The 56,035-nt window shown below is 58.3% G+C and carries 53 protein-coding genes and 9 pseudogenes (2 of these 62 running past the window's edge); 36 read left to right on the top strand and 26 right to left on the bottom strand.

The annotated features are described in order from the left end of the window. The 9 genes from MF410_RS31970 to MF410_RS31930 form a co-directional block, all read right to left on the bottom strand. A protein-coding gene (locus tag MF410_RS31970; RefSeq protein ID WP_275593044.1) for an SDR family oxidoreductase crosses the window boundary here: on the bottom strand, positions 1-264 show its 5' end (the start). The gene continues 630 nt to the left of window position 1, outside the view; only the first 264 of its 894 coding nucleotides appear in the window; its start codon is at positions 262-264; its stop codon lies off the left edge, out of view. A gap of 353 nt (positions 265-617) precedes the next feature. After that, a complete protein-coding gene (locus tag MF410_RS31965; protein ID WP_239620911.1) occupies positions 618-1,691 on the bottom strand; it encodes a PAS domain S-box protein in 1,074 nt (357 codons plus the stop codon). Between the two features lie 393 nt (positions 1,692-2,084). Then, complete coding sequence (locus tag MF410_RS31960; protein ID WP_239620910.1) at positions 2,085-2,705, bottom strand: 2-hydroxychromene-2-carboxylate isomerase; 621 nt, start codon at positions 2,703-2,705, stop codon at positions 2,085-2,087. Continuing rightward, positions 2,705-3,694, bottom strand: coding sequence for an ornithine cyclodeaminase family protein (locus MF410_RS31955; RefSeq protein ID WP_239620909.1), 990 nt, complete (start codon positions 3,692-3,694; stop codon positions 2,705-2,707). The genes MF410_RS31960 and MF410_RS31955 overlap by 1 nt, the downstream gene beginning before the upstream one ends. Before the next feature lie 64 nt (positions 3,695-3,758). Continuing rightward, on the bottom strand, positions 3,759-4,709 hold the full coding sequence (locus MF410_RS31950; protein WP_239620908.1) for a PDR/VanB family oxidoreductase: 951 nt from the start codon (positions 4,707-4,709) through the stop codon (positions 3,759-3,761). Between the two features lie 13 nt (positions 4,710-4,722). Next, complete coding sequence (locus MF410_RS31945) at positions 4,723-5,187, bottom strand: MOSC domain-containing protein (protein ID WP_239620907.1); 465 nt, start codon at positions 5,185-5,187, stop codon at positions 4,723-4,725. Between the two features lie 174 nt (positions 5,188-5,361). Further along, positions 5,362-6,132 carry an amino acid ABC transporter ATP-binding protein gene (locus tag MF410_RS31940; protein WP_275593043.1) on the bottom strand — a complete coding sequence of 257 codons (771 nt, stop codon included), beginning with the start codon at positions 6,130-6,132 and terminating at the stop codon, positions 5,362-5,364. Continuing rightward, positions 6,129-6,809 (bottom strand): amino acid ABC transporter permease, encoded by a 681-nt coding sequence (locus MF410_RS31935; protein ID WP_239620906.1) that lies wholly within the window; start codon positions 6,807-6,809, stop codon positions 6,129-6,131. The genes MF410_RS31940 and MF410_RS31935 overlap by 4 nt, the downstream gene beginning before the upstream one ends. A 7-nt stretch (positions 6,810-6,816) precedes the next feature. Then, the gene (locus MF410_RS31930) at positions 6,817-7,638 is read right to left on the bottom strand and encodes a transporter substrate-binding domain-containing protein (RefSeq protein ID WP_239620905.1); all 822 of its coding nucleotides are present in this window, start codon (positions 7,636-7,638) and stop codon (positions 6,817-6,819) included. Positions 7,639-7,760: 122 nt separating this feature from the next. On the opposite strand from MF410_RS31930, the pseudogene MF410_RS31925 reads away from it, so the two are divergent. After that, positions 7,761-7,943 (top strand): annotated as a pseudogene (locus tag MF410_RS31925) (LysR family transcriptional regulator); the annotation flags it as partial. Between the two features lie 111 nt (positions 7,944-8,054). Continuing rightward, positions 8,055-8,678, top strand: a complete 624-nt coding sequence (locus MF410_RS31920) for a LysR substrate-binding domain-containing protein (RefSeq protein WP_239621033.1) — start codon at positions 8,055-8,057, stop codon at positions 8,676-8,678. A gap of 526 nt (positions 8,679-9,204) precedes the next feature. On the opposite strand, the gene MF410_RS31915 is transcribed toward MF410_RS31920, so the two are convergent. Beyond that, a complete protein-coding gene (locus tag MF410_RS31915; RefSeq protein ID WP_168330280.1) occupies positions 9,205-10,107 on the bottom strand; it encodes a LysR family transcriptional regulator in 903 nt (300 codons plus the stop codon). A 109-nt stretch (positions 10,108-10,216) separates the two neighbouring features. Here MF410_RS31915 and MF410_RS31910 point away from each other — a divergent pair, with 109 nt between their 5' ends. From MF410_RS31910 to MF410_RS31890, 5 genes are all read left to right on the top strand, one after another. Beyond that, positions 10,217-11,299 carry a 4-oxalomesaconate tautomerase gene (locus MF410_RS31910; protein ID WP_239620902.1) on the top strand — a complete coding sequence of 361 codons (1,083 nt, stop codon included), beginning with the start codon at positions 10,217-10,219 and terminating at the stop codon, positions 11,297-11,299. Between the two features lie 47 nt (positions 11,300-11,346). Beyond that, positions 11,347-12,348, top strand: a complete 1,002-nt coding sequence (locus MF410_RS31905; protein ID WP_239620900.1) for an ABC transporter substrate-binding protein — start codon at positions 11,347-11,349, stop codon at positions 12,346-12,348. Positions 12,349-12,423: 75 nt separating this feature from the next. After that, complete coding sequence (locus tag MF410_RS31900; RefSeq protein WP_222276567.1) at positions 12,424-13,194, top strand: ABC transporter ATP-binding protein; 771 nt, start codon at positions 12,424-12,426, stop codon at positions 13,192-13,194. Further along, entirely contained in the window at positions 13,178-13,954 is a 777-nt protein-coding gene (locus tag MF410_RS31895; RefSeq protein WP_239620899.1) for an ABC transporter permease, read from the top strand. The genes MF410_RS31900 and MF410_RS31895 overlap by 17 nt, the downstream gene beginning before the upstream one ends. A 452-nt stretch (positions 13,955-14,406) precedes the next feature. Continuing rightward, complete coding sequence (locus MF410_RS31890) at positions 14,407-15,924, top strand: gamma-glutamylcyclotransferase (RefSeq protein ID WP_239620898.1); 1,518 nt, start codon at positions 14,407-14,409, stop codon at positions 15,922-15,924. Positions 15,925-16,214: 290 nt separating this feature from the next. Here MF410_RS31890 and MF410_RS31885 read toward each other — a convergent pair. Beyond that, positions 16,215-16,972: pseudogene (locus tag MF410_RS31885) on the bottom strand (IS5 family transposase). Between the two features lie 71 nt (positions 16,973-17,043). On the opposite strand from MF410_RS31885, the gene MF410_RS31880 reads away from it, so the two are divergent. After that, positions 17,044-17,616, top strand: a complete 573-nt coding sequence (locus tag MF410_RS31880; RefSeq protein WP_239620897.1) for a hypothetical protein — start codon at positions 17,044-17,046, stop codon at positions 17,614-17,616. Here the strand turns inward: MF410_RS31880 and MF410_RS31875 are convergent. Continuing rightward, positions 17,583-18,340 (bottom strand): annotated as a pseudogene (locus MF410_RS31875) (IS5 family transposase). The gene MF410_RS31880 and the pseudogene MF410_RS31875 overlap by 34 nt on opposite strands. Positions 18,341-18,411: 71 nt before the next feature. Here MF410_RS31875 and MF410_RS31870 point away from each other — a divergent pair. The 4 genes and pseudogenes from MF410_RS31870 to tnpB (MF410_RS31855) form a co-directional block, all read left to right on the top strand. Further along, positions 18,412-18,909 carry a DUF4263 domain-containing protein gene (locus MF410_RS31870; RefSeq protein WP_239620896.1) on the top strand — a complete coding sequence of 166 codons (498 nt, stop codon included), beginning with the start codon at positions 18,412-18,414 and terminating at the stop codon, positions 18,907-18,909. Then, on the top strand, positions 18,906-19,205 hold the full coding sequence (locus tag MF410_RS31865; RefSeq protein WP_239620895.1) for a Shedu anti-phage system protein SduA domain-containing protein: 300 nt from the start codon (positions 18,906-18,908) through the stop codon (positions 19,203-19,205). The genes MF410_RS31870 and MF410_RS31865 overlap by 4 nt, the downstream gene beginning before the upstream one ends. 120 nt (positions 19,206-19,325) lie before the next feature. Then, a complete protein-coding gene (locus MF410_RS31860; RefSeq protein WP_239620894.1) occupies positions 19,326-19,712 on the top strand; it encodes a transposase in 387 nt (128 codons plus the stop codon). Further along, a pseudogene (gene tnpB / locus MF410_RS31855) lies at positions 19,709-19,906 on the top strand (IS66 family insertion sequence element accessory protein TnpB); the annotation flags it as partial. The gene MF410_RS31860 and the pseudogene tnpB (MF410_RS31855), both read left to right, overlap by 4 nt. A gap of 18 nt (positions 19,907-19,924) precedes the next feature. Here tnpB (MF410_RS31855) and MF410_RS31850 read toward each other — a convergent pair. The 3 genes from MF410_RS31850 to MF410_RS31840 all read right to left on the bottom strand — a co-directional run bounded on the left by MF410_RS31850 (position 19,925) and on the right by MF410_RS31840 (position 22,796). Next, positions 19,925-20,824, bottom strand: a complete 900-nt coding sequence (locus MF410_RS31850; protein WP_239620893.1) for a hypothetical protein — start codon at positions 20,822-20,824, stop codon at positions 19,925-19,927. Continuing rightward, positions 20,730-22,043, bottom strand: a complete 1,314-nt coding sequence (locus MF410_RS31845) for a recombinase family protein (protein ID WP_239620891.1) — start codon at positions 22,041-22,043, stop codon at positions 20,730-20,732. The genes MF410_RS31850 and MF410_RS31845 overlap by 95 nt, the downstream gene beginning before the upstream one ends. 183 nt (positions 22,044-22,226) lie before the next feature. Further along, positions 22,227-22,796 (bottom strand): helix-turn-helix domain-containing protein, encoded by a 570-nt coding sequence (locus tag MF410_RS31840; RefSeq protein ID WP_239619764.1) that lies wholly within the window; start codon positions 22,794-22,796, stop codon positions 22,227-22,229. 418 nt (positions 22,797-23,214) lie between these two features. Here MF410_RS31840 and tnpB (MF410_RS31835) point away from each other — a divergent pair, with 418 nt between their 5' ends. From tnpB (MF410_RS31835) to tnpB (MF410_RS31790), 10 genes and pseudogenes are all read left to right on the top strand, one after another. Continuing rightward, a complete protein-coding gene (gene tnpB / locus MF410_RS31835; protein WP_239620889.1) occupies positions 23,215-23,448 on the top strand; it encodes a transposase in 234 nt (77 codons plus the stop codon). Between the two features lie 68 nt (positions 23,449-23,516). Next, positions 23,517-24,932 (top strand): annotated as a pseudogene (locus tag MF410_RS31830) (IS66 family transposase); the annotation flags it as partial. Positions 24,933-25,085: 153 nt separating this feature from the next. Next, positions 25,086-26,282, top strand: coding sequence for a site-specific integrase (locus tag MF410_RS31825; RefSeq protein WP_239620888.1), 1,197 nt, complete (start codon positions 25,086-25,088; stop codon positions 26,280-26,282). A gap of 42 nt (positions 26,283-26,324) precedes the next feature. Next, positions 26,325-27,248 carry a tyrosine-type recombinase/integrase gene (locus MF410_RS31820; protein WP_086083856.1) on the top strand — a complete coding sequence of 308 codons (924 nt, stop codon included), beginning with the start codon at positions 26,325-26,327 and terminating at the stop codon, positions 27,246-27,248. Continuing rightward, on the top strand, positions 27,245-28,246 hold the full coding sequence (locus MF410_RS31815) for a tyrosine-type recombinase/integrase (protein ID WP_096772358.1): 1,002 nt from the start codon (positions 27,245-27,247) through the stop codon (positions 28,244-28,246). Before MF410_RS31820 ends, MF410_RS31815 begins: the two co-directional genes overlap by 4 nt. A 126-nt stretch (positions 28,247-28,372) precedes the next feature. Continuing rightward, positions 28,373-28,483, top strand: a pseudogene (locus MF410_RS31810) (transposase domain-containing protein); the annotation flags it as partial. Positions 28,484-28,994: 511 nt separating this feature from the next. Further along, a complete protein-coding gene (locus MF410_RS31805; RefSeq protein ID WP_003554297.1) occupies positions 28,995-30,458 on the top strand; it encodes a DUF1254 domain-containing protein in 1,464 nt (487 codons plus the stop codon). A gap of 95 nt (positions 30,459-30,553) precedes the next feature. Then, complete coding sequence (locus MF410_RS31800; RefSeq protein ID WP_239620887.1) at positions 30,554-30,694, top strand: hypothetical protein; 141 nt, start codon at positions 30,554-30,556, stop codon at positions 30,692-30,694. A gap of 324 nt (positions 30,695-31,018) precedes the next feature. Continuing rightward, positions 31,019-31,429 (top strand): transposase, encoded by a 411-nt coding sequence (locus tag MF410_RS31795; RefSeq protein WP_222419733.1) that lies wholly within the window; start codon positions 31,019-31,021, stop codon positions 31,427-31,429. Beyond that, positions 31,426-31,671, top strand: a complete 246-nt coding sequence (gene tnpB / locus MF410_RS31790) for an IS66 family insertion sequence element accessory protein TnpB (RefSeq protein ID WP_345774732.1) — start codon at positions 31,426-31,428, stop codon at positions 31,669-31,671. The genes MF410_RS31795 and tnpB (MF410_RS31790) overlap by 4 nt, the downstream gene beginning before the upstream one ends. Positions 31,672-31,681: 10 nt before the next feature. Here the strand turns inward: tnpB (MF410_RS31790) and MF410_RS31785 are convergent, their stop codons facing one another. Together MF410_RS31785 and MF410_RS31780 are read right to left on the bottom strand one after the other, a co-directional pair. Next, the gene (locus MF410_RS31785; RefSeq protein ID WP_239620886.1) at positions 31,682-33,760 is read right to left on the bottom strand and encodes a recombinase family protein; all 2,079 of its coding nucleotides are present in this window, start codon (positions 33,758-33,760) and stop codon (positions 31,682-31,684) included. Between the two features lie 183 nt (positions 33,761-33,943). Next, a complete protein-coding gene (locus tag MF410_RS31780; protein ID WP_239619764.1) occupies positions 33,944-34,513 on the bottom strand; it encodes a helix-turn-helix domain-containing protein in 570 nt (189 codons plus the stop codon). Positions 34,514-34,979: 466 nt separating this feature from the next. On the opposite strand from MF410_RS31780, the gene tnpB (MF410_RS31775) reads away from it, so the two are divergent. Together tnpB (MF410_RS31775) and MF410_RS31770 are read left to right on the top strand one after the other, a co-directional pair. Continuing rightward, the gene (tnpB, locus tag MF410_RS31775) at positions 34,980-35,159 is read left to right on the top strand and encodes an IS66 family insertion sequence element accessory protein TnpB (RefSeq protein WP_275593048.1); all 180 of its coding nucleotides are present in this window, start codon (positions 34,980-34,982) and stop codon (positions 35,157-35,159) included. Positions 35,160-35,204: 45 nt separating this feature from the next. Further along, positions 35,205-36,860: an IS66 family transposase gene (locus MF410_RS31770; RefSeq protein WP_239620885.1), complete on the top strand. Its 1,656-nt coding sequence runs from the start codon at positions 35,205-35,207 to the stop codon at positions 36,858-36,860. 219 nt (positions 36,861-37,079) lie between these two features. Here the strand turns inward: MF410_RS31770 and MF410_RS31765 are convergent, their stop codons facing one another. Together MF410_RS31765 and MF410_RS31760 are read right to left on the bottom strand one after the other, a co-directional pair. Beyond that, positions 37,080-37,712, bottom strand: coding sequence for a hypothetical protein (locus MF410_RS31765; RefSeq protein ID WP_239620884.1), 633 nt, complete (start codon positions 37,710-37,712; stop codon positions 37,080-37,082). A gap of 109 nt (positions 37,713-37,821) precedes the next feature. Then, entirely contained in the window at positions 37,822-39,450 is a 1,629-nt protein-coding gene (locus tag MF410_RS31760) for an RNA-directed DNA polymerase (RefSeq protein ID WP_239620883.1), read from the bottom strand. Positions 39,451-40,506: 1,056 nt separating this feature from the next. On the opposite strand from MF410_RS31760, the gene MF410_RS31755 reads away from it, so the two are divergent. The 4 genes from MF410_RS31755 to MF410_RS31740 are packed head-to-tail and all read left to right on the top strand — an operon-like array spanning position 40,507 to position 44,555. After that, positions 40,507-40,953, top strand: a complete 447-nt coding sequence (locus MF410_RS31755) for an ABC-three component system protein (RefSeq protein ID WP_239620882.1) — start codon at positions 40,507-40,509, stop codon at positions 40,951-40,953. Continuing rightward, positions 40,941-41,432, top strand: a complete 492-nt coding sequence (locus MF410_RS31750) for an ABC-three component system middle component 2 (RefSeq protein ID WP_239620881.1) — start codon at positions 40,941-40,943, stop codon at positions 41,430-41,432. The genes MF410_RS31755 and MF410_RS31750 overlap by 13 nt, the downstream gene beginning before the upstream one ends. Next, a complete protein-coding gene (locus MF410_RS31745; protein ID WP_239620880.1) occupies positions 41,429-43,276 on the top strand; it encodes an AAA family ATPase in 1,848 nt (615 codons plus the stop codon). The genes MF410_RS31750 and MF410_RS31745 overlap by 4 nt, the downstream gene beginning before the upstream one ends. Further along, entirely contained in the window at positions 43,245-44,555 is a 1,311-nt protein-coding gene (locus MF410_RS31740; RefSeq protein ID WP_239620879.1) for a hypothetical protein, read from the top strand. The genes MF410_RS31745 and MF410_RS31740 overlap by 32 nt, the downstream gene beginning before the upstream one ends. Positions 44,556-44,585: 30 nt before the next feature. Here MF410_RS31740 and MF410_RS31735 read toward each other — a convergent pair whose 3' ends face one another. Then, positions 44,586-45,716: an RHE_PE00001 family protein gene (locus MF410_RS31735; RefSeq protein WP_239621029.1), complete on the bottom strand. Its 1,131-nt coding sequence runs from the start codon at positions 45,714-45,716 to the stop codon at positions 44,586-44,588. Positions 45,717-45,896: 180 nt separating this feature from the next. On the opposite strand from MF410_RS31735, the gene MF410_RS31730 reads away from it, so the two are divergent. The 7 genes and pseudogenes from MF410_RS31730 to MF410_RS31700 all read left to right on the top strand — a co-directional run bounded on the left by MF410_RS31730 (position 45,897) and on the right by MF410_RS31700 (position 50,469). After that, complete coding sequence (locus MF410_RS31730) at positions 45,897-46,187, top strand: type II toxin-antitoxin system prevent-host-death family antitoxin (protein WP_239620877.1); 291 nt, start codon at positions 45,897-45,899, stop codon at positions 46,185-46,187. Beyond that, complete coding sequence (locus tag MF410_RS31725; protein ID WP_097624348.1) at positions 46,184-46,561, top strand: type II toxin-antitoxin system VapC family toxin; 378 nt, start codon at positions 46,184-46,186, stop codon at positions 46,559-46,561. The genes MF410_RS31730 and MF410_RS31725 overlap by 4 nt, the downstream gene beginning before the upstream one ends. Before the next feature lie 237 nt (positions 46,562-46,798). Further along, a pseudogene (locus tag MF410_RS31720) lies at positions 46,799-47,089 on the top strand (integrase); the annotation flags it as partial. A gap of 270 nt (positions 47,090-47,359) precedes the next feature. Continuing rightward, positions 47,360-48,723, top strand: a pseudogene (locus MF410_RS31715) (TadE/TadG family type IV pilus assembly protein). After that, the gene (locus tag MF410_RS31710) at positions 48,720-49,250 is read left to right on the top strand and encodes a TadE/TadG family type IV pilus assembly protein (RefSeq protein ID WP_239620876.1); all 531 of its coding nucleotides are present in this window, start codon (positions 48,720-48,722) and stop codon (positions 49,248-49,250) included. Before MF410_RS31715 ends, MF410_RS31710 begins: the two are co-directional and overlap by 4 nt. A gap of 1 nt (position 49,251) precedes the next feature. Beyond that, a pseudogene (locus MF410_RS31705) lies at positions 49,252-49,835 on the top strand (TadE/TadG family type IV pilus assembly protein). A gap of 112 nt (positions 49,836-49,947) precedes the next feature. Beyond that, positions 49,948-50,469 (top strand): hypothetical protein, encoded by a 522-nt coding sequence (locus tag MF410_RS31700; protein WP_239620875.1) that lies wholly within the window; start codon positions 49,948-49,950, stop codon positions 50,467-50,469. Between the two features lie 27 nt (positions 50,470-50,496). Here MF410_RS31700 and MF410_RS31695 read toward each other — a convergent pair whose 3' ends face one another. Both MF410_RS31695 and MF410_RS31690 read right to left on the bottom strand, forming a co-directional pair. Beyond that, positions 50,497-51,345 carry a hypothetical protein gene (locus MF410_RS31695; protein ID WP_239620874.1) on the bottom strand — a complete coding sequence of 283 codons (849 nt, stop codon included), beginning with the start codon at positions 51,343-51,345 and terminating at the stop codon, positions 50,497-50,499. A 107-nt stretch (positions 51,346-51,452) separates the two neighbouring features. Next, complete coding sequence (locus MF410_RS31690; RefSeq protein WP_239620873.1) at positions 51,453-52,505, bottom strand: proline racemase family protein; 1,053 nt, start codon at positions 52,503-52,505, stop codon at positions 51,453-51,455. 285 nt (positions 52,506-52,790) lie between these two features. Here MF410_RS31690 and MF410_RS31685 point away from each other — a divergent pair, with 285 nt between their 5' ends. Next, positions 52,791-53,792, top strand: a complete 1,002-nt coding sequence (locus tag MF410_RS31685) for an Ldh family oxidoreductase (RefSeq protein WP_131710644.1) — start codon at positions 52,791-52,793, stop codon at positions 53,790-53,792. Positions 53,793-53,819: 27 nt separating this feature from the next. On the opposite strand, the gene MF410_RS31680 is transcribed toward MF410_RS31685, so the two are convergent. From MF410_RS31680 to MF410_RS31665, 4 genes are all read right to left on the bottom strand, one after another. Next, entirely contained in the window at positions 53,820-54,497 is a 678-nt protein-coding gene (locus MF410_RS31680) for a GntR family transcriptional regulator (protein ID WP_183781505.1), read from the bottom strand. A gap of 265 nt (positions 54,498-54,762) precedes the next feature. Beyond that, the gene (locus MF410_RS31675; RefSeq protein WP_239620872.1) at positions 54,763-55,002 is read right to left on the bottom strand and encodes a hypothetical protein; all 240 of its coding nucleotides are present in this window, start codon (positions 55,000-55,002) and stop codon (positions 54,763-54,765) included. A 112-nt stretch (positions 55,003-55,114) separates the two neighbouring features. Beyond that, entirely contained in the window at positions 55,115-55,441 is a 327-nt protein-coding gene (locus tag MF410_RS31670) for a MurR/RpiR family transcriptional regulator (protein ID WP_097624339.1), read from the bottom strand. Between the two features lie 55 nt (positions 55,442-55,496). After that, positions 55,497-56,035, bottom strand: the 3' portion of a protein-coding gene (locus tag MF410_RS31665; RefSeq protein ID WP_131710642.1) for a Gfo/Idh/MocA family oxidoreductase. 481 nt of this gene lie beyond the right edge of the window; the window shows 539 of its 1,020 coding nt (coding positions 482-1,020); the start codon falls outside the window, past its right edge; its stop codon occupies positions 55,497-55,499.

Raw genomic sequence — 56,035 nt, 5'->3', positions numbered from 1 at the left:
CTCTTCGTCCGGAAGATAGGCGATGGCCACGTCGGCCCCCTCACGGGCGAAGGCGATTGCTGCAGCACGGCCGATGCCGGAATCGCCGCCAGTGACGAGTGCCTTCCGGCCAGAGAGCTTGCCTGACCCGCGATAAGTCTCCTCGCCGTGATCCGGCGTGGGATTCATCTTGCGGGCGAGTCCAGGCGCCTGCTGCGGTTGGTTTGGGAAAGGCGGTGCTGGATAAAGCGTGCGAGGATCGTTCATGGAGGTCTTGTCGCTCACAATGACACCTAAGATTTTGCGAATTGCATGCGGATGACTGTCTGCGAACGCCCGTTTCATCCCTTTGTTCCTGTAACGCCGCTGGCTCGGAACAAACTTTTTGCGCTGTCGTTCGTCTGATTATCAACGAAGGAGGAAATGTCTTGCCGCGTGGTGACAAGTCCAAGTACACGCTTCGTTCGAGGCGGGCGGTGGTCACCTGTTGGCGCTCGAGGTCGGTCGTGGTTCGATGAAGTCTACGTGACGATTCTGCCAAACCGCCTCGAACGAGCCACCGACGCGTCGATCGGCGCCAAAGTCCTGCAACTCGGTCCGGCCGGTTGAGACACGCGGCTGGCTGCGCTGCCCTCGTTTTAGTCGCTGATAGCGCCGCGGGGGACGGACAGTCGGATCGAGAGTTCATTTGGCATCCAGTCGCGCGCGATCTCGACCCCGAGGCTCTGACTTATTATCTGCTCAAGCCGGCTTCCAAAACCGATCGAAGGTGGCTCCAATGCAGCCTGCGGGGGACCGCTGCTCTCCAGCCAGACGATCTCCAGGATCTCACCCTTCACCGCCGCTGCTATCTCCAGCTTTCCCTCTTCAGCGGACAGCGCACCATATTTCGCGGCATTGGTTGCGAGTTCATGGAACAGCAGCGCGAAATTTGTAATTTTGGTGCCGCTGATGTCGATGTCATCTCCGATCAGCAGGCAACGATTGGCACCGGCCCGCTCATACGGCGCGAGAATATTCGACAGAAGCTGAAAGAGGGTAGTCTCTGGAGCACAGGTCGCGGCCTCACCGTTCAAACTCGGCAATGTCATCTCATGCGCCCGCGACAGAGCCATCAACCTGTCCTTCATCCCCGCAGCGAGATCAGCAGTCGTCTTTGCCGTCCTTGCTGCAAGGGTGATGATGCTGCCGGTGATGGCGAACAGGTTTTTTACCCGGTGATGCATCTCGCGCAGCAGAAGTTCCTGACGCTCGGCGGCCCGCTTACGCTCTGATATGTCGCGGGCAATTTTCGATGCGCCGATGATCTTCCCGTTGCCGTCCCGAATAGGCGAGATGGTGAGAGAAATATCGATCAGGCTACTGTCTTTACGTCGTCGTATCGTCTCAAAGTGATCGACGCGCTCGCCGGCCTGAATGCGGGCGAGGATGGCTGGCTCCTCGTTCAGGCGATCGGGTGGAATGACGATCGTGATCGGCCGGCCGATAGCCTCGTCTGCCGTATAACCGAAAAGCCGCTCAGCGCCCTTGTTCCAGGTCGTGATGACTCCGCTGAGGCTCTTGCTGACGATCGCATCGTCGGAGGACTCGACGATCGCTGCAAGAAAAGCTGCAGCGTTATGTCCGTGCTGCGCAGCTTCTATGTCGGCCTCCGGCTGTCGCAAACGGAGCTGGGCCTGGCCCTCGTGTGGCTGGTTATCGGAAATCGACATTTACGCCCCGTCAAATCAATGCATTTTTCAAGAAATCGAGACGGCCGAGACCGCCAGTGCACCGCGACCATATTCGCTAAACACCACCAACAACAGTCAGAATGATTAGGGGTCGCAAATCAGTATGACGCCTTTCGAACGCGAGATCGCTGGCAAAATGCCTTCGCCTTGATGAGATTCGAACCACGATCCAGTATCCGGTGAAAATATAGATTTCGCAGACGCATGAAGTGCCGCTGAGAACAGTAAACAAAAAGAGATTACGGCAGATAAGCAAGAACGCGAATATGAGGTCAAGATCCAGTCGTCTCATACGAAAAAATTGGTCCCTGCGAAGACGTCGGAGTACGCCGAGGCTACTACAGCCTCTTTATAGCCATCATTGTAACCCTGTTAACGCACGCTTATCGTACGATTGACGGCCATTTCGAGAAGATGCAGGCGATCCTGTCCCCAGAATGGTTCGCGGTCGAATATATAGAAAGGTGAGCCGAAAGCGCCGTTTTCGATCGCTCTCTCTGTGTTCGATCTGTATTTGATGGCGACTTCCGGGCTTCCTGCTGCGGATAATATCGCGGAACCCTCAAGCCCGAGCGTGGTTGCGATCGTCATGAGTTCCTCATTGCTTTCGATATCTCGCTCCTCGACCCACAAGGCCCGCATGACGGCATGGATGAGCTCGATCGAGCACTCACCGCGTTCGGCGGCCGCCACCAGAAAGAGGGATGCAAGTCGGCAGTTCGGGCGATCATGCTTTGGTGCGATGTTTATGGGCATCTGCAGAAGCGAGGAGTATCGCTTCAGTTCGACCAACCGGTAATCTTGCCGGGCCTTGGACCGCTGTTCCAGCGGAAGGCCGCCTGTCGTTGCGAGGACCAAACTGACATCGATCGGAATGACGTTGACCGGCACGTCGTACCGTTCGCTGATCGCCTTCAAGCGAGGGTTTCCGAAATAGGCCCAGTCCGAGTTCACCCAGAAGAAGTAATCGATGGCCGGCTTCTTAAACGACATCACGATGCTGCCCGCTCATGGTTGAAAGACGATGCCGGACCGTTGGCCGAATGGGCGGACAGGATAGCCTCTACAATGGCGATATCCTCAAGTCCGAGCCCGATGGACCGGAAGAATATCGGCCTGCCGGGCACTGGTAGCGGACATGTGCCTGTCGCCAGACCAGCCAGGTCGCCCCGAATGGATGCTTTGTCCCACCCGTGCTGACTGCTTGCAAGCTGCATTTCCCCGGCGCTCCCCGGTGTTGTCCTGCGATCGTCGCAGTACACTTGGGCTTCATTTAAGAAAGCGGGTGAGACCTCATGCGCCTGGACCGCGTTGGTGCTGATCGACGTCACGAGGGTGTCTCCGCCGAGCCAGGCGGCGTCGATCACAGGCTTTGCAGACGAGGTCGCCAGGATGACGACGTCGGCGTTCCGAACGCAGTCTTCGGCAGATCTTGTTATCTCAACCGGTTGATCCAGCCATCGTCCCTTGCCGTCCACGCTTTCGGCAAGCGACGGCGAAAACAGCCGTACTTCGCGCCAGGATCGCAGAGGATAGGCATGTCGGAAATGCGCCCATGCCACATCGCCGCTACCGATGATCGCCAGACGGCATGCGTCCAGGCGTGCCAGATAGTCGATCGCTAAAGCTGACGTTGCGCCAGTGCGCTCGGTCGTCAATCGAGACGCATCTACCAATGCGAGCGGCGCTCCGGTTTTCGAGGACATGAGCAACGTCCAGGCGGTCACGATCGGCTTGCCGTCCGTCACGATATAGGGAGAGAGCTTCACCCCGAAGACGGATCGTTCCGTAAGAACGCCCGGATAGGTGATGAAGTCACCTCTCGCGTCTCCGAGAAGGCTGAGCGTTTGCGGCGGCTGCACGGCGCGATCTTCGCCAAGCGCGCGGAACAGTTGCCGCATGGTTTGAACCACGTCGATGGCCGGCAGAAGTTCGATAACTGCCGTCTCGTCCAGGAGTTTGATTGATGACAAAGCATTCATAACGACAGCTTTTCCTTATGTCGGTGGTCTCTACCGCCGCCCGCAATCAGGCGGGCCGGCCGGTCTACAGATCCAGGGTGATTTCGTCCGAGAGGCAGGTGGAGACGCAAGGGGTCAGGAATTGCGCACGTTCGGAAGCTGACATGACGAGATCGCGGTGGTTGACCGACCCCGCGAGGTATCGCGTCTTGCAGCGCATGCAGCTTCCCGCCTCGCAGGATGCGTCGATCGCGATACCTGCTTCGCGGAGAGCCGAGAGCATCGATTGTCCGGCCGAAACCGCGATATCGCGGTCGGATCGAGCAAGTCTGACGACATAGCCCGGATCGTCGTTGTCGATGTGTCGAATGCCGCCGAAGCGTTCGAACTGAAAACTCAACCCGAGAATAGCCGCTGCCTGACCGACATCCTCCACGAGGCTCTGCGGGCCGCAGCAGAGAACATGGGCATGCCGCCAGCCCTGCGCGCCCAAAAGATCGACCAGATTGCGACGCGGTCCGCCATGCCCTTGGCTGAAGTGGAAATGCGTTCGCCCGCCAGCCTCAAGCGCGTCATGAAACGCGGTCTCCATTCGATTTCGACAAAAATAGTGTAACGCGAACGGACGCCTCGTGCGTTCCAGCTCCCCTATCATGGAAAGGAACGGCGTGATGCCGATACCTCCAGCCACGAGAAGAAGCGGCTGATCACCTGGCGGCAGCGGAAAGTGGTTGCGGGGGAGCGACAGGCATACCTCCTCTCCAACGCGGAATGTCGCATGAAGACGCTGCGAACCTCCCCTTCCCTGCTCCTCGCATTTGACGACGATGGCGTAGCGATGGCGGTCCTGCGGATCGCTACTGAGGGAATACTGCCGCACCACATGCTCGTCCACATGGACATCGACATGCGCGCCGGGGGTAAAGGGCGGCAGTCTCCAGTCGTCCGGATCGGAAAGCTCGAAGCGCGAGATGCCGGCGGTGAGTTGCTCGATCTTGCGGATGACGGTCAAGACATGGTGGTGCCGAACGATCATGAATGCTGTCCCGTTATGCAGGAATGATGACGTCGCCCGCGCGGATCAGCCCGCCACGAACGATGCGAGCATGAAGCCCGGACCGGTTGAGCAGAAAGGTGAATATCTCCTGCCCCGTGATCTGTTCGATGTGCCGGCAGGGCGTACTGAGACGGGTCCCTTCGACAAGTGCGCTCCCGATGCGAAACCTCACCCCGACGAGGTGGTTGAGCGGCACGCCCCGCGTCGTGATGTTGCGGCGATGCTGGTCCGCGGCGAGCGCTATGCCGTGATCCCGGCGCAACGCGTCGAGCGTTTCCAGCTCGAAGAACGTTACCTGCCGTCCATCCTCGGGCAGGTCCGAGTAGAACCCCGCTCCGTTGAAGTAGCGATCACCGACGATCCCTTTGCCCTCGACCAGTTCAAGCGTATCGACCGTTCGCATGGGCAAAAATGCACGAGGGGTAACGTTCAATTGCTGGATGCTTCCGCTGAACATGCTTTTTGTCCTCCTGGTTGCCCGTGATTTTCGAAGAGCTGTTTTGTCGGCACACCTCCACATGCGGACACCACCGACCGTGTCCCGCAGGAGGATCCCAGCAATGGATATCGCGTCTTCTGAGTGCCGCCGCAGCGCGCCAAGGGGAGACCGTCGGCGTCGTTCGGGTCTGTCCTAATGGTTCATTTGGTTGAAGAAGGTGCGGGTGCGATCCTGTTCTGGGGCTTTGAACATTTGCTCCGGCGTTCCCTGTTCAATGATCCTTCCCATCTCCATGAAAACGATCCTGTCGGCGACGCGGCGGGCGAAATTCATTTCGTGCGTGACGCAGATCATGGTCATGCCCTCCTCGGCGAGTTCGATCATGGCATCCAGCACCTCGCGCACCATTTCGGGGTCCAGGGCGGATGTCGGTTCATCGAACAGCATGATCTTGGGCCGCAGGCAGAGGGCCCGAGCAATAGCCACACGTTGCTGCTGGCCTCCTGACAACTGACCCGGGTATTTCAGGCTTTGCTCGGGGATACGGACCCGCTCGAGGAGAGACATGGCGCGCGCGTCGGCATCTGCCTTGGGCATGCGGTGCAGGATCCGAAGCGCGAGCGTACAGTTCTGCAACACCGTCATATGCGGAAACAGGTTGAAGTGTTGAAAGACCATGCCGACATCGCTGCGGATGGCCTCGATCCGATTCCTGTCGTTCGTCAGTTCCACGCCGTCGACGCAGATGCTGCCGGCGTCATGCTGCTCGAGCCGGTTGATGCAGCGGATCATCGTCGATTTCCCCGATCCGGATGGGCCACAGACGACCACCCGCTCTCCCTTGCGCACGGCGAGATCGACCCCGTGCAGCACCTGAAATGCACCGTAGAACTTGTCGAGACCGATCAACTCGATGGCCGGCACCTCGCCATTATGCTCGCGCTTCATACTGTGCGTGGTCATCGGGCGTACCCCTTGGATAGCATCTTTTCGACGCGGGCCTGTATGACCGTGAGAATGGCGACCATGGAGAGGTAGTAGACGAGCACGGCTGCATACCACTCGAGGAAACGAAAGCTGGTTGCGATGGCCATCGTGGTGACGGTCATCAGTTCCTCAAGCGAGATGACGGTCGCAAGCGATGTCGTCTTCAGGAGAGAAATCATCTCGTTGACGAGGGCGGGCATCGCAACGCGAAGAGCTTGCGGAAGGACGACGTAAAAGAAGATATGCCACCGTTTCAACCCCAGTGCTCGAGCTCCCTCCGTCTGTCCGTGCCCAACGGCGGAGTACGCGCTGCGCAAAATCTCAGTGATATAGGCAACCTGAATGAAGGTCAGTGCGATGAAGGCTGCGAGGAATGGCGTGAACCAGGCCTGACGGAAGATCGGAAACAGCTGTGGCAGGCCGTTCCAGATCAGGAGCAGCACGAGCAAGGCCGGCGCCCCGCGGAAGAACCAGACATAGGCCGCCATCAACCTGCGGACCCAGAAACGCGGAGATCCGGCCAGAGATGCAGTGCCTAGGCCAACCATCAGCGAAACCGTCTGCACGAGACCGCACAGCACCACTGTGATGACGGCCCCATGGAAAAGGGGCCATCCCAGCAAAGCGGAAAGGAAGAGCTTTACGTCGAACACGGCGCGCCTACTTCGGCTGCTCGACGTCTGTTGCGTTCGCCGGAAGGTTCCATTTCTTCAGCAGTTGGGCAAGCTCGCCGGAGGTCTTCAGCCCGTCATAGGCCGTGCGAAGGGCCTTGATATCCCCTGGGCTTTTCCGGATGTAGAGACCGTAGCTGTCGGCTTCGGGATATGTGTAGGGAATGGTGATGCGACCGGGAAGCTGCGCACCCCTGTAGGCGGCCGTCGTATCCTGCGTAATCGTGGCTGCCGCTCGTCCGATCAGTATCTGCTGGATGACAGCAGACGCGCCCGGGTAGGTCTGGACGGTCATCTCGGCTTTGCCTTCGCCTTTCAGCCTGGCATTCAATGCAGCGGCATCCTTCTCGTAATTCGTACCCGCTTCGACCGCAACGATCTTTCCACTGAGATCATCGGGCGTCTTGATGTCCGAGGTCGATGCTGCCACGACGAGAACTGGAGAGGTCCTGAAATGAGCAATGGCATCATAATGTTCAAGGCGTTCCGGCTTGATCAGCATGCCGCTGGCGACGAGTCCGCAACGGTCGGACTCGAGCGAGGGCAGCAGGCCCTTGAACTCACTGACGACATAGTCGGTTTTTGCACCCCATTGCTTTGCCAGGGCATCAACCATATCGATCTCGTAACCCGAGAGCTTCTTATCCCCTGGGTTTTCCGCAAACCCCATGGGCGGGAAGTCGCCGGCCGTACAGATCGTAAGGACGCCGTCATGTACGAAAGATGGCAGGTCTGCAGCCTCCGCAGACGATGTAGCGACGGTGAGGGCAACGGCGCAGCCGAAGGTTGCTTTGAATATTGAAAGTTTCATGTGATCCCCTTTTAGGCGCCCGTCGTTTTTCTTGCGGGCCCGCTTTGAACCATAGGAATTGTCATGCTTCGATCAATCTAAATGTTTTTTACATTTCACTTGAATTATAATAAACTATTTTGATGGTCACATTCCCTCCTCTTCATATGCTGAAGGTCTTCGAAAGCGTCGCGCGACAAGGACAGTTGCGTGGCACGGCCGCGGAATTGAACATCACGATCGGAGCGGTAAGCCACCAGCTGAAAGCGCTGCAGGAGCACCTGGGTGTCGCTTTATTCGAAAAACAGGGTCGCCGCCTTGTGTTGACGGAGCGCGGAGCGCGGCTGCAGAGGGCTGTATCGCGTGGCTTGGCAGATATCGGACAGGGCATAAGAGACCTGTTGAACGACGATGCAGGGGAAAAACAGGAGGCTACCTTGCGGTTGTTTCTGCCGCCGATCCTCACATCGACATGGATGAGCCTCCGCATCTTCGCCTTCCTTGAGGACAATCCGCATATCCGGTTGAAGATGGAGTTCGGCATCGCCTTCGAGGCCATCGACTGGCGCCGTACCGATGCTGCGATAGTCTACGGCAATCCCCCATGGTCAGGCCTTTGGTGGCGAATGCTTCATGGCATACGACTGATGCCCTTTTGCAGCCCGAAACTGGTACGGGGACCGAACCCCATTCGCCTGCCCTCTGACGTGCTCGCGCATCGGTTGCTGCACGAGGATGATGGAACGGAATGGCGCCGCTGGCTGGCGCAGGCACGTCTTCCCTACCCCGGTCCGCCGGACGTGCAATTCAACGATTTCGGCATGATCTTGCAGGCAGCCCGCGACGGCTACGGCGTCGCCCTCGTCGATGATGTCGTGACCGCAAGAGACGTCGACGAAGGCCGGCTCGTTCAAGCGCTTTCCCTCGGCGTTCCTGCGGCAAAGAACTATCATTGCCTCTGCATGGAAGAAAACCTGAGCAATCCAGCGATAGGCTTGTTCATCGACTGGTTGGTGGAGCAGAGCGAAACACAGATGCTGCGGTTGCAGTTTACACCGTGATCGATGCCTTTGTCGCACCCACATTACGCTTTTGCAAGCCTGCACCGCGACGAAGGCGTTTCGAAAGCATGGATCGATGAAGGCGGTTTTGAGGTGCAGATCGTCGGCAAACGGTATCCGATACAGGTCCAACTCCAACCCTTCTACGACTCGCAGGGCGAGCGGATGCGCGGCGAAGTTGACGAGGGACTGAACTCCTTGTGCAACCGCACTGCCGCACAAGGCGGCCTTGCAGTTGCGATGTCAGTGAGCAGTCTCGGCAACCCGAAACGCTCACAGACATCGGTAGGTATCGAGAGAGCGCCGTTGTAGGCCGTCGCGCCGTCGCCATCAGCTGGACAAAAATGTTGAGTTTCAGCAAGATGTGACCCATTTTTTCATTTCGCGTTAGCCCACCAAAACTGATGTAGCGATTGTCTACAAACAACTTTTATTTGGCCCAAGTGGTTCACGGCGAAATGGAAAAATGGGGCAAACAGAACCGAGAATTAACACTGGGATACTATCTCGGCAGATCTTTGGTTGCTCAGTTTCCTTCGGCCCACGTCCCAATCAGCATTGTCATGAAGCGTTCGGCTGCCGGCGAAAGTGTCCCACCGCGACGGCGCACAATGCCGATCGTTCGAGAGATTTCAGGATTGCGAATAGGTCTCGTAACGAGAAACGGGTGTTCCTCTTGTGGTGTAGCGAGTTTCGGCAGAACCGAAATCCCAAGCCCGGCTTCCACCAAACCAAGCGACGTCGACAGGTGCGTGACCTCGTAGGACCAGCGCAGTTTCAGGTTCGATTTCGCTAAAGCTGCATCAAGAAGCGTACGGTTGCCGCTGGACCGGTGAACAGTGATCAGTTGATAGGGCGCCAGATCGTCCCATTCGAGTTCGCTCTTTGCCGCCAGCGGGTGATCCTTGCGTGCCGCCAGCACGAACGGATCTTCGATGAGCCGGTCGAACACCAGGTCGGGATCCGAAAAGCCCATGATATTGATGCCGAATTCGACTTCCCCGCGGGCGACTGCCTGCAGGCCGTCGGTGGCGGGCAGATCGAGAATGCGAAAACGAATATTCGGATACTCGGCGCTGAACTGCTTGATGACGGTCGGGAGAAAGTAGAAAGCAGCCGTCGGCAGGCATGCGATCGTCACAAGGCCGCTGCGCTGGGACCCGACATCGCGCACCGCAAACAGCGACGTGTCGAACTCCTCAAGCATGCGTCGCACCAACGGGATCAGCTCCGCGCCAAGGGCGGTTGTCGAGACATGACGCGTGGTGCGCTCGAGTAAGGGGGCTCCGATTGCCAGCTCCAGCTTCTGAATTCGACGGCTGAGGGCCGGCTGTGACAGATTGAGCGCTTCGGCAGAGCGGTGGAAGTTTTCCAGTTCGACGACCGATAGAAACGCGCGCAGATCCAATATCTCGCAATTAATGCTCATAACGCATCATTCCCTCTGATATTCGCATTTCACATATCAATCGTTTTGCCGCTTACTGCAACAAAGAAGCTGATTGATATTTAAATCACATCAGTATGCGGACACAACCATGAACGACCTGATTTCCATTCCCTGCGTTCTGATGCGAGGCGGCACCTCCAAAGGACCGTTCTTTCTCGCATCCGACCTTCCATCGGATGAGCGTCAACGCGATCAGATTCTGCTTTCGGTCATGGGGTCTGGTCATCCTTTGCAGATTGACGGCATCGGCGGCGGCAACCCCGTCACCAGCAAGGTTGCCATCGTCAGCCAGGCAACCGTGTCCGATGCCGATGTGGATTATCTGTTCGCCCAGGTCCGCATCGATCAGCAATTCGTCGATACCTCGCCCAACTGCGGAAATATGCTGGCGGCCGTTGGACCGTTCGCGATCGAGGCCGGCCTGGTCAAGGCGGCGACGGGCGTAACCCGCGTGCGCATTCACAACGTCAATACCGGCAAACTCATCGAAGCGGAGGTTCCGACCCCTGATGGCCGCGTTGCCTATATGGGAGATGCCTCGATCGACGGCGTGCCCGGCAATGCTGCGCCGATCGCACTGACCTTCATGGACGCGGCCGGGGCACGCACAGGCAAGCTTTTTCCCACCGGCAACCCGCGCGACAGGGTCGATGGCATCGATTTGACCTGCATCGATTGCGCGATGCCGATGATGTTGCTGGAAGCCGCCGCCCTCGGTGTGACGGGTAATGAATCGGCTGCCGAGCTCAATGCCAACGGCGCATTGCTGCAGCGGCTCGAAACCTTGCGGCTCGAGGCAGGCCGGCGCATGGGCATGGGCGATGTCGGCAACCACGTGACGCCAAAGCCGGTGCTGATCTCCAGGCCCAACAAGGGCGGCGATCTCGGCGTGCGCTATTTCATGCCGCACCAGTGCCACCCGTCTCTCGCAACGACCGGCGCGGTTGGGATAGCCACGGCCTGCATCAGCGACGGAACCGTCGCCGCGCAACTGATCGGCGACCGCAAGCCGCCGGTCGTCCTCGTGCTGGAACATCCAAGCGGTCGTTTGGAAGTAAAACTGGATACCCGCGACGGCAAGACAATTGCCGGAATCCTGCGGACGGCCCGACGCCTCTTCGAGGGCCGGGTCTTTGCAAAACCTATCGTGCAAATGGTTTGCGCGGCATAATCGAAAGTGGTTGCCGGGAGGGCGCCACGCATCAGGGAGGAATACACATGCGTAAACTTTTACTCGCCCTTGCGGCAACGGTCGCTTTCGCCGGTTCGGCTTTTGCGGAACCTGTCCGCATCAGCGTCGGGTCCTACAACCTCAACAACCTGCCCTTCCCGGTCGCAGCTGGCCTGGGTCTCTACGAGAAGGAAGGTCTTGAGGTGACCGTCGAAAACTTCGCATCCGGCGGCTCCAAGACGCTGCAGGCCCTTGTTGCGGGCTCCACGGATATCGCTGTCGGCTTCTACGACCATACGATCCAGATGCAGTCGCAGAACAAGGCGGTCGTCGGCTTCGTTCAGCTTGCGCGCAATTCTGGCCTGGTTCTGGCCGGCGGGAAGATTTCATCCTTCGATCCGACCAAACCGGAAACGATCAAGGGCGCGAAGATCGGTATCACCGCACCGGGATCGTCTTCCGACTTCTTCGTGCGCTACTATCTGCAGCGCAACAACCTTTCGGCCGACGACATCTCGCTGATCGGCGTCGGTTCCGGCGCGGCCGCAGTCGCGGCGCTTGAGCAGGGGAAAGTCGATCTTCTGGTCAACTACGATCCCGCGGCGACCTTTATCGAAGCCAAGGGTGTCGGCAAGATTTTGATCGACGCTCGCAGCGACGAGGGTGCCAAGGAGATCTATGGCGGGATTTATCCGACCTCCGTCCTCTATGCGACGCAGGCCTATATCGATGAGAACCCGGAAACCATCCAGAAGGTTACGAATGCGACGGTCAAGGCACTGGCATGGATGAACACACATAGCGCTGAAGAGATCGTCGAAAAACTGCCGAAAGAATTCATTTCCGGCGACCGGGACACCTATGTGAAGGCCGTCCAGAATGCCAAACCGATTTTCTCGGTGGACGGCAAATTCAGCGAGACCGACACGCAGACGCCGTTGGCCGTTCTCAAGAGCTTCAACGAAAAGGTTGCCGCCGCAACAATCGATCTTTCCAAAACCTACACGAACGCTTTCGTGGACAAGGTGGCGGATAAGACCATCAACTGATCCGAGGAGGAAGCCATGTCTTTGTCTGTCGTAAACCCCATGCCTATCCTGACGGGACAGCAAAACGCAAAGTCGATGGTATCGATCGACGCCGTGACAATGTCGTTTGGTTCCTATGTCGCGGTGCAGGACGTCAACCTGACGGTTGCCGATGGCGAGTTTCTCGCCATCGTCGGCCCGACCGGTTGCGGCAAGAGCACCATTTTGAACGCGATCGCAGGACTTCTGAAACCCGCGAGTGGAACGGTGTCGATCGATGGCACGCCGGTAAAGGGCGTGCAGAACGATATCGGCTATCTCTTCCAACAGGACGCGCTGCTGCCGTGGAAGACATCCATCGAGAATGTCGAGCTCGGCCTGATGTTCAGGGGTGTTGCAGCCACTGAGCGCCGCGAGCGTTCGATGAGCTGGCTTGCCAAGGTCGGGCTGAAGGGCTTCGAACACCGCTATCCGCATCAACTATCCGGTGGCCAGCGCAAGCGTGTCCAGATGGCGCAAGCCCTCATCGCCGGCCCCAAAGTGATCCTGATGGACGAGCCCTTCTCCGCGCTCGACATCCACACGCGGCACCTCATGCAGAATGAGTTGCTGCGCCTTTGGCAGGAAGAACGTCGCGCCGTGGTCATGATCACGCACGACCTTGAAGAGGCAATCGCGCTGGGAGACCGCGTCGCCATTCTGGCCGCCGGCCCTCGTTCGCGGGTCATCGAAAGTTTCCCGGTCGATCTCGAGCGACCACGGGATGTGGCTGAGATCAAACTCGATCCACGCTTTATGGATCTTTATCGCAATATCTGGGCTTCCCTGCGCGGCGAAGTGGAGAAAAGCTATGAACGTCGTGACTGAACGCATGATCCAGCTCGGTATGCTGGTTTTTATCCTCGGCGGCTGGCAGCTCGGCGTGACCGCCGGCTTCATCGATGTCTTTTTCTTTCCTGCACCGCTCGATATCTTCAACCAGATCGTCAGCTGGATCGTTGATCCGGGCTTCTACAAACACGTCTCGATAACCCTGACGGAAACAGTGCTCGGCTACATCATCGGCACGGGTCTTGGTGTCGCCGCCGGCGTATGGCTCGGTCTCAGCCGTAGCGCCGCCCGGATTCTCGATCCGTTCATCAAGGGTCTCAACGCCATTCCGCGCGTCGTGCTTGCCCCGATTTTCGTTCTTTGGCTTGGGCTGGGCCTTTGGTCGAAGGTAGCGCTTGCCGTAACGCTTGTTTTCTTCATCACTTTCTTCAACGCCATGCAGGGTGTGCGTGAAGTCAACCCGGTGGTTCTCGCCAATGCAAGGATTCTCGGAGCCAAACGTTCCGATCTGTTGCGGCACGTCTATTTCCCGGCAGCGGCCAGCTGGATTTTGTCCTCCCTTCGCACGTCTGTCGGCTTCGCGGTGGTCGGGGCCATCATTGGCGAATATCTCGGCTCCTCTGCAGGGCTCGGCTACTTGATCGCGCAGGCGGAAGGCAACTTCGACGCGGTCGGCGTCTTCGCTGGCATCATCATCCTGGCCATGTTCGTCCTCATCATCGACCGAATTCTCGATGTTCTGGAAGGCCGGCTCATCAAGTGGAGACCGAACGCCGCAGAAGAAAGAGCCGCGTAACTAACCGGATCAGGTTCCACGCGAGTTCGGATTGGGGTGCCGCATCGGCAACCCAATCTTTTTCGGCCTTGTGTTCGAAAGTGCAACCAGCTCCCGATTGATATGCTCAATCAAATTAAAATCGTGGTCGTTTGTAAGCGGCTATTGTTTTATGGTCGACCCCCGGCCTCTCGCTCTACATCCAAAATCAATGATGGACGCCTTGAACGGAATTGAACCGCAGACCCTGTTCTTACAATTTCAATACGCAGGAGATTTTCTTGTCGCCCCATGAACTTGGCTTCGCTGCAATGGCCGATTTGCGGCCGCAAGTTGCTAGTCAGCTTTCGGTGTATATAACTCTGAAGCGGCATCCCGCGTTACCGCGCCGGTTTGAAAGCTCAGCGACATCGGTCTATTGATGGGGCTTTCGCAAGCAGCGGCGCGGTGCGACTAGCCCGTCGCGGGAGTAGATGATGTTGAAAGCTAGCCAAGACGAAGTAGAGGAAGTCCGGGAATATTTTGAATGGCAGGCGCCCGACCTTGAAGTGACTTTCATGCAGAAGGTCTACTCGGAGGCTGTTCTCAACACTCGCCATGACGTGTGGGACATCCACACCAACAAGGATCGCTGGTGGGTCATCACCGGCGGCACAAACCTCTACTCTCAGGAGCAATTCCCTAATATGGACCTTGCTCTGACCTTCCATATTGGGCTGATGCTCCGCATCCCGCGCACGGAAAAACAACAGGAAGGCGATCTGCGGGTCCTTCCGTTCGGTCCCGTCTTCGAGAAGATGGAAGCAGCTGGCACCGCCGCGACACAGGCGCAGAACCTCTCGGACTATCAGGCGGTCGGGGTTCGCTGCCGCGAGGCGCTACTTGAGCTGATCTGCGTCGCGCAGGACGCGGCAACGTGGACAGACACACCGCCACAGCGTGCCAACTTCCGCGCGTGGACTGAGATCATCTGCAACGATCTTCTACCGCGCGACACCAACAAGGAGCGTCGCGGGGCCCTCAAGAGTGCGCTCGAGTCCGCATGGACGTTTTCAAATTGGCTGACGCATTCAAAGTCGGCCACCTGGATTGATGCCGAGATGGCGCAATCGTTGATCCAACACGCCATCGGCATGGCGACATCATTGATCATTCGCGAGTTGCGCGGAGTGCCTCTCGAATGCCCGAACTGCGGCTCTCCGCATCTCGAACCCGAACATGGCGAAAATACTGAGGCACCCGATGTACTCTGGGAACGACCGCGCTGCGCCGACTGCGGATGGGCCGGCAGGCCCGTTCCAATCCTCGACCTCGAGGATGGACACCCCATCATTACACGCGAAGGGGAGGAAACCGACGAGTGCAGTATAATGACCGTACCGCTACGCACGATCCTGAGGCCGGGAAATGCCACGATCGAGCCGCTGAGGAAGACAGAGACCGGGCCCCCGGAGCACGTCGTCTATTTTGCCTATGGGTCCAACATGTCGACCGCCCGGCTGCGCGAACGCATGCCGAGCTGCAAGCCACTCGGCATCGCTACCTTGCCGGGTCATTCGCTCCGTTTTCATAAGCGCAGCACCGATAAATCCGGGAAGTGCAACGCATTTGCCAGTGAAAGCGATAGGGGCGTGATCGGGGTCCTGTTCAGCTTCGATCCTGCCGAGCGTGCCAAGCTGGATAAGGCCGAAGGTGTCGGCAACGGCTACGAGCACGCGACGGTCACGGTCATTAACGACAAAGGCCGCAGGCGCAAGGTCCTTACCTATCTCGCCACCCCCGACTACATCGACGACAGCCTCAAACCCTATGGCTGGTACAAGGACTTTGTGCTTGCAGGCGGCAGGGAACACGGTGTGCCGTCAGAGTATATTACCGAATACATCGAGTCGGTTGAACCGATTGAAGATCCTGACAAGATCCGGGACAGTAAGCGGCGAGCCACGTTCGGAAGTCCCGGGGCCGGCAAGAGACCTTCCGCTGCAGAATGACGGCGCAATAAGCTACCGTTCGAGTGTTAGTGAGCGGATTATTTTGAAATCCTTGTTGCAGTCGGGCATTTTGCTTCCGAGACTTGGGGTAGAGGTGAGCGCGTGCCAGAGATTTGGGAACTACAGGACAAGCCCGCATACGGCGGAACGATAGTGGATGCCGGTGTTCATCCTGAGGACGGATCGTCCTTGGTGATCGAGCTCACTCCAGACGAGGGAACCCAATACCTGAGCTATTACCTGAGCGAAAAGGCGTTTAGGCGGGGCAAGGCCTTAGGACTAATCGACATTCACCGCAGCCAGATCATTGCGGCGAGGAGATAGACGAATCCTTCGAAATGGATTGTTCTGCGGTCGTATCGAGTGGCGAAACGTCGGAAGTGCTTCATACGGTTGAAGCATCGCTCGATGCGGTTACGATCTTTGTAGGCGGCTTCGTCGTGGGGGATGATGATCTTGCGCGAGCGGTTTGACGGGATGACTGCTTCGGCTCCCATGCTGGTGATTGTTTCCCGCAAGGCATTGCTGTCATAAGCTTTATCAGCCAGCACGGCATCGCCGCTCTGTCCCTTCAGAAGAGCCGGCGCTTGCGTGATGTCGCCCACCTGACCGGCGGTTACGATGAAACGCAGCGGTCGGCCAAGGGCATCAACCAGCATATGGATCTTGGTGGTCAGTCCGCCTCGGGAACGCCCCAACGCCTGATCCTTGGCCCCCCTTTTCCGGAGGCGGCTTGCTGATGGGCGCGAACGATCGTGCTGTCGATCATCAGATACTGGTTGTTGCGGTCTGCTGTCAGCGCCTCGAACACCCGCTCCCATACGCCGGCATGGCACCAGCGGCTGAAACGCTTATGCACCGTCTTCCATTTGCCATAGCGCTCCGGCAGGTCGCGCCAATGTGCGCCGGAGCGCAAAACCCACAGGCAACCATTGATGAACAGACGGTTGTCCGAGCCGCTACGCCCCGGGTCGCCAATCTTACCAGGCAATAAGGATGCAATCGTGAGCCACTGAGCGTCGCTCAGTTCATACCGCCTAATCGACATCATCGACCTCCGTGACTAACACGGTGCTCTATGAATCAGCGATCAAGCGATTTGGGAATCCTGAATGTCGATTGGACCTAGCCGTCAACTTCGCTGACGATCACTGGCCTCTTCTGATTGCCGAATACGATTTTCCCACGCGCGTGCTTACCACCTACCCGATATGGCTTCGGTCCAATCAGAGTAATTTCACTAAGACGAAATACGGGGCTATTAAACGTATATCTTTCGAGGACCAGCCGCCGATGGATTTTCAGGTCGGCTTCGGAATGTTATTGGACCTGCCCACCGGTTTCCACCGCGGGCCGTTCGAAGGCTTCGGTGTCGATCCCCGGATACGCTACATCATCAGTGCATTCGACGAAGTGGAAGGCGTCGCCGGGCTTACCATCTGCAATGACCACGAGATCTCCATCGACGGAGAGGAGATCCGGCTGCCGGAGCACATCTACCAAGACGTACGGTTGGACATTAATCGTGCACATGAGGCAGCTGTGAGGTTTGCCAACGGGGAGAAGGTAAGCTATCTCCGCAACCGCCTCCTGCCATCCGTCGTGCCAGATTTCGAGCCTGATGATTTCGAGCGACCAGCCCTAGGACTAATCGACATTCACCGCAGCCAGATCATTGCGGCGAGGAGATAGACGAATCCTTCGAAATGGATTGTTCTGCGGTCGTATCGAGTGGCGAAACGTCGGAAGTGCTTCATACGGTTGAAGCATCGCTCGATGCGGTTACGATCTTTGTAGGCGGCTTCGTCGTGGGGGATGATGATCTTGCGCGAGCGGTTTGACGGGATGACTGCTTCGGCTCCCATGCTGGTGATTGTTTCCCGCAAGGCATTGCTGTCATAAGCTTTATCAGCCAGCACGGCATCGCCGCTCTGTCCCTTCAGAAGAGCCGGCGCTTGCGTGATGTCGCCCACCTGACCGGCGGTTACGATGAAACGCAGCGGTCGGCCAAGGGCATCAACCAGCATATGGATCTTGGTGGTCAGTCCGCCTCGGGAACGCCCCAACGCCTGATCCTTGGCCCCCCTTTTCCGGAGGCGGCTTGCTGATGGGCGCGAACGATCGTGCTGTCGATCATCAGATACTGGTTGTTGCGGTCTGCTGTCAGCGCCTCGAACACCCGCTCCCATACGCCGGCATGGCACCAGCGGCTGAAACGCTTATGCACCGTCTTCCATTTGCCATAGCGCTCCGGCAGGTCGCGCCAATGTGCGCCGGAGCGCAAAACCCACAGGCAACCATTGATGAACAGACGGTTGTCCGAGCCGCTACGCCCCGGGTCGCCAATCTTACCAGGCAATAAGGATGCAATCGTGAGCCACTGAGCGTCGCTCAGTTCATACCGCCTAATCGACATCATCGACCTCCGTGACTAACACGGTGCTCTATGAATCAGCGATCAAGCGATTTGGGAATCCTGAATGTCGATTGGACCTAGACCTGCAAGACACGGTGCGGTCCGCCCTCGTCAAAAAGGGCACACCACGCTCCCGCAACTCCAACACTGCTGCAGCCGTCCGAACGGTGATCCGTGAGGTCGACAAGATCGCCAAGGACGACCCCGTGCAACTGTTTGAGTTGAGCGAGAAGATCGAACTCATCTCGCTGCAAGTCCTTATAGAGAGCATGTCAAAGGAACTTCTCAACCGACGAAAGGAGGGATTTTGGCAGGAGTATTTCGTCCAAAACCCCTTCGTGTTGAAGATGCTCTTCGGCCTGCCTGTGATTATGTACACTGACCAAGCATCGGTCGGAGGTATGGGCCTCAAGCGTTCCGGCGAGAAATATGCGGACTACCTTGTAGAGGCGGGCATGCTAGGCAATCTGGGTATCGTCGAGATCAAAACGACCGAAACCCCGCTGTTGACGAAAGACCCTTACCGCGCGCACTTTTTGGCCCATCCACGGACGTGTCGGGTGGAGTGAACCAGCTCCTCGACCAGAAGCTTAGGCTGGTCAAGGGTATCGCGGCAAAAAAGGAGGACGACGACCAGCCCCACATTCAGGCCTGGTCGGTTCCCTGCATCCTGATCGTCGGCAGGCTGCCGGAAACGCGCGACTTGAAGAGGTCGTTCGAGATCTACCGCGGAAGCCAACGCGATGTGCTGATCATCACGTTCGACGAACTCTTGGCCAAGCTTAAAGCGTTGCACGAATTCCTGTCGACTAAACCGGACGAGACCGAGGAGGACCTCTCGGACCAATTCGCGGATCTGTTATGATAAAGCGAGGCCGGACGAGCTTCTTACGCCTTAAAGCGTAACCGGTGTTCCACTCCCACGTTGTCTTCCCCACCTTGATCTGTGATTCCCTTTCCCTGGAAGAGCAACGGGAGTTTCTCCATGGAGAGTACATTGGAGGTTCTCACGACCAGGAAGTCTGGAGGTGAGGTTCACCGGCACTGGCCGGACGAGGTCAAGGCGCAGATCGTTTCGGAGAGCCTGCGACCGGGCGCGATGGTGAATGAGGTCGCCGAGCGGCACGGTTTGAAGCCGAACCATTTGTCGACTTGGCGGACGATGGCGCGGCAGGGCAAGCTGGTTCTACCCGCACCCGAGGACGCGGTAGAGTTCGCAGCGGTGATCCTTGATCCGCCCGTTCCGGAGCCGCTGGTCAAAAAAGCCAGTCGCCCCGAGATCGTCGTCGGTTCCGTCACCATTCGTCTGGAAGAAGGTGCGTCTGCCGCCCGCATCGCCGCTGTCGCGCGTGCCTGCGCGGTTCCGGCATGATCTTTCCGTCGAACCGCGTCCGGATCATGGTCGCGACCAAGCCGGTCGATTTCCGCAAAGGCCATGATGGATTGGCGGCGCTGGTCAAAAACGAGCTACACAAGGACCCGTTTACCGGGACGGTCTTCGTGTTCCGGTCGCGCAAAGCGGATCGGCTGAAGCTGATCTACTGGGATGGCAGCGGGCTGGTGATGGCCTACAACGATCGGCGTTCATACTACACCTCTTTCCTCGCCAGTTGATGTTTTTGGCTCAGTTTGCGTTTCTCGATACGCAGCAGCGCGATTCTTGAGGGGGTTCCATCGGCTGCATTGCTTTTGCGGCAGGTCTCCATCGGCGATTTCGTACAGGCTATAGTGCCCGTTATAGGCATGTCTGGTGATGAGGCCAAATTTGGCCCATCTGGCGACGGTTTGCTCGCTGATATTGAGATGCGCTGCCGCTTCCTGTCTTGTCAGCATTCCCCGCTGTCGCAGTCGATCATATCGTGATCGCAGCTTATATTCGTGGATGAGATAGGCGACTTTGAGGGGTGTAAAGCGGGCGTCCTGGCAGCCGCGACGTGCGGTTCCACCTGGGCGATGTCCCTGCTCGTTTAGAATCTCGGCGATCTCGGGATAAATGTAATCGTCGAGAAGCCTATCGACCAGTTCAATGATACTGGGCTTTGTCTTGATCTGCTGAGGAGAGGATTTTGGGTTCATGGTGGTGAGCGTCTGGATTTTGCCGCCCTTGAAGCGAACGTGAAGCTTGGTGGTTCCTTCCGCTGGCAGCTTTAAGAGAGTGACATCCTCAATGATGTGGGCCAGTAATCGCTTGCGTTCGCGGCTTAGGGTATCCGGCTCTTTCCAGAGCTGGTTGAAGTCGGCCGTCATCGCGACTAACCGTTCGTGGACAGCTTTATCGAGGATGAATTGATCGTGCTCTCGGCCACGTTCGCGCTCTTCGCGGGCACTGGCCAGCGTGCGAAGCTTCTCGTTCCATTCACCTTCGAGCGTGTCGGCGACGAGGCGGTTACTAGGATCGACAAGCATGAAGCGGCGCTGAGCGAGACTCGGCTTCCGTTTGGGCGCGTTCGATTGCGCGACAGCGCAGCCGGTCTGCTTCTTCATGCCGGGCTTGGATCTCCTTGCGGACTTCGAGAGCGAGTTCGACGGCCGCCGGCGTCATTTGCTCGGCAATCAGCATACCGATGGCTTCATCGACGGGAGGCCCGGCGATCGACTGACACATAGGCTCCCCACGATAAATGCGGGCACGATTACAAATGTACCAGGCTTCCTGCCGGCCACGCCGCGCCGCATAGCGAACCCTAAGATGGCTGCCGCACTGCCCACATACGGCCCGGCCTTGCAGCAGTGCCGGTCCCTCCCTTGGGATTGAAGCTCGTGCCGCTTCAAATCCACGGCCATTCGCCTTGAGGATCTTCAGATTCTCCTGATGTCGCTCCCAGCTGATATAGCCGGGATGAGCATCGGGAATGCAGGCCGGCCAGTCATCAATGTCGCGCGCACGCAGAGTCTTTTTGCCGTCGATGGTGCGTCGAAACTGTCGTCGGCCATAGGTATAGGCGCCAGCGTAGCGCGGATTGTTCAGGACACGCATCGCCGTCGATGCGGTCAGCGGCCGAAACAGCGTGCCGCCGTTGTGTAGGCGCGATGGAAACAATAGGCCTTCATTGCGAAAGACCTTGACGGTCTGGGAGGCGGACCCGAGGCGAGAGAACATCTCAAAGAAATGAATGATCGTTTCTCTGACTTGCATGTCTGGATCGAGCGTCACATTGCCGAAATGGTCATAGACCAACCCAGTCGGCAGGAGGCAACGAAACTCGCCGCGCCGCACCTTGTTGAGAATGCCGCCGCGTAGCCGGGCTTTGATCACATGCAGTTCGGCCTCACTCATTGTTCCCTTGAGGCCGAGCAGGAGCCGGTCGTTGAAACTTGCCGGATCATAGACGCCGTCCTCGTCGAGGATCAGGGTGTCGGCAAGGGCGCAAATCTCCAGCAGACGCTGCCAGTCGGCATTGTTGCGCGCCAGACGCGAGACCTCCAGGCCCATGACGATCCCGGCATGTCCCATGCCGACGTCGCTGACCAGCCGCTGAAACCCCTCGCGCCACACCGCCGATGCACCGGACTCTCCTTGATCGTTGTCGATGACGATAATCTGCTCGTCGCGCCAGCCGAGGGCGACAGCGCGTCCCCGAAGCGCATATTGCCGCCTGGCGCTCTCGACGTTCTCGACGACTTGCCGCATGGAAGACTGGCGGATGTAGAGGTAGGCGCCACGTTCGAGGTGATGAGGCTGGACTTTGAGATGTACATTCATGGTGACCTCCGATCGTTGGTGCTCATAGCGATTGTCGCAAGGACGTGAACGACGGCGCTGTGTCCGCCGCGCAGCGGCCAAGCCATTGACGATGGGTAATTCTGCTCTGGCGGGGTGACTGCTGTTGCGGTCAGCGCCTGAGCCCATCCCCACATGCCCCGGCGCAGAAAGAGCATCAGGCCGCTACGGGCCATAAGTGGCAGCGCTGCGCCGAAGGCGGCCTTGCGCAATACCTCGTACTGGGACGCGATGGTCGACGGTTGGGTCGGGCATGCCGCCGTCGCGGCAATGTTTACGTGTCGCTTTTTTTAGAACCCGCTCGATCGATCTGGGATGAAGCTCGATATCGAGTTCCTGGCGGAGCAGCTTGGCCAGTTCCCGGGCGCGAACGGGTTCTCCTGGGGCGGTCTGCGCCTGCAGAAATGCCAGGACTTTGTCGTCGATCTTGTGGGGACCGCGGGGGCCCGGCTTTGTCGGCACCAGTCCGGCAATCCCGGCCATGTCGAAGTTCACCTTGGCCTGGTAATAGGTTGGCCTGGAAACACCGTACTCGTCGGAGGCCTCCGTCACCGACACCTTGTCGATGGACACGCGACGCAGCATCTCGTATTTGACCTGCACGGCGTCGTGCGGATCGAAGAACTCGCTGCCCCGAAACTTTGGATCGCGCACCTTCTCGGGGGTGGGATTGAACGTGCCCTCTTCGATGAGGACATCCATCTTTGTGCGCTTGCTCTCGTACTTCGCAGACATCAATGGCTCCGAGGACATGAAGCGGCGTTAGCGTAATGCTAATTATGCCGCATTCTGCTACCTCGTCAAGGCGATGTTTATGGTCTATCTGACGCGATATCTCGTATTTGCAGGCGTACCATCTCATAAAAACGACCTCTTGCGGCATAATCCACTTTACAGATGCGACATATTTACCTTTACACTTCAGCGCGTCAGCGCGGGCTCGATTTGCTCGAAAGGCGCTCCACCAGAGTGGCCAACTCCATTAAGTCGACAATCCGCAAGAGCAATCGTCCGTTGCTCATGACGACTTCGGGATCCAGGCTCACAAGATCAGTCCATTGCGGAGGAACCGACCAAACAGTGGCGTCCTCGGTCTGCAGCAAAAGGCGTTCACCATGCCGGTTGTAGCGCTTGCCGATGCACGGCAACTGTCGTGGGAATAAAGGATGAAACGGATGCGTTACCCGCACTAACTGCGTATCTGCGTTGGCAGTGGCTGCATTCTGTTGTGAGGTACAAGCGGCTGGAGGAGCACACGTTCACCTGGCCGGGCATCAAAGATGGCCTGATGACGTTGGGCCATGCTCAGTTCGAGGCGCTATTTGCAGGCCTCGACTGGCGTCGTGTCCATGCTGTGGAGGCAAGAGCGCCGGATGCCATCGAATAGATGCGGCACGATGACTCGGGCGGTAAATTCCAACGGCGAAGCGACGCTAGCTTTGATAGACTTCGGCCATGTTGGACGCCGCCAATCTTCCCGACGACATTGCTGCCTTGAAGGCGATGCTGATCGCGGCGCAAGCGCGTGAAGTCCGCAAGGATGAGCGGATCGAGCGGCTGGAGAAGTTGGTCGCCGCCTTCAAGCAAGCAGCCTTTGGCCGCAAATCTGAGAAGGCTGATCCCGAGCAATTCGATCTCGCGCTGGAAGACTTGGAGACGGCAATCGCGGCCGTCCATGCCGAAGACGAAGCCGATAGCCCCTCGGGGAAGCCGCAATCCAAGCCCCGCGCCAGCAATCGCGGTTCTCTGCCCGCCCATCTACCTCGCGTCGAGGAGATCATCGAACCGGAAAGCCTGACTTGCGCCTGCGGCGGCAGCCTTCATTGCATCGGTGAGGACGTCTCCGAGCGACTGGATGTCATTCCGGCGCAGTTCCGTGTCATGGTCACCCGCCGTCCAAAATATGCCTGCCGTGCCTGCACCGACGGCGTTTCCCAGGCCCCAGCGCCTGCACGATTGATCCAGGCCGGGTTGCCGACAGAGGCGACCATCGCTCATGTGCTGGTATCCAAATACGCCGATCACTTACCACTCTATCGGCAGGCCCAGATTATGAGCCGCCAGGGTATCGATCTCGACCGCTCAACACTCGCCGATTGGGTTGGCCGGGCGGCATTCGAGTTGCGCCCCGTCTTCAACGCTTTGATTGCCGATCTAAAGCGGTCGACAAAACTGTTCATGGACGAGACCCGTGCGCCGGTCCTCGATCCTGGCTCCCGCAAAACCAAGACCGGATACTTCTGGGCGCTGGCGCGTGATGACCGACCTTGGGGAGGAGGTGCGCCACCAGGTGTCGCCTTCACCTATGCTCCCGGTCGCGGCGGCTTACATGCCGAGCGGATACTGCAAGGATTTACCGGCATCCTGCAGGTGGACGGCTATGCCGGATATAATCGGCTGATCGCACCGGATCGTGTCGGTCCGGACATTCAGCTCGCCTATTGTTGGGCCCATGCGCGACGCAAGCTGGTCGAGATCACCCGCACTGGCTCGACACCGATTGCCGAAGAAGGTGTGAAGCGGATCGGCGAGCTCTATCGCATCGAAACGGAACTACGCGGTCTCGACGCTGATGCTCGCCTAGCTGGGAGGCAAGCACGGTCAGCGCCGTTGATCGCAAATATGCGGACCTGGCTCACGCAGCATCGCGCCCGCGTTGTTGGCAAATCTCCGCTTGGCGAAGCGCTCGCCTATATCGCCAAATATTGGGACGGCCTTTGTGTCTTCCTGACCGACGGTCGCATCGAGATCGACAGCAACGCCGTCGAAAGAACAATCCGACCGATAGCCCTCAATCGGAAGAACGCACTCTTTGCGGGTCACAATGCTGGGGCCGAGAACTGGGCGACAATCGCCTCGCTCATTGAGACTGCCTTATGCCGCGCGCGGCATAAGGCGGTTTATGCCGACCGGCGAACTATGCCGATTAATCAACTTTTTGCCAACGTTTCCAGCACCATAGCGGCCGCCTAGTCGGCATAGCTTAGGGTCTCTCCGTCGCAATTGTCGCGAAGGAGAGGACACATGAACGCAACTGACTATTTGAATCGCAGCGCCCTATACCGGAAGCTGGTCTACGGTCCGTATCGGGAGTTTGCGGGCGTTTACGCCGCCAAAATGTCGAACGAAGGTTTGGGGCGGCAATGCACGTGGCGGTCGCTGAGCCTGTTTCGGGATCTGATGGACTGGCATGTTGGCAATGGACATGCTCCGCAGGATTTGAATGAGGTTCACGCCGACCGCTTTCTTGAGCATCGTTTCAAACACTGGAAGCCCGACTCGGGCGATCGATCGGCGCTCCGCCGCTTGCTTTTGGCGTTACGGGAGAAAGGCTTAATACCAGCCGCGCTTCCGATTCAGCGCAGTGAGCACGAGATGATCGTCGATGTATTCGGGCAATATCTCTCGAATGAGAGAGGGCTCGCCGCCGCGACAGTGGGGAGCCACAAGCTTCTGTCGCTTCGATTTCTCCGGGAGGTGTGTCCTTTCGGCGCAGACGAGTTTGCAGCGCTCACCCCGGAGATCGTTATCGGTTATGTCGAGCGACATGCGCTCGACGGTTCCGCCGACAGTGGCAAAGCCATGTGCGGGGTTGTGCGTGCTTTCCTGCGCTATTTGCATCTGAAGGGCTTCATCTCGACGCCGCTCGCTGACTGTGTGCCGTCCATCCGCCGCTGGCGACTTGCCGGCCTTCCAACCTTCCTGCCGCCCGAGAAAGTCCAGAAGGTTCTCGATGCCTGCGATCGGACGACGGCAATGGGTCGTCGGGACTATGCGGTTCTGATGATCCTCGCCAAGCTCGGTTTGCGCGCCAGCGAAGTGGCCACCCTCAATCTTGACGATATCGACTGGCAGTCGGGCACGATCCTCGTACACGGAAAGGGACGACGACAAGCGACTATGCCGCTGCGTCACGACGTCGGAACAGCGATCGTCGCTTATATCCGGCATGGGCGCCCAGCTTCGGCATGTCGGCGAGTCTTCTTGCGAACACTTGCGCCGCATGTGGGCTTTGCCTCCGGCTGCGCCATCACGATGATCGCGAAGCAGGCACTCGAACGGGCAGGCATTGACGGCTATGCGCATCACGGTGCCCATCTTTTCCGCCACAGCCTTGCGACCGACCTTTTGCGGTCGGGCGCCAGCTTTGCCGAGATCGGTCAACTGCTCCGCCATCGAAGCATCGACAGTACAAGAATCTACTGCAAAGCTCGATATTGAGAAGCTGCGGGAACTGAGCCTACCCTGGCCGGGAGGTGTCCAATGAGCCGGCTTCGCACCGCGCTTGAGCGCTACATCGGCATGCGCCAAGGGCTGGGATACAAATATGACGGTCCGGCAAAACGATTGTCGGAGTTCGTCGCTTTCATGGAAGCCCGCGGCGCCGAGACCATCACGGCGGACCTGGCAATGGAGTGGGTCACCTCGATGGGCCGGCAGCCGAGTTGGTCAATCCGACTGGCTGATGTGCGCTGCTTTGCCCAGCACCTCAGTCATTTCGATCCTTTGACGGAAGTGCCACCGAGCGACGCTGTGGCGCCGGCACGGCGGACAAAACCCTACATCTATAGTGAGGTCGAGATTCAGGCACTTCTGGCGGCAGCACTGTCGTTGCCGCCGGCCAACGCCCTGCGGCGCTGGACATATCACTGCCTGTTCGGGCTGATAGCGGTCGCCGGACTGCGCCATTCCGAAGCGCTCAGCCTGCTCCGGGCCGATGTAGATCTCGACCAGGGCGTCCTCACCATCCGAGAGACAAAGTTTGGCAAGTCACGGCTGGTGCCGCTGCATGCCACGACAATTGCTGTCCTTTCAGGCTATGCCGCCCGACGCGATGCACACCTTGGTACGCCGCGTAGTCCCTATTTCTTCGTCGCCGAACAGGGCGGCAGATTGCTGCATCAATACGTGCACCGCGTGTTCTGGCGACTATCTCGGCAAATCGGATTACGGCAGGAGGGGAAACGAGATGGCCCACGGATTCATGATCTTCGTCACCGTTTCGCCGTCCAGACCCTGATCAACTGGCATCGCGCCGGCGAAGATGTGGAACGCGAGCTGCCGGTTCTCTCGACCTTCCTCGGCCATGCGAATGTTCGCGACACCTATTGGTATCTGTCCGCCACGCCGGAACTGATGAACCATGCCGTACGGCGATTGAATAAGCGCTGGGAGGTACGGTCATGAGACGCACGAAAGACCTGGCCGTGCTGATCGAGCGGTGGTTCACAGATCGGCTCATGAAGCATCGAGGTGTAAGTTCTAACACCATCGCCTCCTATCGCGACACCTTCAGGCTCCTGTTTGCGTTCGCACAGACGCGCCTTGGGAGATCCCCATCGGAGTTGACGCTGCGGGATTTGGACGCTCCCTTCATCGGCGCATTCCTGGAGGATCTTGAGACGAAGAGATCCGCCTCGGTGCGGACCCGGAATCTCCGCCTTACAGCCATCCGCTCTTTCTTCCGATATGCGGCGTTCGAGGAGCCGGCACATAGCGCCCACATTCAGCGTGTGCTCGCGATCCCCAGCAAGCGATGTGACAAGCGGCAGCTTCAGTTTCTAACTAGGCCCGAGATTGAAGCGATCCTGGACTGCACGGATCGAAGCACGTGGCTGGGACGCCGCGACTACACTCTGCTGTTACTGGCCGCCCAAACGGGGCTGCGGGTCTCGGAGATCATCGACCTTGACCGAGATTCGGTAATGCTCGGCCGCGGTGCGCATGTGCAATGCATCGGCAAGGGCCGCAAAGAGCGAAGTACGCCGCTCACAAAGGTTGCACAGCAAGCCCTCCGTTATTGGCTCAAGGAACCAGGGAAGCGAGGCTCAACAGCCCTCTTTCCGAATACGCACGGTGGCAGGCTCAGCGCCGACGGCGTGCAGGCACTGCTGAACAAATATGTCGCCAAAGCACGTGAGCACTGCGTCTCCCTTCGCTCAAAGCGGGTGTCGCCCCATGTCTTGCGGCACTCTGCTGCCATGGAGTTGCTGCAGGCGGGCGTCGACTGCTCCGTCATTGCCCTGTGGTTGGGCCATGAAGCGATGGAAACGACGTTGACCTATCTTCATGCGCATCTCGAACTGAAGGAATCTGCACTCGCAAAGCTGAAGCCGTACGAAGGCGCCAAGGCCGAGCGATTTCGACCAAGCGACCGGCTTCTGGAATTCCTGAACACCCTCTGAGCATGAGAACTATGCCGAGTGCCAAACAACGGCGACCCGCCAAACTGGCTCGGAACGCACGGTTTGCCGTTCCTGCCAGAAGACGCACTCGGCATAGTTCGCCGGTCGGCATAAACCTGCAAACTCAATGCTATCGATCCGCTTGCCTATCTAACCAGGACCCTCACCGCCATCGTCAACGGTCACAAGCAGAGCCGGATTGAGGAACTGCTGCCGTGGAGTTATCCGGTGGAGTAATCCCTGTCCAAAGACCGCAGTCGGCCCTAAAGCCGACCCACAGTGGCGTGTTTCACCGACGTTTCAAAACCCGCCGGGGCGGTAGCCAGCGGGGATTATTGCAGCGAAATGCCGAAGCTTCTCATGCTGCTGCCGAGCGAAGGTGGTATTCGTTGCAGGCCGCACCCGCATAAGTGCGACCTGTAGGCGGGCGGGCAGCCTCTGCGCCCTTGCCAAGATATTAGACCTGTATCCGCTGTGGCGATATTGTGCTTTTGGGCAACTGCGCCCGGTCTCTCAGGGATACGCTGTGGAATTTCTCGACGGCAGACTGAGGGGAGAGCCTGGCCAATTGTCGCGATCTACAAGCCGATTCTCTTGCGTCACAGCGGTCGTCTCTCCTGCAAGAGCACGGCCACTCAGGAGGCAGTCGATCGCCGTGTATTACAGTAACATACTTGCTTTTACGGCCCTCTGCGAGAAGGTTGTCCGGCGTCGGCATTACCATCAATCAAAGCATCGGGAGAACATCATGAACAGGCACGTGATCGGACTGTCCTTAGGACTTCTTTTATGCTCGACCCTCGGGCAGCCAGCGCTGGCACAAGCCGCGCAGCCAGCTCTTACCGAGGCAGAGGCACACTCCATTGCAGTGGACGCATATGTGTATTTCTACCCGCTGCTGTCCATGGACATCAGCCGGAAGACATTCACAAACGTCGAACCAGGCAAGGAATTCGGCAAGGGACCGATGAACGTCTTCACCAACGTTCCCGAGTATCCTCCGGCGGATTTCAAAGGCGTGGTTCGCTCCAACTTCGACACGCTGTATTCCTCCGCGTGGATCGACATGACGAAGGAGCCCGTGGTGATCAGTGCGCCGGATACCGACGGACGCTATTACCTGCTTCCGATGCTGGACATGTGGACGGACGTTTTTGCGTCGCCAGGTTGGCGGACGACGGGCACAGCCGCGGGGACATACCTTGTCACGCCGCCCGGCTGGAGACCCGATTTGCGCGACAAGTTCATTGAGGAGTTCAAGCTCCCCGAGAACACCCAGCGAATTGAAGCGCCGACGAAACATGTCTGGGTTATCGGCCGGACAAAGACCGACGGCCCGGCTGACTACGATGCCGTGCACAAGATCCAAGCCGGGTACAAGGTTACGCTCCTGTCGGACTGGGGTAAGCCAGCGAAGCCGGTTGAGGTTAAAATCGACGCTAGCGTCGACATGAAGACACCGCCAAAGACCCAGGTCGATACGATGGACGCTGGCAAATATTTCGCCTATGCCGCCGAACTGCTCAAGGTCGAACCGCCCCACCCGACCGATCAACCGATCCTCGCGGAGATGAAGAAGATCGGCATCGAACCCGGCAAGAGCTTTGACATGAGCAAGCTCGATCCAACCGTGCAGAAAGCCCTGGAAAGCGCGCCGCAAGTCGCCCAAAGACTGATGGAATGGAAGCTGGCGACGTTGGCAAGGGTAGACAACGGCTGGTCGATGAACACAGATACAATGGGCGTATACGGCAACTACTATTTGAAGCGGGCCATTGTTGCGCAGCAAGGCCTTGGCGCGAATCTGCCGGAGGATGCCATCTACCCTCTCAATCTCGCCGACGACTCTGGACAGCCGCTCGATGGCGCGAATAAATACACTCTAGCGTTCGAAAAGAATGCCATGCCGCCCGTCAACGCTTTTTGGTCCATCACGCTCTACGACGCAGCCGGGTTTCAGGTCGGCAACAGCCTCGAACGTTTTGCCGTCAGTAGCTGGATGCCGTTCAAATACAACACAGATGGCTCGCTCGATCTCTACATTCAAAACGAGTCCCCCGGTCCAGATAAGGAGGCCAACTGGCTGCCTGCGCCGAAGGGAGCGTTCAATCTGACGATGCGCATGTACGCTCCGAAATCCGAAGCGCTGATCGGAAAATGGAACCCGCCGCCCGTCAGGAAGGTGCAGCTTCCGGCCTTGACTACTCAGTGAGTTTTCGAACGGCAAACTTGGGAGATACCTCGGGCCTGAGATGTGTTTTGCCAGTGCCCGTGTGAAGAGCCACTGGCAAAATTTCGCAAGCTCATGTGAAGTTCACCACGGTTCTCGGCGAGGAGTTCACGCTGAAACACCGCGCCCTGATGATTATTAAGGCATTCCACGACAGCGACATCACGCCTGCGATCAAGCGCGGGGTTCAATCCAGTGACGCGAGTCCGCGTTCATAGGGCAAGCGAGAGAAATGCTCAATCCAGATCACCTCAACACCCTCAACCGCAAAAGGTGCAGCGAAATTCGCGCTTACGGTTGATGCAAGCCCTGAGATAAGCGGGGGCCGCATTCGGCGCACAGTTGCCGTGCCGTTTAAAGGGTGCGCATTATTCGCATCGAACTCAAATTCGCTGACAAGGTGGGACCGACACAGCGCTTACCTTAAAGCAATACGAACCGACCACCTTGTGGTCTAGCTTACGGTAAGCGTCCGGTGAGGGCCGTCTTGCGAGGTTGAGACGAACATCGGAAGTCCTAGTGCAAACACTAGGAGTAGTCCTATGACGAAGCATCAGATTGAAGTGATCACGTCTGTCGAGCGCCGACGGCGCTGGTCTCAGGAAGATAAAGAGCGGCTCGTTTCAGCCTGTCTCGAGCCAGGTGCAGTGCTTTCCGAGATTGCCCGTGCGGCCGGTATCCATGTCAGCCAGCTCTTCCGTTGGCGCAAGGAGCTTTGTCAAATCGAGGAGCCGAGGACGGAAACAGCGAGCACGTTGGTGCCGGTGGTCGTGTCCGAGGCCGCGCTTCCAGCCTCGCCCATTCCCTCGGGGCCACCCACCCCATCGCAGTCCCGCCGGAAGCGCAGCGATGTGACGATTGAACTCGGTCGGGACCGTCGTATCCGCGTAGACAGCGACATCGACACGGACGCGCTGGGCCGCATTCTCGATGTCGTGCTGGGGCGGAGATGATCCCGGTTCCGAGTGGTGTGAAGGTCTGGCTGGCGACCGGTCACACGGACATGCGCAAAGGCTTCCCCGGTCTGTCGCTGATGGTGCAGGAGACGCTGAAGCGCGATCCGATGTGCGGACATCTGTTCGTGTTCCGGGGTCGCGGTGGAGGTCTGATCAAGGTGATCTGGCATGACGGACAAGGAGCCTGTCTGTTCACGAACGATCGGCGTTCATACTACACCTCTTTCCTCGCCAGTTGATGTTTTTGGCTCAGTTTGCGTTTCTCGATACGCAGCAGCGCGAATTCTTGAGGGGGTTCCATCGGCTGCATTGCTTTTGCGGCAGGTCTCCATCGGCGATTTCGTACAGGCTATAGTGCCCGTTATAGGCATGTCTGGTGATGAGGCCAAATTTGGCCCATCTGGCGACGGTTTGCTCGCTGATATTGAGATGCGCTGCCGCTTCCTGTCTTGTCAGCATTCCCCGCTGTCGCAGTCGATCATATCGTGATCGCAGCTTATATTCGTGGATGAGATAGGCGACTTTGAGGGGTGTAAAGCGGGCGTCCTGGCAGCCGCGACGTGCGGTTCCACCTGGGCGATGTCCCTGCTCGTTTAGAATCTCGGCGATCTCGGGATAAATGTAATCGTCGAGAAGCCTATCGACCAGTTCAATGATACTGGGCTTTGTCTTGATCTGCTGAGGAGAGGATTTTGGGTTCATGGTGGTGAGCGTCTGGATTTTGCCGCCCTTGAAGCGAACGTGAAGCTTGGTGGTTCCTTCCGCTGGCAGCTTTAAGAGAGTGACATCCTCAATGATGTGGGCCAGTAATCGCTTGCGTTCGCGGCTTAGGGTATCCGGCTCTTTCCAGAGCTGGTTGAAGTCGGCCGTCATCGCGACTAACCGTTCGTGGACAGCTTTATCGAGGATGAATTGATCGTGCTCTCGGCCACGTTCGCGCTCTTCGCGGGCACTGGCCAGCGTGCGAAGCTTCTCGTTCCATTCACCTTCGAGCGTGTCGGCGACGAGGCGGTTACTAGGATCGACAAGCATGAAGCGGCGCTGAGCGAGCTCGGCTTCCGTTTGGGCGCGTTCGATTGCGCGACAGCGCAGCCGGTCTGCTTCTTCATGCCGGGCTTGGATCTCCTTGCGGACTTCGAGAGCGAGTTCGACGGCCGCCGGCGTCATTTGCTCGGCAATCAGCATACCGATGGCTTCATCGACGGGAGGCCCGGCGATCGACTGACACATAGGCTCCCCACGATAAATGCGGGCACGATTACAAATGTACCAGGCTTCCTGCCGGCCACGCCGCGCCGCATAGCGAACCCTAAGATGGCTGCCGCACTGCCCACATACGGCCCGGCCTTGCAGCAGTGCCGGTCCCTCCCTTGGGATTGAAGCTCGTGCCGCTTCAAATCCACGGCCATTCGCCTTGAGGATCTTCAGATTCTCCTGATGTCGCTCCCAGCTGATATAGCCGGGATGAGCATCGGGAATGCAGGCCGGCCAGTCATCAATGTCGCGCGCACGCAGAGTCTTTTTGCCGTCGATGGTGCGTCGAAACTGTCGTCGGCCATAGGTATAGGCGCCAGCGTAGCGCGGATTGTTCAGGACACGCATCGCCGTCGATGCGGTCAGCGGCCGAAACAGCGTGCCGCCGTTGTGTAGGCGCGATGGAAACAATAGGCCTTCATTGCGAAAGACCTTGACGGTCTGGGAGGCGGACCCGAGGCGAGAGAACATCTCAAAGAAATGAATGATCGTTTCTCTGACTTGCATGTCTGGATCGAGCGTCACATTGCCGAAATGGTCATAGACCAACCCAGTCGGCAGGAGGCAACGAAACTCGCCGCGCCGCACCTTGTTGAGAATGCCGCCGCGTAGCCGGGCTTTGATCACATGCAGTTCGGCCTCACTCATTGTTCCCTTGAGGCCGAGCAGGAGCCGGTCGTTGAAACTTGCCGGATCATAGACGCCGTCCTCGTCGAGGATCAGGGTGTCGGCAAGGGCGCAAATCTCCAGCAGACGCTGCCAGTCGGCATTGTTGCGCGCCAGACGCGAGACCTCCAGGCCCATGACGATCCCGGCATGTCCCATGCCGACGTCGCTGACCAGCCGCTGAAACCCCTCGCGCCACACCGCCGATGCACCGGACTCTCCTTGATCGTTGTCGATGACGATAATCTGCTCGTCGCGCCAGCCGAGGGCGACAGCGCGTCCCCGAAGCGCATATTGCCGCCTGGCGCTCTCGACGTTCTCGACGACTTGCCGCATGGAAGACTGGCGGATGTAGAGGTAGGCGCCACGTTCGAGGTGATGAGGCTGGACTTTGAGATGTACATTCATGGTGACCTCCGATCGTTGGTGCTCATAGCGATTGTCGCAAGGACGTGAACGACGGCGCTGTGTCCGCCGCGCAGCGGCCAAGCCATTGACGATGGGTAATTCTGCTCTGGCGGGGTGACTGCTGTTGCGGTCAGCGCCTGAGCCCATCCCCACATGCCCCGGCGCAGAAAGAGCATCAGGCCGCTACGGGCCATAAGTGGCAGCGCTGCGCCGAAGGCGGCCTTGCGCAATACCTCGTACTGGGACGCGATGGTCGACGGTTGGGTCGGGCATGCCGCCGTCGCGGCAATGTTTACGTGTCGCTTTTTTTAGAACCCGCTCGATCGATCTGGGATGAAGCTCGATATCGAGTTCCTGGCGGAGCAGCTTGGCCAGTTCCCGGGCGCGAACGGGTTCTCCTGGGGCGGTCTGCGCCTGCAGAAATGCCAGGACTTTGTCGTCGATCTTGTGGGGACCGCGGGGGCCCGGCTTTGTCGGCACCAGTCCGGCAATCCCGGCCATGTCGAAGTTCACCTTGGCCTGGTAATAGGTTGGCCTGGAAACACCGTACTCGTCGGAGGCCTCCGTCACCGACACCTTGTCGATGGACACGCGACGCAGCATCTCGTATTTGACCTGCACGGCGTCGTGCGGATCGAAGAACTCGCTGCCCCGAAACTTTGGATCGCGCACCTTCTCGGGGGTGGGATTGAACGTGCCCTCTTCGATGAGGACATCCATCTTTGTGCGCTTGCTCTCGTACTTCGCAGACATCAATGGCTCCGAGGACATGAAGCGGCGTTAGCGTAATGCTAATTATGCCGCATTCTGCTACCTCGTCAAGGCGATGTTTATGGTCTATCTGACGCGATATCTCGTATTTGCAGGCGTACCATCTCATAAAAACGACCTCTTGCGGCATAATCCACTTTACAGATGCGACATATTTACCTTTACACTTCAGCGCGTCAGCGCGGGCTCGATTTGCTCGAAAGGCGCTCCACCAGAGTGGCCAACTCCATTAAGTCGACAATCCGCAAGAGCAATCGTCCGTTGCTCATGACGACTTCGGGATCCAGGCTCACAAGATCAGTCCATTGCGGAGGAACCGACCAAACAGTGGCGTCCTCGGTCTGCAGCAAAAGGCGTTCACCATGCCGGTTGTAGCGCTTGCCGATGCACGGCAACTGTCGTGGGAATAAAGGATGAAACGGATGCGTTACCCGCACTAACTGCGTATCTGCGTTGGCAGTGGCTGCATTCTGTTGTGAGGTACAAGAAGCTGGAGCGCGGCCGCTTCATCTGGCCGTCAGCCGCTGACGGCACGGTGGTGATCACACCGGCGCAGCTCGGTTATCTGCTCGAAGGCATAGACTGGCGGATGCCGCAAAAGACCTGGCGGCCAACATCGGCAGGATGAGCAAAAGCACTGGAATAGCGGACTCGAATATGATTCCATCCTGCCATGAGCGACGCGACTGATGAGCTTCCGGACGACCTTGCCAGTGCGCTTGCACAGCTGGCCGAGGAGCGTGCGCGGCGTATCACTGCCGAGGCAGAAGCAGCGACCGCCAAGGCGCAAGCCGCCAGCGCAAAGGCGCTCGTGTCGCATTCCGAAGCGCTGATCGCGCGGTTGAAGCTGGAGATCGAGAAGGTTCGCCGCGAGCTTTACGGTAGCCGGTCAGAACGCAAGGCGCGACTCCTCGAACAGATGGAACTGCAGCTCGAGGAGCTGGAGGCTGACGCTGGCGAAGACGAACTGGCGGCAGAGGTTGCGGCCAAAGCCTCGACGGTCAGGGCTTTCGAGCGCAAGCGTCCATCACGGAAACCATTCCCTGAACATCTGCCGCGCGAGCGTGTCGTCATCGCGGCCCCGGCGAGCTGCCCTTGTTGCGGTTCAGGCAAGCTGTCGAAGCTGGGCGAAGACATCACCGAGACCCTGGAGGTCATCCCGCGTCAGTGGAAGGTGATCCAAACGGTGCGGGAGAAGTTCACCTGCCGCGAATGCGAGAAGATCACTCAGCCACCAGCTCCTTTCCATGTGACGCCGCGGGGCTTTGCCGGGCCCAGCCTTCTGGCGATGATCCTGTTTGAGAAGTTCGCGCAGCATCAACCGCTGAACCGCCAGAGCGAGCGCTATGCCCGAGAGGGTATCGACCTCAGCCTGTCGACGCTGGCAGATCAGGTCGGCGCTTGCGCCGCGGCGCTGAAGCCACTCCATTCGTTGATCGAAGCGCATGTCCTGGCTGCCGAGCGGCTGCATGGCGACGACACCACAGTGCCGATCCTGGCGAAGGGAAAGACCGATACGGGTCGCATCTGGACCTATGTCCGAGATGACCGGCCGTTCGGCGGGCAATCGCCGCCGGCGGCTCTCTACTATGCATCGCGAGATCGACGACAAGAGCATCCCGAGCGCCACTTGAAGACCTTCACCGGCATTCTGCAGGCTGATGCCTATGGCGGTTACAATCCGCTGTTCAAGGTAGACCGCGATCCGGGGCCGCTGACGCAGGCGCTCTGCTGGTCGCACGCGAGGCGCAAGTTCTTCGTGCTGGCCGACATCGCCACGAATGCCAAACGCGGCAGCCGCGCCGCGCCGATCTCGCCTATGGCGCTGGAAGCCGTCAAACGGATCGATGCGCTGTTCGACATCGAGCGTGAGATCAACGGGCTTGCCGCAGCGGAACGCCTGGAGCGCCGTCGCAAGCACAGTCTGCCGCTTGTCGGCGAACTGCACCGCTGGCTTCAAACCGAGCGGGCAAAACTGTCGCGCAGTTCTCCGGTCGCCGAGCCGATCGACTACATGCTGAAGCGCTGGAACGGCTTCACGTCCTTCCTCGATGATGGCCGGATTTGCCTGTCCAATAATGCTGCCGAGCGGGCATTGCGAGGCTTTGCTCTCGGAAGGAAGTCATGGCTCTTCGCCGGATCGGATCGCGGTGCCGATCGTGCCGCCTTCATGGCCACGCTGATCATGAGTGCCAAGCTCAACGACATCGATCCGCAGGCATGGCTTGCTGACGTCCTGGCCCGCATCGCCGACACGCCAATCAGCAGGCTGGAGCAATTGCTTCCATGGAATTGGCAGCCGCACGGACTGAACGCTCAAGCAGCCTAACCTGCGGCCTTCACCGGATGCATACAGCTTACGAGCGCACCTATTGTTTATTTTGGCCAATGGCTTGGCTCTCCGCAACGCGCTTTCCAAAGCGATCGCTTACGGACGCACGCAATACCCAAGCGGGCATTCTAACTACCGACTTAGTGACACAGAGGCCGATTTTTCGATAATGTACGGTCAGGCGACATCGAGAGGTTTGTCGTGAGACCCTGATTTTCAACGCCGATCAAAGTCCTGCCCGACGGCAGACCTCAAAAGCTCAACCAATTCGATACGGTTTGACGACGCGGACGCAGAACGGAGCAAATAATCGTAGTCTATTAGAAGTGCTGCATTGCGCCGCGGGTTCAGCAAAAGAATGTCCGACCATACCGCGCTTTCAGTTTCGATGGCTCGTGCGTACCGCAATAGCCAATACATTAGAATCTGCCGGAAATCGCCGGCGCCAAAATTGCGATCCGTATGCTTAACCTCAATGAGCGTTGAGCCGATCGCGAAATCCCCGTTGCCAGATGCTATCCAGCCGAGGCCAGGAATCAGCGGTGCATACTCCAAAATACTCGATGGCCGTTGAGCTTGTACGCTCTCCAACATCGTCACAAGATTGCGAGAGGCATACTCGGCAACGAGGATGTCATCCGGCTCGAGAGTCTTTGGAATTTGTGCATCGAAATGGCGCTGCTGGCGCCGCGCCGCAATATGCAGGCATTCATTCCAGGACGCGACAGTCCCGCGCCTTAACTCGCTTTCGGCGCGCGCCATGGACAGCTCGAATAGCATCGCCTTTTGAAGCTGGCTTTTTTCGATCAGCTCGGGTGGAATCGCGCTGATTCCGGCGAATGTGAACATCTTTGCGTTTAGAGCTCTGACGAGGCCACCGGCCAATCGGGGGAAAAGTATGTCGAGGACTCCGGGAATGTCCCGCGCTACTGTTCTTGGGTCGCGCGTCGGCAGTCGGTTAAACGCCATATTTGACCCAGTCCTCATAACAGGCTGCAAAGCTTCCCGCCGTGACATTCTCGATCCCAATCTGCCACGCCTGTGCAATCGAGCCGCGAAGTTGGTCCTTTGTCTTCGTCCCTTCGTCTCCAAACGCACCAGCCGCCAACCAAAGCATTCGTTGCTCGCCGGCGCCCAAGTTCTGCCATTGGTTGCGCAAGCGGGTAAAGTTTGGCCGATCCGCCCAATATCTCCAGCAGTCGATGCAGGCCCGTCGGACAGCGGCTGATTTTGTCGAGTCGTAGGTTTGACGAACGAAAACACCCCGAACATCGGTTCTGGCGAACCGGAGCGCTCGTAGGAAATGCAACATATTGGCTTCGGGGACGAGCAGATGCGCCCCGGCACTCGGAATCTTGTCGAGCAAGATGTCGATCGCAGCAAAAATAGATGCGAACTCGTCATTCGATCGCACCGCATATACCCCCCGCATAATTTTCGACCACGACGCGCGAAACGAATCCAGATTCTTTGGGTCGAGAAGCGTTGCGCATAATTGAACTGCGACGCCCGGCTCTTGAAACTTGAGCGCTCGACCGATTTGCGCAAGCACGAACGCGTCCGGCTGCGACTTCTCTCGCTCAAGGTCCAAAAGAAACGAGATATCGATCTTTTCGAACGACTGTTTGAGCTTTTCGTACTCTGCGCTAGCATTGTCCGAGTATGGGTCGAAATGCAGGTCGAGTTCACGCAATGCAAGGCTGGAGTCCTCACCCTCTCCCAATTGCGCTCCTACGAAATCCTTATAGTGTTTAGCGGTTAGGATGGTTGTTTTGCTACGGTTGAGCGAGAGGCCATAGTCAGCCAACGCATGCGACAGTTCAGAGAGCGCTTTGTAGGCCTCTTGCTGCGAACGGCAAATTAAGGTGTAGTCATCAACATAGCGGTGCCAGATGAGCCCGGCGTCGCTTAATGATCGGTCGATCGGCGTCATCATCACTTCAGCCAGAATACGCGCGCATTGACCACCAACCGGGAGGCCGAAGGAACGACCCGCCGACAACTTGCTTAGGATCCGATCAATCTGCATCGCAATTGTGGAACTCGGTGCCAGGTCCTTAACGACGTTTTCCAGCCGATGGTGGTAGATGTGTTCGTAGAAACTTGCGACGTCGGTCTGGATAACCACCGCGCCGTCATCGCCCAGATTGGGCTCGCTTAAAGTTGCAAGTTTGTAGGCCCGCCATGACCGGGTTCGATCGAAGAGGCCAGGCCCCTGGGACGCGAGCCGATAAGAGTGCGCTCGATCGCTCCGCTGTCCTTCGTTGGCCTCAGCGATCGCCAATCCTAGTCCATTGAGATAGAGGTTCCAGAACGGATGAATCTTCGTAGTGAAGCGAAAACCATGTGGCCCAGACGGGACGAGTAGGCGCTCTGCCGGAATCGACAGACCGTTCATGAAAACTGCCGGTTTCCCGATTGATCCTCTCTCGACGCCTTGGAACAATTCCAGGCAAATCGTCGCGAGATCCCCTGCCTTTTCTTTGATGAATCCTGCATCGAGATCGTAAGGTAAAGTATCGTTGTCGCCGCTGTGACCAATTTCAAGCGCGGCCCTCAGAAAATGATCTTTGTCAACCTTGATCAATTGCGCCCTGTTCTTGCTTGAGGCGGACGGCTAACGCAGCCTACGCCTTCCAATGTGTTTGCAGATAATACACCTCTCTGTCTAGTGGCAGGCAGGGTGCTGAATCCAAACGCCTACCGTCCTTTCATCGAGAGAGTGCGAGACAACCGCCAGACACAACAATCGTCATCTGCTGGAACCACACGATAGCTAGTCACTGATTTCAGGAAGCTCGAGCCCAGTGAAGTGAGCCGAAACGGGAACGCTAGTTTGTAGCAATCGACCCAATAATTTGGCGAGACAGGATCTAGTTGAAAAATAGTCAGACGTGAACGTCGAGTGACGTACTTTGGGTTGCATGCATCATTGCGACTGTTATAACTAAGCTCTTACTCGACCTAACGTTTTGCTTCGAGCACAAGGCTGAAATGCAGGCAACTCTGATGTCGTTACAGAATGCGGTGAAAGACCTGCCGTCAGCAAGAATTCTTCTGGCAAACGAGTTTGAGAACGGTCCGAAGATTGATCCTCTCAAAGTCATCCAGATTTATGAAGCCAGCGATTGGGAAACGTTCATTGACGAATGGGTCCACTCGCTCAAATCCGCGTATGTCAGCGTTATGCGTCCGACCGGTGCTGGCGATAAAGGTATCGATATTGCAGGCTTCTGCGACGCCGACCAGCTACTCGGAATCTGGGACAATCACCAGTGCAAGCACTATAACTCACCCCTGAGTTTCGGTGTCGTCGCGCCTGAGATTGGGAAAATGCTCTGGTATTCGTTCTCAGGAGAATACAAAGCCCCGAGAGCATGCCGGTTCATCGCGCCGAAAGGGGCTTCGACATCGTTATCTTTATTGCTCGCCAACGCGGACAAACTGAAGGCGAAGGTGTTTGCGGAATGGGACAAAGTCATCTCCGGAAAAATCACTTCAACTGGCCCGGTCACTCTGGACGGTAAGTTTCTGGCCTACGTTAGAGATTTCGACTTCCGGATATTCTCGGCTGAACAGCCTCGAACGATAATCGAAGCCCACTCCAAGAACTCCCTACCATCGTGGCCGTTTCGGCGGTGGATTGCCGTCGCGCCCGCAACCCGACGCTGTTCCAGTCGAGATTGGAGAGGCAGAGGCGACCTACACGAGCAAGCTGCTCGATGCCTATGCAGAGCACAAGGGCGAGACGATCGCTGCGGCCTCGCATCTCGATAAATGGGCTAATTTGAAGTCGCATTTCCAGCGCTCTCGCGAGGCGTTTTACCATGCGGAGTCCCTGCGGGTCTTCGTGCGCGAGAAAGTGGAGCCTGGGACGTTCGAGGGGTTGCAGACCGAAATCCTGGGCGGGGTCTTGGACACTCATGATGGCGAACACTCGGACGGATATGCGCGAGTTGTCGCCGTGACCGAGAAAGCGCAGTCCATGGCTCTCGATGCTCATCCGCTGAACAGAAGCGCTTTTGCCATCGATCGCCGGGGCATTTGTCATCAGCTTGCGAATGATGGGAAGCTGACATGGCGACGCTAATGCCTTCGGCTTCGGCTTTCAACGGTCCGCTCGAAACGGGCGTGAGGGCGGTCTTTATTCTACACGCACATTTTCCCCGGGCGGTGGATCTGAACCGGCTGACCGCTATGGACTATCTTGTCGTTAGAACCAGCGTACTCGATGGACCAGCGGACTTGCATCCCCCGACACCGATCATGTCACCTGTCACGCAGGTTCGAAGAAAGTCCGTTCAGTCCGCTGTGGCCCTGATGATGTCCCGAGGGCTCATCGAACAGGTTGTCGATCAAAGCGGGATCCTGTTTCAGGCCGGAGACAATGCGGAGTTTTTTGTCACCGCGCTTCAGACGCCATACCTTCGACAATTGTACGATCGCGCCGAATGGCTGGCGGGTTACTTCCAGAACTACAGCGATGAGGCTTTTGACGATCTGATGCGCAATCTCCTCACAAATTGGGTATCTGAATTTCAAGACGAAGCGTCCGGACCGGCACTATGACATATTCAGGCTTCCAGATCCGTCATCTTTCCTTTCACGGCTCAGACAGAAAACCGGCGGTCATTTCGTTCCAGTCTGGCCTTAACGTCGTCTACGGGGCTTCCGACACCGGGAAGTCTTACATTGTTGAAGCGATCGATTTTATGCTCGGGGGCAAGGGCCCTCTGCCCGATATCCCGCAGGCAAAAGGCTATGATCGCGTCTTGCTTGCGATAATTTTCGACGACGGATCGGAAACCACATTGCTCAGAAGCATGGCCGGTGGACAGTTCCAGGCATTCGAGGGTTTGCACACGTCGATCCCCGATGCAGAGGGCAGCCCCCTTGGTGAAATACACAACGAGCGCGACGAGACGAACCTCTCGTCGTTTCTTCTCTCCAAGATCGGCCTTGCAGGCAAGCGGATCAAAAAGAATGCAAAGGATGAAACTCAGGCCTTGAGCTTCCGCAATCTCGCGCGGCTGGCGATCGTCAACGAGGAGGAAATAATCCAGAAGCGTTCGCCACTGTCTGATGGAAACTACACGGCAAATACGGCAAATACCTCCGTCTTTACGATGTTGTTGACCGCCATCGATGACACCGCTCTCCTGTCACGCAAAAGCACCTCCGCCGAGGAGCAGAAGCGCCTGGCGCAAATTGATCTTCTCGATCAACTGATCACGGACGCTCAAAAACGCATAACGACGATATCGGGCTCACGCGACGAACTATCTGATCAGGAGGAACGCCTCACGAAAGCGATGGATAATCGCGCCGAGCAACTCGCCTTCACCGAAGAAAGGTTCAAGGCGGTCTCGACCAAAAGGCGGGCCATTATCCAAAGGCTCGAGACAACTAACGATCGATACACAGAAATCGCCACTCTGCTCGAGCGTTTCAATCTCTTGCGAGAACACTACGGTTCGGACTATGAGCGTCTTCTCGGTATTCGTGAGGCGGGGAGCTTTTTCTCGGTTCTCGAACAGGAGGTTTGCCCCACCTGCGGTGCCTTGCCCGACCATCACGATCCCACTGCGGTCTGCCACGGCGATGTCGCAGTGACCGTCTCAGCGGCCGAAGCGGAGATGCAGAAAATCGAGTCTCGTCAATCCGAGCTGATGACAACGATCGCCGCGTTGAAGGCGGAGGCGCAATCGATTCAGAAGTCGCTTCCCAATATGAGGAATTCACTGAGCGAACTCTCGATTGAAATTGAGAGGGTCGTATCGCCAGACCTGCGAAAACAACGCGCAACATACAAAGAGCTCGCAGACAAGGGCGCGAATGTACGCGAGGCGCTCGGGCTTTTTGCCAATCTGAGTGATTTGACCAGTCGCAAAACTGCGTTGGAACGGCAGAACGAGGGGGGCTCGGGCGATGCCACGTCCAACAATCGTCTAACCAGCACAATTGTGGCCCCGTTTGCGGAACTCGTTGGGAGCGTGCTCAAACAATGGGGTTTCCCGGGTGTCGAACATGTGCACTTTGATACCAATGCGAAAGATCTCATCATTTCCGGGAAGGCCAGAACTTCTTACGGAAAAGGGCTTAGGGCAATCACGCAGTCGGCCTTCACAATCTCACTTCTGCAATATTGCGCCGACAACAACCTGGCACATCCTGGGATCGTGGTGCTCGATTCCCCCTTGCTGTCCTACCGCGAGCCAGATGGGGCAGAGGACGATCTCAGCGAGACAAATCTGAACGGAAACTTTTATAGATACCTTCTGGGCCTCAAGAGTGATCGACAAGCCATCATAGTTGAGAACATGGATCCTCCCTCGGATGTCGAACTAGGCGATCGTGTCATTCACTTTTCTGGAATGGTTGATGAAGGTCGCTTCGGCCTTTTCCCTCGGTAACCGATCCTCTCCATTCCAGGATGCCGCGCCAAGTGAGGAAACCGCTGTGATCATCCGAAACTATCTTCGATGCCTGACATGCGATCAGGTTCATATGCTGCGGATAGCGATTGGCGACGCAAAGCGACAGCCGCATCACTTTGCGTGTAGGAATTGCGGAGAGGAACTTGAGGTCGTGCTTACCCTTGGTACGGGAAGCAGCAGCGAAGGGGCTTTCTCGTGTTCCGAAAACGCTGAATTTTGCGACGAAGATGCCAAGGCCCTTACTGTTAATCTGGACCCCAACTTTGTAATTCCAAAAGATCAGGCAAATTCGCCGCTTTCCTTTCCCCGGCTTGAGCAAATGAGGACGATAGTCAAGGCGATGGAGGCGCGCGGTGCATCGCTCGATCAAATGGCCCGCGCCTCGCGCGAACGAGGACCGACGTTTCCGACAGAGTGGACGCATCTGAGAAAAGCGATCGGACTTGAAACAAGGGGCAAGTCGAAGCTTTCAAGGCGCGAGATCGAAACTAGTGGTGAGCTGTTTTACGAAGGCGAAAGGCTCGACAGTCTGGACGATTGGCTTATCCGGTTTCTGCGGAGGCTCGTCGGCCCCGACAATTCCGAGATATTCGAAAAAATTAGCAAAGAGGTCGAACGCATTGTTGCAGCGAAGGATGCGAGCGGCCTGATGGAGCACTACTTCGCAGACCTCAGAGCTACCAGGCGAGACGCATACTTCGCAATCCTGACCGACTTCTTCCGGAACTATTCTGAATTTTCTCAGGTGCTGTACCGAGTCCGACTGGGCGCCCGAGCGCCAGAAGACGCAGCCGCTGGCTCGACGAATTTCGAGAGTGTGAAGACCTTCTATGGGGATGCCTTTGAGACCTTCGCAGGTCTGGTGGAGCTTTTCACCATGCTCAACAACCTGGATGCCGGGCGAGAATACGACCAGGGAGAACGGCTGACCTTGAAGAAATATCGGGAACTCGACAACGCGAGCAAGTTCAATCCCTTCGCCGGCAACGCGGCCTTCACGGACCTCTGCGTCGAAATCGACAACCAAATCCGAAATGCTTCGCACCATCGAGGGATCAAGCTTTCCGCGGATCGTCACACCGTTCTATACCGTGCCGGTAAGGGGGGCACCGGGGAGGAACAGTCTATGACCTACGTGACCTATCTTGATCGGTGCACGGGTATCTTTATGCAGATCGTTGTGTTGCTCTGCGTCGAGATCATGATGAACTATCGCCAGGGACAGGCTCTATTTGGAGGTGAATCGACAAGCTAGTGGGTTCAGCGTCGCAAGGTGCGGCCACTTTCAAATAATTCCCCACGCCCGAAACCTCCCCCTGCCCGTCATCTCCCTCAAGCCGAGCTCCAAAACAATCCGCCGCGCCGCCTGCGGCGTGACTTCCAGCGTCTCCGCCACCATTTTTGCCGATACCAGCGGCTTTGCCATTACCAACTCGACCAACTCCGGCAGTTTTGAAGACGTCCGGCGCCCGTCGAGCTTTCGCTCGAACAGAGTGCGCGCCAGCGTCAGCCGGTCATGCTCTTTCATGCCGATCTCGGCGGCCGCCAAAAGCCCATGGGCAATCGCCAGCAGCCGGGTCTCCCGGTCACGATGCCGGCGCCGATCGACAGGTATGGTTTTCAGGCCGAGATTGATGGCCGCCAGATGGGCGCCGGTGGTGATCCCGGCCTGGCGCAGGATCGAGGCGGAAAACAGCCGGCCGAGCCAAGGAGCGTGCTGAAGGACCGAAAGCTCGTTCCAGGCATCGAGGGCAACGATGGCCTGCAGCATCGCCGGAAGGTTTTCCGCCTGCCGCAGCACGCCGCGCCATTCGTCCAGCCGCTCGTCCTCGTCCCAGTCGAGATCATAGACCAGCGGATCGGCCGGAGCCCGGCCGGGCTTTTTGGCTCGTTCGATCGCAGCGTCAGAGCGCGCAAGCAGCGCATCGATAGCAGCATAGTCGACGCCGGGGAGATCTTGGGCCTCGTCGGTGCCATCCCCCTCCCCTTCCGCGTCGATCGCGATCGCCGGCCGAATAACTCCGGTCGTCGTCGCCTCGTCCGCGCCGCCCGCCCCGATCTCCGAGGTTTTCCGCAGCGAGCGGATGCCGTCGGCAGAGAACGCCCAATCCGGGGATTGGCCGGCGATGCGCCGGCGGGTTCGCAGCACGTCGCGGGCGATTGTCAGCTCATGGGTGGGTGTGCGAATATCCCGCGTGGCGTCGTGGAGGACGAGGTCTTCGAGATGGACCAGCTCACCGTCGATCCACAGCGAGGCGCAGGCGTCGGAGAAATGGGTGCGCTCCCTCCATCCCTGCCCGACCGGCGAACGGGCGATGCGCTCGTCGAGACGAGCGAGTGCGATGCCAGCGTCAAAAGCCGGCCGCATCAGGGCAGTCATGCTGATTTTCGCGAGATTGTAAGCCATTGAATTTATGGTAAATGATTTACTAAAGGAAATCTATCTCGGCGTTACGGTTCGCCACTGGATATAATGCACCAGCGCACCGCTGGCCATCGATAAGTAATGCTTATCGGACGTGAAACGTACAGATGGATTGTACGCGCGGGTTTGCGGTGCTATCGTGCAGTTCGAGAGGCAAAATCGGATCGCACGATGCCCCAGACCACCTACAAGATCAGCGAAGCGCGGAAAAAGTTCGCCGAGGTGCTCGAGCGCGCCAACCAGGGCGAAGAAATCATCATCATGCGGGGCAGTGAGATCTATGCCCGCATCGGCCCGGCCGATGGCGGCAAGCGCCCCTTCGGCTTGCTGCGCCAGCGCGGCCTGCCCGACGACCTGTTCGACGAGGTCGATGCTGAGCAGGCAGCAATCGACGCCGGCGACTGGAATAACGATGTCGGCGTCTGGCAGGGTGATCCATCCGACCGTGTGCCCAAGGCATGAAGGTTCTACTCGACAGCCACGCCGTCTACTGGTGGACGATCGGCAGTGAACGACTTTCGACGACGGCCCGATCGCTGATTGAGGACAAGGCCAACACCGTCCTCGTCAGCGCCGTCTCCTTCTACGAACTCGACAACAAGATGCGCCTGAAGAAGCTCGACTTGAAGCCGCAGGAACTACGCGCTGCCGTCGCGGCCAGTGGCTTGCAGACGCTTGCCGTCACCGATCTCCACGCCGAACTGGCGGCAAGTTTTGATTGGGATCACCGCGACCCCTGGGACCGCATTCTCGCCGCCCAGACGCGGCTGGAACATTGCTCATTCGCGTCGCTCGACATCGCCTTCGATGCGGTGCTGCACGAACGGATCTGGTAGGGAGATCGCCAGTGATGGTGATATTCGCCGATGTCGAGGAAGCCGCCGAACGCCTGGAGGAATTGATCGAATTGGCCCTTCGCCAGGACGAGTGTATGTGTGCCGAGACGGACGGCCGGTCGCGATGCTGACTTGGTTTTGGCGCAGCGATGCGCTCGTCTCAGGCGAGAACGCGCAGAACCTTTCTGAGGCAGAAGCCCCGATTGCGTGATCTCACGTCAATCCACGACGACAACCATGACGCCCGGGGACGTCCGCAGTGACGTCGCCTCCGTCGATCGCCGCGCCGAGGAGCTCGACACGATCGCCGCCGTGCTGCCGACCGAGCGCCGCGAAGAGCTCGCCGTACTGCTCACCGATCAGGATGTCGACACGCTCCGCCACCCGGTCAATGAAGGCATGGGCGTCAATACCCTGCGGACTTCCGACCTCGCCTATCTGCAGGCCCGGTCGATGGCCACCGCCGGCCAACCCCTGCCCTGGCCGGCGACCGAGGCGCCGCTTCTAAAATTTGTCGCCCATCACCTCTAGAAGAACCGGATTTATCCTTGCCAATGTTCGACTGAAAAGAGGACACTAGCATGTCCCTTACCATCGGCTCACCCACGTCATTCCTGTGAAAGACGATGAGGTGCCGTTGCGCGAATATCCATAATTCGCAGACATGTCCGATACACGCAGCAAACGACGCGCGGGCAATTCATTTTGCGCCGGAACTTGCAAGTTTTAACAAAGGCTTAAGCTTCCGGGATACATCTCGCATTAGTATTTTTTCATGTTCAGTGCGACGGTGGTTTTTTGAAGTCAGCTCTTTCATTTTCATTAGGTCGATGCTTCCACACACTTCGCGATCTTAGAAGAGACCGAACCGGCAACGTTGCGATCATCGTTGCCCTCAGCCTGGTGCCGATGCTCGTCGCGGTCGGCGCGAGCTTTGACTATATTCGCAGCTATAATGTCCGGCAGAAAATGCAGAGTGACCTTGATGCCGCTCTGATCGCGGCCGTCAAGCAGATCAACAATACCGCGGATACCGACGCCCTCAAGGCAAAGGTCTCCGACTGGTTCCATGCGCAGGTGGACAACAGCTACACGCTTGGCGAAATCGACATCGATACGACCAATCACAACATCACGGCGACTGCAAGCGGCACCGTGCCGACGACGTTCATGAAGATTGCCAATATCGATACAGTACCCGTCAGCGTAGGAAGCGCCGTCAAGGGCCCGGCGACGTCCTATCTCAACGTCTATATCGTCATCGACACGTCTCCGTCGATGCTTCTGGCTGCAACGACCTCAGGTCAGTCGACGATGTATTCCGGCATTGGCTGTCAGTTCGCCTGCCACACGGGTGATGCGCACACCGTCGGCAAGAAAACATACGCCAACAACTATGAATACAGCACAGCGAAGAACATAAAACTGCGCGCCGATGTCGCCGGCGACGCCGTCAAGGACGTGCTCTCCCTCATCGATACGTCCGACAGCAATCATGAACGGATCAAGGTCGGATTGTATAGCCTCGGCGATACGCTGACGGAAGTTCTCGCCCCGACATTGAGCACGGACACGGCGCGCACCCGTCTCGCGGACAAAAGTTATGGCCTCACCAGCGCGACCTCCACGGCCGCCACCTATTTCGACGTCTCGCTGGCGACGCTCAAGCAGAAAGTCGGCACCGGGGGGACGGGACCACTTCGGGGACGCCGCTCAAGCTGGTTTTGCTGTTGACGGATGGCGTCCAGTCAAAGCGCGAATGGGTGACCGACAGCGTGGTGTGGAAGAGCGGGAAGGCTATATCCGGAGCATACTGGAATAAGGTCGCGCCGCTCAATCCCGATTGGTGCGGCTATCTCAAGAATCAATCCAATACCATGGCAGTGCTTTACACCGAATACCTGCCGATCACCTCGGACTGGGGTTACAATGCAACTGTCGGCTCGACCATGGCGAGCGCCAACTGGAAGAATACCTGGGGCGGCACCATGGACAGCGGCGTGTCGACCAGCATCACGAGGCGGGATTACATCCCCTATGCACTGGCTGACTGCGCGTCGTCCAAGAGCCTGTTCCTGTCAGCCTCGTCGTCCACCGAGATCACGGCAGGCCTGTCGACGCTCTTCACGCAATATCTCTCTTCCGTGCGGCTGACCCAATGAGGCGCGGAAACCGGTTCGCACCGCTGCGCCGCCTGATCGGCGACCGGAAGGGGGCTGCTGCGATCGAATTTGCGATCCTGGCCCTGCCGCTCTTCATCATCCTCTTCGGCATTATCGAAGTATCGCTGATGTTTTTCGTCAATTCCGCGCTTGATGCTTCGGTGCACAAGATCTCCCGAATGATCCGCACCGGCGAGGTGGCGTCCTCGAAGATTACACTGGCCGGTTTCAAGGCCAAGATATGCGACGACATGATTCTGTCGTTCGACTGCTCCAGCGGTCTCGTCGTCAAGGTGAACGTGCTTTCCGACATGTCGTCCGCAGCCCACACCGATCCGATCGACGACAGCGGTAATCTCACGGTCACCGAGACTTATGATATCGGCAACGGCAGCGACTACATCCTGGTTCAGGCGTTCATGCCATGGACGGCCGTCGTCAGTTTCTTCAACCTGTCGAGCGCCAAGCTTTCCGACGGCCGTTATCTCCTTGGATCTTCCGCTCTGTTCCGCAACGAGCCATTCTGACATGACGATGAAACGAAGCCTGTCCCTTTTCCGGTTCGCGCAGTCCGGCATCCGTTATTTTGTGCGCGACCGGTCGGCTGCTTCGGGCGTCGAATTCGCGCTCGTGCTGCCGATCCTGGTGATGCTGTTGTTCGGCACCGCCGATCTCGGCCATGCGCTGACGGTCAGCCGCAAGATAGACGAAATCGCCTCTTCCACAGGCGATATGATTGCCCAGCAGAGTTCCTGGACGAAGTCCGACGTCGCCAAGCTTCTTTCGGGCGCCAGCTTCATCCTGCAGCCCTATGACACCACCGAACTGACGATCACTGTCGCGGTCAACGATGTCAGCGCGAGCGGCAGCGCGACCGTCAACTGGTCCGCCGCCCTCAACACCTCGGCGGTGAACTCCGGCACGGCGAGCGCGGTCACAATCCCCTCCAATATCCAGGAAACTGGCGTGCAGATCGTGCTGACCCGGGTTCAATATACGTTGACGACACCGGTCTCCGCGTTTTCTCAAACTTCACTGGACAGAACGGCTACAGCTTCGACCGATATTTCTTCAATCGTCCGCGCGTGAGTGACACGATCACTTACAAGTAAGCCGAAGAACGCCCGCCGGATCGCCAACCAATGCGGCATACGCTCGGACCGGTTGTCGCCGGGCCGACAATGGTGCATTGCTGCGGCCGATGAGAGCGTCAAGGATCATGAAATGACATCAGAAAGGGTTAGCGGCAACATTGGGCGGTTGCCGGTTACGGTGGCGATCGCTCTGGTGGCCGCACTCTGTTTGCATGGCCCTGTCGGTGCGGCAGCGGGAGATCGGCAGTGGTCGCAAGATCCGGGCAGCCACTGCAAATTCATCGCACCAGCCTCCTTGACCAGCGGCCCGACGTTCTGGATCGGCGCCTGCATCAACGGGAAGGCATCAGGCGAGGGGATGCTGCGCCGCCGGGACGGCGAGCGGGCCGGCCCCGCCTTTTTCGGCCGGATGAAGGAAGGGGTCCCAGAAATCGGCGTCGTCGATCTGGCTGACGGATTTAGGGCCGGCCGTTTCAGCGGCGACGACATCGGCGGGCAAGCGGAGTCCGATCCGCAGGACAGGATCAATGCCTTCCGTATCGCGGCCGAGGCGGCGCGGCAGGTCAGCGCCCAATATGTCGCCGAGAAGAACCCCGGATCCGCCCGCCACTACGAAGAGCTTGCCAAGACATTGGAGCTGCAGACCGATTGAAACGGTGTCCGCACGAGGTTGCGCCTTTCAGCCGCCGAGCCTGACGATGCCGTATGGATTGAACTTGTATTCGTCCACTTCATAAGTGGAATTGAAGGAGAGGCTTGCCCGGCGCGCCTTCAGCGTCGATTCGAGCCCCTGCTCGGCGATCTCGTCGGCGACTGCATCCATGATGGCGACAATCTGCCGTTCGCTGCCTTCTGTGTCAGGCACATAGACATCCGGCAGCCCGACAAGATGGAAGCCGACGCTTTCGAGATACCCCCGCGCAGAGAGCGGCCGCTTCGCAAAGGCCAGCCGGCCGATCCGCTGCTCGGTGAGCCTGTCGGCGGATTTCTGCGCCTCGGCTCCCTGCCGGATCAGTTCTCTCCATCGATCGAGCCCATGGGCGATCCCGGCGCTTTCACCCTTCACGGCAACCGCTCCCGCGCCGATCAACCGTTCGACGAGGCGGAGCGCCAGCATCGAAACCGTCGCCGTTTCCGCCTGCTTCATGCTCGGCCCAAGGATGTAGAGCACCGATCGATGATCGGCGACGGCTTTCTCATCCGCCGGATCCCAGGCATCGGGTTCGACCCGATCCCAGCAGACGTCGAATGACCGGCTCATGCGATCATCAGGCTCGGCCTGCGAATAATCCTCGTCGATGCTGAAACCGGTGGCGAAGTCACGGATTGCCTGCGATGCCGCATCGGACAGGCGGCTCAGGTCGGGGTCCCGCCCGAGAAAACACAGGACATGCCGAGGCGTCACCGACGATGCCTCGGCCTGCATCGTTTGCTTGCCGGAATCCGAGCCGGCTTCCTTGGCAGATGCCGGCCTCCAGCCGATCAGGGCCCAGAATGTCCCTAACAGCGCGCGACGCATGAGATTCACGATCGATGCCTTTCCTCCGGTCGAATGTTTTGAGCTGCCTCAGCCTTGTAAACATCCGAAATCCGAAACGAAAGACGTCACCAGACGATGCCGCCGCGCGCCGATGTTCAGGCCCAGATATCGCCTGGGGTGAACCCTTCCGTGAAGGGATCGTCATTGTCGAGAACGAGGGTATTCAGACCGGAGATCCAGCTCGTGCCGGTCAGCGTCGGGACAACGGCGGATTTGTCGCCGATCCTGGCCTCTTCGACCAGCCTGCCTGTATAGATATTGCCCAGAATGCCCTGGTGCCGGAAATCCTGGTTGAGCGGCAATTCGCCCTTCGCATGCAGAACCGCCATCTTCGCGCAGGTGCCGGTGCCGCAGGGGCAGCGATCGAGCGCTCCCGTCCAGGTAGCGGGATCGTCCCAGGACAGACCACCCGTCGCCATCGTCACCGTATTTTTCCAGTCGGCGTTCGGATCGTCCGTCGGTCCCGACAGCTGTGAGATCGTAATGCCGACGCCGGGGTAATGCGGATGGGCAACCGGCAACTGTTCGATGGCCGCCTGGCGGATCATCGCGGAAACGCGCGCGATCTCCCGCCCATGTGTGGGGATCAGCTCAAGGCCTTTGAACTGCCTGACATCGGCGATGACATAGAACATGCCGCCCCAGCCGACATCGACGGTGACCTTTCCGAGATGCGGCACATCGATGACTGCATCGAGATGGGCGGCAAATGCGGGGACGTTCTTGAAGGTCACGTTCTTGGCCCTGCCGTTGCTGCATTCCGCCGTGACGCGGATCAGGCCGGCGGGCGCCTCGAGCACCAGCTCGGTGACGGGCTCCTTCATCGGCAGCATGCCCATTTCCAAAAGCACCGTCACCACCGAGATGGTATTGCCGCCGGACATCATCGGATATTCGATTTGCTCGAGGATGATATAGCCGGCATCGGCTTCCGGGTGACAGGGCGGCACGATGATGTTGCAGCAATGGGCGGGATAGCCGCGCGGCTCGCGCAGCATCAGCTTGCGCAGCTGATCGTCGTTGCTCTCCAGCCATTTCATCTTCTCATAGACGGAATTGCCGGGAATATGCGGAATGCCGCCCGTGATCACGCGCATCGGCGTGCCTGCGTGCGTATCGACCGCGTGGATCGTTCTTTTGAATCCCATACTTGTTCTCCTCCATCGTTGCGAAATTGCCGTCTTCGTCAGACAGCGGCCTGCAACTGGGCCATCTCTTTGTAATATCGTATACGTTATCCTTTATCCGAAGCCGCGAACTTGTCAATCACCAACGTCATGCTTGTTGACACTAATGTACATTATTCCTTTCGGCGTCTCGCGACCGTTGCTAAGGAACTCCATGGGCCGGAACACCGACCGGCCGAGAACCGGGCCGCGCCGGATGTCTTCAAAGCATCGGCGGTCAAGGAAACACGAGAACGGAGATTTCAGATGTCTGATGAGGTCGTGCTCAATCTGGCGGAAGCCGAGGCCCTGGCAATACGGGCCTGCCTGGCAGCCGGCGCAACGGAAGCCACCGCCCGATCCCTCGTAGACGCTACCTTGTCCGCCGCACTCTACGGACCTGCGACACTCGGGTTTCCGCACATGGTGGATTACCTCAACAGCTTTCGCGAGGGCCGCATCAACGGCGGCGCTGAACCAAGCTGCACGCGTCCTTATCCCGCCTTCTTCGTCGCGGATGCCGATCGCGGCATCGCCCAGCTCGGTTTCGATCGCGTCTTCGACGAACTCGTCGCGGTCACGCGCAATTTCGGGGTCGCCGTGTTTACGCAGAAGAACAGCTATACCGCGGGAGAACTGGGCTACTATGTTCGCAGGCTTGCCGGCGAAGGAATCGTCGGCATCGCCGCGACCAACGCCAATGCCATGGTGGTCGCCAAAGCCGGCGGCCCAGCCGTTTACAGCACGAACCCGATGGCCTTAGGCTTTCCGCTGGGAGAAGGATCGCTACCTCTCATCATCGACCAGGCTTCCAGCGCCACCGCCTATGTCAATATCGTCGCCGCCGCAGCCGAGGGACGCGCCATCCCGGCCGGATGGGCCGTCGACGAAGCCGGTAACGACACCCAGGATGCGGCAAGAGCGCTTGGCGGAGCGCTGCTTCCTTTCGGCGGACGCAAGGGCGCCAATGTGGCGCTGATGGTGGAAATGCTGTCGGCCGGCCTCTCCGGCGGCCCGTGGTCATTGGACACGCCGTCGTTCAGAGAGGGAAGCGACAGCCCTGCCGTGGGATTGACCGTCGTGGCGATGATGCCGGGGTGCACCGACGATGGCCTTGTCGAGCGCGCGCGCCGCCAGGCCGACCGCCTTCAGCAACACGGCGTGTTCATGCCCGGCGTCAGCGGCATCGAATATCCAAGGCCGGCGACGGAAAGCCTGAAAGTGCCGCGCGCCGTCTTCGAGGCTGTCGTAAAGATCGCCGGCACCTGACTTTTCCCGCGATCGATGGGATGACGCTCAACGGGGCTTCTTTTCCGGAAGATGTTCGAGAAGCGATTGGCAGGCGCTCATGATGTGGGCGTAGAGCAGACCTGCCGCCTTTTCCTCATCGCGCGCTCGGCACGCTTCGAGGATCTGGCGATGTTCGCGATCCGCCGTCTGCTTGCCATGCGACAGGGTCAACTGTACCCGGAGATAGCGTTCCAGCCGGTCGTGGACGGAACGGATGGTGGTTACGAGAAATGGCCGTTGCGCATCCTCGTAAAGGCAGCTGTGGAATCGCCAGTTCAATTCCGACCACCGTGCGACATCGGTTTCCCCTGCGAAGGCGTCGCAATAGCCAAGCGCCTTTTCAAAGGTCTCTTCCGTCATATGAGGGATCGAGAGTTTGATGGCGTTCGATTCCAAGATCGCGCGCACCTCGAAGATCTGGACAATCTCAGGCTCCGAAACGCTCGTGACGATCGCGCCCTTGTTGCGGTGGAACTCCACCAGACCTTCCGCCTCCAGCCGCTTGAGCGCTTCCCGCACGGGGATCTTGCTGACGTTGAACAGCCTGGCGACATCGTCCTGACGGATCGGCTCGCCTTCATCCAGCGATCCATCCGCAATGGAATCGCGGATGAACTTCAGGATGACATCCGAGGCTGTGGGGGCCTTCCCGAGATTTGTCACCTGAGCGGTGTTGAAAGGCATTCCCCAAGCTCCTTGTTTCCGGGACGAAGATCCTGCTTGGGATATCGTAGACGATCTCATTCCTCAAGATTGATCAGCTTTTTCACGCCGCGGCTTGCGCTCCCGTAATCTCTGGATCCAGCCGCCGGTTTTGCGTTCACCGAGAAATTACCGTGCGAGCCGATGGGGCGGCCCTTTCGACCGTTATTTCTGCTGACCGAAAGCCCAGTCGTGACCTCGCGACCCGTCGTGCCGAACAGGCGGGAGATCTCGTCGAAAGTCTGCGTCACCAAAGGTGATGATGATAGGCCAGCTGGCGAACGTATTCATCCGCCAGACGTTTCGAGAATTCGGTCAAGTGCGAAGCATAGGCCGCTGCTTCGCCTGCCGGCATGATCAGGCGCTGGGACATGGGCGCGTCGAGAGGCGATCCGGGCGTCATCACGGCGACCTCGCAGTAGATCATTACCTTGCAGTCCATCGCATGGAGAAGGTCGGCATGCCGCGACAGCGGCCATTTCGTCATCGACGCGGCGTTCCGCCAATTCGCCGGAGTGCCACGCTGAAGCCAGCGCCACTGCATGCCGCACATCTTCGGGCAGGAAATCGAGAGAATTCATGCGAACCCCTGTGGCGCGTCAATGCGTTGCGGCAGACGCCCTTGTCTTGGAAATGGTTGGACGGGGAGCGCCGGAGATCGATCTCAGATGCTGTTGAAAGAAACACTTCAGCTCCCTGAAGGTGTCGAAGCCCAACGCATTGGCGACGCGGACCACCGTGGAAGGGGACACCACGCATTCGCCCGCCACGGAACTTATCGTTCCGAAGGCGACGATATCGGGCCGTGCCAGCATCTTGCGCGCCACGCGCTCCTGCTGCTCGGGAAGTCGCAACCCGGCTGCCGTAATCATGCCCTTCAGTTCGGCGACGCTGTTCGGCTTCTGCAATGTCCGCTCGGCGCTCATGGTGTCGGCTCCTTGTTGAGGCGGGATGCGCCGGCTCGGCGGCGCATCCCGGCTTTCATGACAAAAGCACGGGCCGATTCTTCGAAACGGACTCGATGCTGGCGAGCGCGATCATCAACGCGTTGCGCGCATCCATGCCTGTCGGAGCATCCTTGAATTCGCCATTGCGCACGGCGTCGACGAACGCGGCGAGCTGGGCGGTGTACCCCTGGACGAAGTGATCGGTGTCCCGTCGCCACGTATCGTTCGAGACACCGTCCTTGTCGAAGAGGGTCATACTCGACCGCCGGACGTCGCCCATGGTGACCATACCTCCGGATCCGAACACCTCGCCGCGAATGTCATAACCGTAAAGTGCCGAGAAGTTCGCCTCCGCGACGGCGACCGAGCCGTTGTCGAAGCGGATGTTGACCACTGCGGTGTCGATGAAGCCCTTCTCCTTTGCATCCGGGCGGAGGAGCGCGTCGGCCATCGCGAAAACCTCGACCGGCTTGGCGCTGGCATTGAGCCAAAGCAGGGTGTCGAAGTCGTGAATGAGCGTCTCGTAGAAAATGGTCCACTGTGGGATGCGGTCGGGATCTGCGCCGAAGGGGC

It is taken from the genome of Rhizobium sp. C104 (genome assembly GCF_022354505.1).
Classification (GTDB): Bacteria; Pseudomonadota; Alphaproteobacteria; order Rhizobiales; family Rhizobiaceae; genus Rhizobium; species Rhizobium redzepovicii.
Note: the sequence above shows the minus strand (reverse complement) of the source record. Positions and strands in the feature narration are given on the sequence as shown.

Excerpts from the sequence above, each read along its gene's own strand:
- MF410_RS31960 (WP_239620910.1), bottom strand. The coding sequence starts at position 2,705 with ATGTCGTTTAAGAAGCCGGCCATCGATTACTTCTTCTGGGTGAACTCG.
- MF410_RS31825 (WP_239620888.1), top strand. The coding sequence starts at position 25,086 with ATGAACGCAACTGACTATTTGAATCGCAGCGCCCTATACCGGAAGCTG.
- MF410_RS31710 (WP_239620876.1), top strand. The coding sequence starts at position 48,720 with ATGAGGCGCGGAAACCGGTTCGCACCGCTGCGCCGCCTGATCGGCGAC.
- tnpB (WP_345774732.1), top strand. The coding sequence starts at position 31,426 with ATGATCCCGGTTCCGAGTGGTGTGAAGGTCTGGCTGGCGACCGGTCAC.
- MF410_RS31680 (WP_183781505.1), bottom strand. The coding sequence starts at position 54,497 with ATGCCTTTCAACACCGCTCAGGTGACAAATCTCGGGAAGGCCCCCACA.
- MF410_RS31765 (WP_239620884.1), bottom strand. The coding sequence starts at position 37,712 with ATGTTCACATTCGCCGGAATCAGCGCGATTCCACCCGAGCTGATCGAA.
- MF410_RS31750 (WP_239620881.1), top strand. The coding sequence starts at position 40,941 with ATGGCGACGCTAATGCCTTCGGCTTCGGCTTTCAACGGTCCGCTCGAA.
- MF410_RS31965 (WP_239620911.1), bottom strand. The coding sequence starts at position 1,691 with ATGTCGATTTCCGATAACCAGCCACACGAGGGCCAGGCCCAGCTCCGT.
- MF410_RS31670 (WP_097624339.1), bottom strand. The coding sequence starts at position 55,441 with ATGAGCGCCGAGCGGACATTGCAGAAGCCGAACAGCGTCGCCGAACTG.
- MF410_RS31745 (WP_239620880.1), top strand. The coding sequence starts at position 41,429 with ATGACATATTCAGGCTTCCAGATCCGTCATCTTTCCTTTCACGGCTCA.
- MF410_RS31850 (WP_239620893.1), bottom strand. The coding sequence starts at position 20,824 with ATGAAGAAGCAGACCGGCTGCGCTGTCGCGCAATCGAACGCGCCCAAA.
- MF410_RS31900 (WP_222276567.1), top strand. The coding sequence starts at position 12,424 with ATGGTATCGATCGACGCCGTGACAATGTCGTTTGGTTCCTATGTCGCG.
- MF410_RS31895 (WP_239620899.1), top strand. The coding sequence starts at position 13,178 with ATGAACGTCGTGACTGAACGCATGATCCAGCTCGGTATGCTGGTTTTT.
- MF410_RS31675 (WP_239620872.1), bottom strand. The coding sequence starts at position 55,002 with ATGACGAAATGGCCGCTGTCGCGGCATGCCGACCTTCTCCATGCGATG.
- MF410_RS31890 (WP_239620898.1), top strand. The coding sequence starts at position 14,407 with ATGATGTTGAAAGCTAGCCAAGACGAAGTAGAGGAAGTCCGGGAATAT.
- MF410_RS31910 (WP_239620902.1), top strand. The coding sequence starts at position 10,217 with ATGAACGACCTGATTTCCATTCCCTGCGTTCTGATGCGAGGCGGCACC.
- MF410_RS31700 (WP_239620875.1), top strand. The coding sequence starts at position 49,948 with ATGACATCAGAAAGGGTTAGCGGCAACATTGGGCGGTTGCCGGTTACG.
- MF410_RS31820 (WP_086083856.1), top strand. The coding sequence starts at position 26,325 with ATGAGCCGGCTTCGCACCGCGCTTGAGCGCTACATCGGCATGCGCCAA.
- MF410_RS31795 (WP_222419733.1), top strand. The coding sequence starts at position 31,019 with ATGACGAAGCATCAGATTGAAGTGATCACGTCTGTCGAGCGCCGACGG.
- MF410_RS31845 (WP_239620891.1), bottom strand. The coding sequence starts at position 22,043 with ATGAATGTACATCTCAAAGTCCAGCCTCATCACCTCGAACGTGGCGCC.
- MF410_RS31950 (WP_239620908.1), bottom strand. The coding sequence starts at position 4,709 with ATGATCGTTCGGCACCACCATGTCTTGACCGTCATCCGCAAGATCGAG.
- MF410_RS31815 (WP_096772358.1), top strand. The coding sequence starts at position 27,245 with ATGAGACGCACGAAAGACCTGGCCGTGCTGATCGAGCGGTGGTTCACA.
- MF410_RS31860 (WP_239620894.1), top strand. The coding sequence starts at position 19,326 with ATGGAGAGTACATTGGAGGTTCTCACGACCAGGAAGTCTGGAGGTGAG.
- MF410_RS31940 (WP_275593043.1), bottom strand. The coding sequence starts at position 6,132 with ATGACCACGCACAGTATGAAGCGCGAGCATAATGGCGAGGTGCCGGCC.
- MF410_RS31725 (WP_097624348.1), top strand. The coding sequence starts at position 46,184 with ATGAAGGTTCTACTCGACAGCCACGCCGTCTACTGGTGGACGATCGGC.
- MF410_RS31945 (WP_239620907.1), bottom strand. The coding sequence starts at position 5,187 with ATGTTCAGCGGAAGCATCCAGCAATTGAACGTTACCCCTCGTGCATTT.
- MF410_RS31740 (WP_239620879.1), top strand. The coding sequence starts at position 43,245 with ATGAAGGTCGCTTCGGCCTTTTCCCTCGGTAACCGATCCTCTCCATTC.
- MF410_RS31690 (WP_239620873.1), bottom strand. The coding sequence starts at position 52,505 with ATGGGATTCAAAAGAACGATCCACGCGGTCGATACGCACGCAGGCACG.
- MF410_RS31915 (WP_168330280.1), bottom strand. The coding sequence starts at position 10,107 with ATGAGCATTAATTGCGAGATATTGGATCTGCGCGCGTTTCTATCGGTC.
- MF410_RS31930 (WP_239620905.1), bottom strand. The coding sequence starts at position 7,638 with ATGAAACTTTCAATATTCAAAGCAACCTTCGGCTGCGCCGTTGCCCTC.
- MF410_RS31730 (WP_239620877.1), top strand. The coding sequence starts at position 45,897 with ATGCCCCAGACCACCTACAAGATCAGCGAAGCGCGGAAAAAGTTCGCC.
- MF410_RS31905 (WP_239620900.1), top strand. The coding sequence starts at position 11,347 with ATGCGTAAACTTTTACTCGCCCTTGCGGCAACGGTCGCTTTCGCCGGT.
- MF410_RS31770 (WP_239620885.1), top strand. The coding sequence starts at position 35,205 with ATGAGCGACGCGACTGATGAGCTTCCGGACGACCTTGCCAGTGCGCTT.
- MF410_RS31785 (WP_239620886.1), bottom strand. The coding sequence starts at position 33,760 with ATGAATGTACATCTCAAAGTCCAGCCTCATCACCTCGAACGTGGCGCC.
- MF410_RS31685 (WP_131710644.1), top strand. The coding sequence starts at position 52,791 with ATGTCTGATGAGGTCGTGCTCAATCTGGCGGAAGCCGAGGCCCTGGCA.
- MF410_RS31780 (WP_239619764.1), bottom strand. The coding sequence starts at position 34,513 with ATGTCTGCGAAGTACGAGAGCAAGCGCACAAAGATGGATGTCCTCATC.
- MF410_RS31805 (WP_003554297.1), top strand. The coding sequence starts at position 28,995 with ATGAACAGGCACGTGATCGGACTGTCCTTAGGACTTCTTTTATGCTCG.
- MF410_RS31840 (WP_239619764.1), bottom strand. The coding sequence starts at position 22,796 with ATGTCTGCGAAGTACGAGAGCAAGCGCACAAAGATGGATGTCCTCATC.
- MF410_RS31955 (WP_239620909.1), bottom strand. The coding sequence starts at position 3,694 with ATGAATGCTTTGTCATCAATCAAACTCCTGGACGAGACGGCAGTTATC.